General features: G+C 38.0%; 35 protein-coding genes. 13 read left to right on the forward strand and 22 right to left on the reverse strand.

Going from position 1 to position 47,459, the window contains the following annotated elements; all coding sequences use genetic code 11:
* Window positions 1-967: 967 nt before the first annotated feature.
* Complete coding sequence (gdhA, locus tag ACRD7B_RS17670; protein WP_430825944.1) at window positions 968-2,320, reverse strand: NADP-specific glutamate dehydrogenase; 1,353 nt, start codon at window positions 2,318-2,320, stop codon at window positions 968-970.
* Between the two features lie 243 nt (window positions 2,321-2,563).
* Here gdhA (ACRD7B_RS17670) and ACRD7B_RS17675 point away from each other — a divergent pair, with 243 nt between their 5' ends.
* The 3 genes from ACRD7B_RS17675 to gdhA (ACRD7B_RS17685) are packed head-to-tail and all read left to right on the forward strand — an operon-like array spanning window position 2,564 to window position 11,215.
* Entirely contained in the window at window positions 2,564-6,793 is a 4,230-nt protein-coding gene (locus ACRD7B_RS17675) for a PEP/pyruvate-binding domain-containing protein (protein ID WP_430825945.1), read from the forward strand.
* A gap of 57 nt (window positions 6,794-6,850) precedes the next feature.
* Complete coding sequence (locus ACRD7B_RS17680; RefSeq protein WP_430825946.1) at window positions 6,851-9,841, forward strand: PEP/pyruvate-binding domain-containing protein; 2,991 nt, start codon at window positions 6,851-6,853, stop codon at window positions 9,839-9,841.
* Between the two features lie 36 nt (window positions 9,842-9,877).
* Window positions 9,878-11,215, forward strand: a complete 1,338-nt coding sequence (gene gdhA / locus ACRD7B_RS17685; RefSeq protein WP_430825947.1) for an NADP-specific glutamate dehydrogenase — start codon at window positions 9,878-9,880, stop codon at window positions 11,213-11,215.
* A 215-nt stretch (window positions 11,216-11,430) separates the two neighbouring features.
* Here gdhA (ACRD7B_RS17685) and ACRD7B_RS17690 read toward each other — a convergent pair whose 3' ends face one another.
* From ACRD7B_RS17690 to ACRD7B_RS17715, 6 genes are all read right to left on the reverse strand, one after another.
* Window positions 11,431-11,964, reverse strand: a complete 534-nt coding sequence (locus tag ACRD7B_RS17690) for a methylated-DNA--[protein]-cysteine S-methyltransferase (protein WP_430825948.1) — start codon at window positions 11,962-11,964, stop codon at window positions 11,431-11,433.
* Window positions 11,961-12,347, reverse strand: a complete 387-nt coding sequence (locus ACRD7B_RS17695) for a TFIIB-type zinc ribbon-containing protein (protein ID WP_430825949.1) — start codon at window positions 12,345-12,347, stop codon at window positions 11,961-11,963. Before ACRD7B_RS17695 ends, ACRD7B_RS17690 begins: the two co-directional genes overlap by 4 nt.
* A gap of 47 nt (window positions 12,348-12,394) precedes the next feature.
* On the reverse strand, window positions 12,395-12,955 hold the full coding sequence (locus ACRD7B_RS17700; protein WP_430825950.1) for a hypothetical protein: 561 nt from the start codon (window positions 12,953-12,955) through the stop codon (window positions 12,395-12,397).
* A gap of 24 nt (window positions 12,956-12,979) precedes the next feature.
* Window positions 12,980-14,002, reverse strand: a complete 1,023-nt coding sequence (locus ACRD7B_RS17705; RefSeq protein WP_430825951.1) for a GNAT family N-acetyltransferase — start codon at window positions 14,000-14,002, stop codon at window positions 12,980-12,982.
* Window positions 14,003-14,012: 10 nt separating this feature from the next.
* Window positions 14,013-14,936, reverse strand: coding sequence for a sialate O-acetylesterase (locus ACRD7B_RS17710; RefSeq protein ID WP_430825952.1), 924 nt, complete (start codon window positions 14,934-14,936; stop codon window positions 14,013-14,015).
* Between the two features lie 95 nt (window positions 14,937-15,031).
* Window positions 15,032-17,209 carry a S9 family peptidase gene (locus ACRD7B_RS17715; protein WP_430825953.1) on the reverse strand — a complete coding sequence of 726 codons (2,178 nt, stop codon included), beginning with the start codon at window positions 17,207-17,209 and terminating at the stop codon, window positions 15,032-15,034.
* A gap of 156 nt (window positions 17,210-17,365) precedes the next feature.
* On the opposite strand from ACRD7B_RS17715, the gene ACRD7B_RS17720 reads away from it, so the two are divergent.
* The 4 genes from ACRD7B_RS17720 (at window position 17,366) to ACRD7B_RS17735 (ending at window position 20,923) form a co-directional block, all read left to right on the forward strand.
* Window positions 17,366-18,496 (forward strand): M14 family metallopeptidase, encoded by a 1,131-nt coding sequence (locus ACRD7B_RS17720; protein WP_430825954.1) that lies wholly within the window; start codon window positions 17,366-17,368, stop codon window positions 18,494-18,496.
* Between the two features lie 260 nt (window positions 18,497-18,756).
* The gene (locus ACRD7B_RS17725) at window positions 18,757-19,200 is read left to right on the forward strand and encodes a cold-shock protein (protein WP_430825955.1); all 444 of its coding nucleotides are present in this window, start codon (window positions 18,757-18,759) and stop codon (window positions 19,198-19,200) included.
* Between the two features lie 278 nt (window positions 19,201-19,478).
* Window positions 19,479-20,153, forward strand: coding sequence for a GOLPH3/VPS74 family protein (locus tag ACRD7B_RS17730; RefSeq protein ID WP_430825956.1), 675 nt, complete (start codon window positions 19,479-19,481; stop codon window positions 20,151-20,153).
* Window positions 20,154-20,260: 107 nt separating this feature from the next.
* Window positions 20,261-20,923: a DUF4395 domain-containing protein gene (locus ACRD7B_RS17735; RefSeq protein WP_430825957.1), complete on the forward strand. Its 663-nt coding sequence runs from the start codon at window positions 20,261-20,263 to the stop codon at window positions 20,921-20,923.
* Between the two features lie 71 nt (window positions 20,924-20,994).
* On the opposite strand, the gene ACRD7B_RS17740 is transcribed toward ACRD7B_RS17735, so the two are convergent.
* The 6 genes from ACRD7B_RS17740 to ACRD7B_RS17765 form a co-directional block, all read right to left on the reverse strand.
* A complete protein-coding gene (locus ACRD7B_RS17740) occupies window positions 20,995-23,643 on the reverse strand; it encodes a hypothetical protein (protein ID WP_430825958.1) in 2,649 nt (882 codons plus the stop codon).
* 24 nt (window positions 23,644-23,667) lie between these two features.
* Complete coding sequence (locus ACRD7B_RS17745; RefSeq protein ID WP_430825959.1) at window positions 23,668-24,702, reverse strand: NAD-dependent epimerase/dehydratase family protein; 1,035 nt, start codon at window positions 24,700-24,702, stop codon at window positions 23,668-23,670.
* A gap of 110 nt (window positions 24,703-24,812) precedes the next feature.
* Window positions 24,813-25,424 (reverse strand): porin family protein, encoded by a 612-nt coding sequence (locus tag ACRD7B_RS17750; RefSeq protein WP_430825960.1) that lies wholly within the window; start codon window positions 25,422-25,424, stop codon window positions 24,813-24,815.
* Between the two features lie 86 nt (window positions 25,425-25,510).
* A complete protein-coding gene (locus ACRD7B_RS17755) occupies window positions 25,511-25,963 on the reverse strand; it encodes a hypothetical protein (protein ID WP_430825961.1) in 453 nt (150 codons plus the stop codon).
* 68 nt (window positions 25,964-26,031) lie between these two features.
* Window positions 26,032-27,324 (reverse strand): carboxypeptidase-like regulatory domain-containing protein, encoded by a 1,293-nt coding sequence (locus ACRD7B_RS17760; protein WP_430825962.1) that lies wholly within the window; start codon window positions 27,322-27,324, stop codon window positions 26,032-26,034.
* Window positions 27,325-27,377: 53 nt separating this feature from the next.
* Window positions 27,378-27,950, reverse strand: coding sequence for an RNA polymerase sigma factor (locus ACRD7B_RS17765; RefSeq protein ID WP_430825963.1), 573 nt, complete (start codon window positions 27,948-27,950; stop codon window positions 27,378-27,380).
* A gap of 117 nt (window positions 27,951-28,067) precedes the next feature.
* On the opposite strand from ACRD7B_RS17765, the gene ACRD7B_RS17770 reads away from it, so the two are divergent.
* The 3 genes from ACRD7B_RS17770 (at window position 28,068) to ACRD7B_RS17780 (ending at window position 33,442) form a co-directional block, all read left to right on the forward strand.
* Window positions 28,068-29,942: a vWA domain-containing protein gene (locus ACRD7B_RS17770; protein ID WP_430825964.1), complete on the forward strand. Its 1,875-nt coding sequence runs from the start codon at window positions 28,068-28,070 to the stop codon at window positions 29,940-29,942.
* A gap of 251 nt (window positions 29,943-30,193) precedes the next feature.
* On the forward strand, window positions 30,194-32,548 hold the full coding sequence (locus tag ACRD7B_RS17775; RefSeq protein ID WP_430825965.1) for a TonB-dependent receptor: 2,355 nt from the start codon (window positions 30,194-30,196) through the stop codon (window positions 32,546-32,548).
* A 3-nt stretch (window positions 32,549-32,551) separates the two neighbouring features.
* Window positions 32,552-33,442 carry a DUF4249 domain-containing protein gene (locus ACRD7B_RS17780; RefSeq protein WP_430825966.1) on the forward strand — a complete coding sequence of 297 codons (891 nt, stop codon included), beginning with the start codon at window positions 32,552-32,554 and terminating at the stop codon, window positions 33,440-33,442.
* Between the two features lie 30 nt (window positions 33,443-33,472).
* Here ACRD7B_RS17780 and ACRD7B_RS17785 read toward each other — a convergent pair whose 3' ends face one another.
* The 7 genes from ACRD7B_RS17785 to ACRD7B_RS17815 form a co-directional block, all read right to left on the reverse strand.
* Window positions 33,473-33,775, reverse strand: a complete 303-nt coding sequence (locus ACRD7B_RS17785) for a type II toxin-antitoxin system RelE/ParE family toxin (protein WP_430825967.1) — start codon at window positions 33,773-33,775, stop codon at window positions 33,473-33,475.
* Entirely contained in the window at window positions 33,759-33,992 is a 234-nt protein-coding gene (locus ACRD7B_RS17790) for a hypothetical protein (RefSeq protein WP_430825968.1), read from the reverse strand. Before ACRD7B_RS17790 ends, ACRD7B_RS17785 begins: the two co-directional genes overlap by 17 nt.
* Window positions 33,993-34,068: 76 nt before the next feature.
* Window positions 34,069-34,686, reverse strand: a complete 618-nt coding sequence (folE, locus tag ACRD7B_RS17795; protein WP_430825969.1) for a GTP cyclohydrolase I FolE — start codon at window positions 34,684-34,686, stop codon at window positions 34,069-34,071.
* An 83-nt stretch (window positions 34,687-34,769) separates the two neighbouring features.
* Window positions 34,770-35,486: a peptidase associated/transthyretin-like domain-containing protein gene (locus tag ACRD7B_RS17800; protein WP_430825970.1), complete on the reverse strand. Its 717-nt coding sequence runs from the start codon at window positions 35,484-35,486 to the stop codon at window positions 34,770-34,772.
* A 177-nt stretch (window positions 35,487-35,663) separates the two neighbouring features.
* A complete protein-coding gene (locus ACRD7B_RS17805) occupies window positions 35,664-36,230 on the reverse strand; it encodes a nitroreductase family protein (RefSeq protein ID WP_430825971.1) in 567 nt (188 codons plus the stop codon).
* Window positions 36,231-36,334: 104 nt separating this feature from the next.
* Entirely contained in the window at window positions 36,335-36,910 is a 576-nt protein-coding gene (locus tag ACRD7B_RS17810) for a superoxide dismutase (RefSeq protein WP_430825972.1), read from the reverse strand.
* A gap of 135 nt (window positions 36,911-37,045) precedes the next feature.
* Complete coding sequence (locus tag ACRD7B_RS17815; RefSeq protein WP_430825973.1) at window positions 37,046-37,648, reverse strand: superoxide dismutase; 603 nt, start codon at window positions 37,646-37,648, stop codon at window positions 37,046-37,048.
* Between the two features lie 208 nt (window positions 37,649-37,856).
* On the opposite strand from ACRD7B_RS17815, the gene ACRD7B_RS17820 reads away from it, so the two are divergent.
* Entirely contained in the window at window positions 37,857-39,152 is a 1,296-nt protein-coding gene (locus tag ACRD7B_RS17820; protein WP_430825974.1) for an MATE family efflux transporter, read from the forward strand.
* A 229-nt stretch (window positions 39,153-39,381) separates the two neighbouring features.
* Here ACRD7B_RS17820 and ACRD7B_RS17825 read toward each other — a convergent pair whose 3' ends face one another.
* On the reverse strand, window positions 39,382-40,293 hold the full coding sequence (locus ACRD7B_RS17825) for a proline dehydrogenase family protein (RefSeq protein ID WP_430825975.1): 912 nt from the start codon (window positions 40,291-40,293) through the stop codon (window positions 39,382-39,384).
* Between the two features lie 308 nt (window positions 40,294-40,601).
* On the opposite strand from ACRD7B_RS17825, the gene ACRD7B_RS17830 reads away from it, so the two are divergent.
* Together ACRD7B_RS17830 and ACRD7B_RS17835 are read left to right on the forward strand one after the other, a co-directional pair.
* Complete coding sequence (locus ACRD7B_RS17830) at window positions 40,602-44,981, forward strand: PKD domain-containing protein (protein ID WP_430825976.1); 4,380 nt, start codon at window positions 40,602-40,604, stop codon at window positions 44,979-44,981.
* Window positions 44,982-46,043, forward strand: coding sequence for a PorP/SprF family type IX secretion system membrane protein (locus ACRD7B_RS17835; RefSeq protein WP_430825977.1), 1,062 nt, complete (start codon window positions 44,982-44,984; stop codon window positions 46,041-46,043).
* 426 nt (window positions 46,044-46,469) lie between these two features.
* Here the strand turns inward: ACRD7B_RS17835 and ACRD7B_RS17840 are convergent, their stop codons facing one another.
* Complete coding sequence (locus ACRD7B_RS17840; RefSeq protein ID WP_430825978.1) at window positions 46,470-46,913, reverse strand: Hsp20/alpha crystallin family protein; 444 nt, start codon at window positions 46,911-46,913, stop codon at window positions 46,470-46,472.
* Window positions 46,914-47,459 lie beyond the last annotated feature (546 nt).

The following is a 47,459-nucleotide window of genomic DNA, read 5'->3' on the forward strand; positions in this document are numbered from 1 at the left end:
GGGGTCTAATTTGAAATAAAAAACCAAACGCCCAATAAATGGGCGCTGTAGAAGAGAATTTTATGAATCCCGACTTTAGTCGGTTAATAGTGATTTTCATAATAAACCACAGCCTTAATCTGGTTCTATTACGTTTTATTATAATCCGTTAATTCTTGATTTACTTAGACAAGATATTATAAATCTCTTGTCTAAGTAAATCATTTCCGACAATTCTTTCAAAGTCCGAATCTGCTTCAAATATGGAAAGTAGTTTATCAATTACTTCTAAGTTCTTGTTTTCTATTTCTTCTTGCAAAGCTTTTAATCTAAAGTAAAAGTGCTCGGCTGAGTTAAAGTTTAAAGTTGGTCTACTATGAATATTATTAGAAATACATACTGCTTCTTTTAGTCTTTTGTTTAATAGATTTAAAAGATTTAATCCAATAAATAATTCCCCAATTAATTAAACCAAGAGCCCAATATACTGGATATTTAAGCCCTAAATAAAAAGTATTGAATCCGTCAACCACACCGTTGTTCTGATTTATACTATTCACCTCTAGTATTGATGAGAAATATGGAAATAAAAATAGGTAAGAAGGAAATGCTAAATTTTTAACAATTGAACTAAATCTTGATTCTTTTATCCTAGTTAAGGATAAGATGTTTGCTAATAAAGTTATAGCAATTATTAAAATGTCATATTTACCCAACAGCATTCCTTATTTTTTATACAATTGTTCTTGTTTAGAGGGTTGTAATTAGTAGACCAATCACAGATGCTTAAAAAATCCTTTTAGAGATCCTATTTCTCAAGCCAGTACTAAAATAGTGTTTTTAGTTAGACAGATGGATTTATGGTGAGGAATTTTTACAATGGAAATTTTTGTACAAAAAACGCTTCTCCCGATTTCTCAAGAGAAGCGTTACTCGTTAATTTACCTGTTTTCTAGTTTTCTAAAAGTCTATTATCTAATCTAATAAATCATACCGCTCCTTGCGATAACATGGCGTCAGCAACTTTAACAAAGCCGCCAATGTTAGCACCATCAACGTAATTAATGAATTCATTGTCCTTGGTGCCGTATTGTACGCAGGTTTCGTGAATGCTACGCATAATATTTTGTAAGCGATTGTCCACTTCTTCGCGCGACCACCCTATACGCATACTGTTCTGGGTCATTTCTAAACCCGATACGGCTACACCACCAGCGTTGGCTGCTTTTCCCGGGCCAAAGAGTATGCGCTTATCCAGGAACACCTGAATAGCTTCAGGCGTAGATGGCATGTTGGCACCTTCCGATACGCACATGCATCCATTCGAAACTAAGGTAATGGCTTCTACTTCGTTAATCTCGTTTTGTGTGGCACTAGGCAGGGCAATGTCTGCTTTTTCACCCCAAGGTCTTTCGTTTTCTACATACTTTACCTTGTATTTATCTGCATATTCACTGATGCGACCACGTTTAATATTTTTCAGATACATCACGAATTTTAGCTTTTCATCGTCGATACCATCCTTATCGTAAATGTATCCGCTTGAATCGCTCAGGGTTACTACCTTGCCACCTAATTCGTTTACTTTCTGAACAGTGAATTGTGCTACATTACCAGCTCCCGAAACCAATACGGTTTTTCCTTCAAATGTCTCACCACGTGTTTTTAGCATTTCGCGGGCAAAGTAAACATTACCATAACCCGTGGCCTCTGGTCGTATTACACTACCGCCGTAATTGAGGCCTTTGCCAGTAAGTACGCCCGTAAATTCATTTCTTATGCGCTTGTACTGGCCAAAGAGGAAACCTATTTCGCGTCCTCCTACGCCAATATCACCAGCAGGCACATCGGTATTTGGCCCAATGTGGCGATACAATTCTGTCATAAAGCTTTGGCAGAAACGCATCACTTCATTGTCAGATTTGCCTTTGGGGTCAAAATCACTACCGCCTTTACCACCTCCCATAGGCAGGGTTGTTAAGCTATTTTTAAATACTTGTTCGAAAGCCAAAAACTTGAGAATACCTAGGTTGACTGTTGGGTGAAAACGTAAGCCACCTTTGTAAGGTCCAATGGCACTATTCATTTCAATGCGAAAACCACGGTTAACGCACATGTCGCCTTTGTCGTTAACCCAAGGCACCCGAAACATAATGATACGCTCAGGTTCAACAATACGTTCAAGCACACGGGCATGTTTGTATTTGGGGTTTTCATCAAGGAAGGTGTTTAAAGACTCAACAACTTCGTGTACTGCCTGATGGAATTCAGGTTCAGCAGGATTCTTAGCCATTAAATCGGCCATAAAGGCATTGATGCCTAATGAAGAAGTGTGTGACATACAACTAGCTTTTTAAAATTGATTTGTTAACTGAGTTTTATATTGAGTAATCTAAATTCTGATACTACAAACACATTATTTCTCAAGCGTAATTATCAACCAACTAGCACATAGGTTTCATCCCCCAATTACAAAGAAAAGTTAAGTAAATACTTATAAAGAATCCATCTTTATAAGACGAAAAAATACATCTTATTTTATTAAACGTTTTTTCGTATCTTTTTATCATTAAACTAAGCTTCTATGCAAAAGGATTGGCGCAATTTAAGTGGGATGAATTCCAATAATTCAGCTTTGGTATTGGATGTGCTAAACGACTTGCAAAATATTCTTCTGCAAGAGAATCCCATTGATGAAACACTGGAAGAAGTTTTAGAGATATTACCCAAGGGTTTAAGTCAACCTGAGTTGATATGTGCGCGTATTAAATATCGTAATTTTGTCTTTTGTACCGATAATTTTAAAGAAACCATTTGGGGTTTGACCGAACGATTTACTACAATTGATGACGAAAAAGGTGTCATTGATCTATTCTATATTAGTGAGCAGGACGAACGTGATGAAGGGCCTTTCTTGAGGAGCGAACGATTATTGATATATCAGGTCGTACGTATCTTAGCTGGATACATCAATCGCATAGTAGGCGAGCGAAACCATTCCGAATCATTGGAACGGTTGAAGGAGTTATCGACTATTAACAGAACGACCCGCATTATTAACCAAGGGAAAACAATAGATGATGTTTTGCAACAAATAGCTTTTGTATTGCCATCGGGTTGGCAATATCCTGAGTTTGCTGTTGCACGAATAGCGTATGGCGACAAAGCTTTTTGTAGCGAATATTTTAATGAGTCGGTTTGGGTGCAAACACAACGCTTTCAAACCAGCGATGGTACAATGGGTTCCATTGATGTGTATTATACGCGCGATTTTTCCTATTTTTCAGGCGATCCCTTCTTAAACGAAGAAAGGGATTTGTTAATGAACATTACTCGTTTGGTTACTGATTTCATAAATACTCAATTGGCACAAGATGAGAAGATGGAGCGGCAGGAGCGGGTGAAGGAGTTGAAAACCATCAATGAAACATCGCGTGTGATTGGCTTGCAGATGCCAATTGCCTACACCTTAAGTCATATTGCTGAGCTCATACCTAAAGGCATGCAACACCCTGAATATTCTGTGGCTCGTATTGCTTTTAACGAGGATGAATACATCAGTCCCAGTTTTGTTGAAACACCTTGGTTGCTGCGTCATAAGTTTGAGACCATCAATGGCAAGCAAGGTACCATCGAAATATTCTATCTAAAGGAACTTGCCAAAACACAGGAAGAGCTTTTTTTGAATGAGGAAAACGATTTGATAGCCAATATTGGAAACCTGGTGGTTGGTTATTTGAATAGCATGGAGGCTCGCCAGTTGATGGATAAGGTAAGGCGACCTTTAACGGAGTTACATCAGCCTAAAAAAAGTAGTGAGCAAGCAGCAAGTGCGAAACAAAGTAAACATTTGCTGCAGAATTTTATGCACAAGAATAATGCAGCACGCGATATTTATCACGATTTAATGCCCTTTAGAGTGAAAGAGATATTGCTGGTTGCCAACCTTTACGATGCCTATGCTATCGAGAATGAAGGCCGTTTTACCGAGCAGGTGATGGGTGGTTTTCATCAGTTACACTTATCATCATTGCCCCGTGTAACAGGAGTTACCACCTATGAGGAAGCCATCGAAAAATTAAATGAGAAGCATTTTGATTTGATTATTGTGATGGTCGGAGTTGAGAAGAAGTCCCCACTTAATTTAAGTAAGATGGTGAAGAAGGAGTTTCCTTACATTCCTATTTTCATGCTCTTAAACAATGATAAGGATATTCCATATTTTCAGGCCAGGCAGCGGGAACTTGGTGTTTTAGATGAGTTATTTGTTTGGAATGGCGATCCAAAAGTGTTTTCATCCATGGTGTTCCATTTGGAGGATAAGGTAAATGTAGAGAATGATACGGAGATTGGTTTGGCTCGGGTCATCCTATTGGTTGAAGACTCTGTCCGTTATTATTCAAAGTACATGCCGCTGCTTTATGCCAGTGTACTTGAACAAACGCATCGTCTGATTGACGATGTACAGGGCGATGAGTTGTATGCGGTATTGCGTTTGCGTGCGCGACCAAAGGTATTATTAGCCCGTAATTATGAGGAGGCACTTGATATATTTAAAAAGTACAAAGACTATTTGCTGTGTTTAATATCCGATGTGGAGTTTTCGCAGAATGGTATTATGAATGCTAATGCAGGCTTTGAGCTGGTTAACTATGCCAAGGAGCAAATAAAGGATTTACCAGTTATTTTGCAGAGTTCTAAAATTGAGTATTCGCAGGATGCCTACGAGCTGAAAACCGTCTTCATCAACAAGTACAGCGATAGTTTAATTCAGGATATAAAAACTTTTATAAGTCATTATCTAGGTTTTGGTAATTTTGTTTATAAAGATGCCAATGGTCGTAATATTGCCATTGCACGAAACCTTAAGGAGTTTGAGCAGAACCTACGTAAGGTGCCTATCCAGTCCATTGTTTATCATGCTAAGAAAAACCATTTCTCACTGTGGTTAATGGCACGTGGAGAAATAAAGATTGCGAAAATGATTGCGCCTTATCGCATTACTGATTTCGAAAATGCAGAGGAAATCAGAAGCTATCTTCTAAATATTGTTAGAAGTCACCGCGAGGAGAAGAGTCAGGGCAAGGTGATTGATTTTGATGAGGTGGATACTGTTGACGACAGTAATATCATAAGTTTATCTGGTGGTTCGCTGGGTGGTAAAGGGCGTGGATTATCTTTTATCAACACACTCTTATATAATTTCGATTTTGCCAATCACGTGCCGGGTATCAACATACATACACCCCGCACAACGGTTATTGGCACCGATGAATTTGAGTTATTCATGGAGCGTAATAACTTTCACGAATTGGTTTTTCGTGAGTTGAGCTACCATCAAATTAAGAAGATGTTTCTTGCGGGTGAATTATCGCAATCGTTGGTTTATCGCTTGAAACGTCTGTTGACCATTTTTACTTCGCCCATAGCGGTGCGTTCATCTGGTTTATTGGAGGATAGTCAGAAACAGCCTTTTGCAGGTGTATTCGAAACGTATATTCTTCCCAATAACCATAAGAATGCCGAAAAACGATTGAAGCAATTGTGTGAGGCTGTCAAGTTGGTATTTGCATCCGTTTTTAGTGAAACGGCCAGAGCTTTTACCGAGGCTGTTGACTTTAAGATTGAAGAAGAGAAGATGGCGGTGGTGATACAAGAAGCGGTTGGTCAGAAGCACGACAATGTGTTTTATCCGCACATTAGTGGAGTGGCTCAATCTTACAATTACTACTCTTTTGGTCACATGAATCCCGAAGATGGTTTTGCCGTGTTAGCATTGGGTTTTGGTAAGTATGTGGTAGACGGTGAAAAAGTGCTACGTTTTTGTCCTATTTATCCTGACTTGGAGAATAACTCGGCCAAGGATCAGTTGAAGAATTCGCAAACCGAGTTTATAGCGGTTGATTTAAATAAGCAGGATCTAAACCTATTGGAAGGAGATACGGCTGGTTTGGTTCGCCTCGATTGCATGGATGCAGAGATGCACGGAACACTTAGGCATCTGGCTTCGGTCTATAATCCCGATAACCAAACTATTCAGCCCGGTTTGGAGCAGGCGGGTCCACGAATCCTTAATTTTGCCGATATTCTTAAGTATAACTACGTACCTTTAGCCAAGACTATAGAAGTGGTGTTGGATGTGGTGAAGGAAGCAATGGGCTCGCCAGTTGAGATAGAATTTGCAGTTGACTTAAAAAATGATAGTAAAGGAAGAGCTACCTTTTATTTGCTGCAAATAAAGCCCTTGTTGGGTGGTTCTCAGAACTATTCAATCAATAGTAGTAGCATCGATGAGGACAAAGTGATTCTAAAATCATTGCAAAGTATGGGCAATGGCAAGAACAAAACCATCAGTGACATTATTTATATAGATGTAGATCGTTTTGATAAAGCACAAACGCGTGCGATGGCAGCTGAAATTGAACAGCTCAATACAAAGATGAAGGCGCAGAATCGACGTTATATACTAATAGGACCAGGTAGATGGGGCACACGTGATCCGTGGATTGGAATTCCGGTAGCCTGGCCAAGTATATCGCATGCGCAAATGATTGTAGAAACCGATTTACAAGGGTTCCCACTGGAAGCATCCGGAGGTTCCCATTTCTTTCATAATGTTACATCTATGCAGGTGGGTTATTGTTCGGTTCAACAGGGTGTGAAGGAAGCAAAGGTGGATTGGGAAGTATTGGATCAACAAGAAGTGGTTGAACAAACAAGTTTCTTTAAACATATTCGTTTTAAGAAACCTTTGGTGATAAGAATGGATGGCCGCAGACGTAAGGCCATTGTTACATACAACGAAGAGCAATAGTGTGAGAATTGGAATGAAATTAAAGTGAAGCTTGCTCTTGAGATTTGAAGATAGAATATGGATAAAGAAATTATAGACTTTAGGCAGACGAATTTTTTTGCAGAAACACAGTTTAATCGTTTGATGCAACGACGCATTCATAAGGTGCTACTTATTTGTAGTGGTTACGATGCCTTTATGTTGGATGAGGATGGTCGCATCGACGAGCAGATATTTAATGAGTATGTGTCTTTGAACTTGCGTTATCCGCCTCAATTTATCCAGGTGAAGTCGGCCGAAGAAGCTTTTCAGGTGCTTGAAGAAGAAAATATTGATCTTATTATTACCATGCTTAGTGTGGGCGGAATGGATCCCTTTTTGATGGCCAAGGAAGTAAAGCAAAGTAATAGTAGCATACCAATTGTGGTACTTACGCCTTTTTCGCGCGAAGTATCCATGCGTATGCGAAAAGAGGATACCAGTGCCATTGATTATATTTTTTGTTGGTTGGGTAATGCCGACATCATGCTTGCCATTATTAAATTGATCGAGGATGAAATGAATGTGGCGCATGATGTGGCTGAGGTTGGTGTGCAAAGTATCCTTTTGATTGAGGATTCGGTGCGTTTCTACTCGAGTTACCTGCCCTTGATTTATCGTATCATATTAAAGCAAGCTAAGATGTTCATGGACGAAGGTCTGAATGAGCACCAGAAGATGATGCGCATGCGTGGGCGACCAAAAATATTATTGGCCCGTACTTATGAGGAGGCTATTGATTTGTACGAAAAGTACGAGGATAATTTACTTGGTATTATTTCAGATGTGTCGTACGACAAAGAAGGAAAAAAAGATACGGAAGCAGGTATTAAGCTGGCTCGAATGGTGAAGAAGCGTAACCCGTACATGCCCTTTTTATTACAGTCATCAAACCGTAGTTTAGAGACTGTTGCAAAAGAGTTGAAGGTGGGTTTTGTATACAAGCATTCGTCCTCTTTATTACGTCGTCTAAAGGAGTTTATCAATACCTATATGGCCTTTGGCGATTTTATCTTCATCGATCCCACTACAGGACATGAGGTAGGGCGGGTAAGTAACCTTAAGGAATTACAAGAGCGTTTGTTTCAAATACCTGACGAGTCCTTGTTTTACCATTTTAAGCGCGATCATATTTCCAAGTGGCTTAATGCACGTGCCCTATTTGCTGTGGCCATGGTTGTGAAATACCTCAAGGTTGAAGATTTTGGTGATTTAGATTCTACCAAGCACTTTCTGTTTGATACCATAGCTAACTTTCGTTACAGTAAAGGAAAGGGAATCATTGCCAAGTTTTACCGCGATAAATTCGATGAGTATTTAACTTTTACCCGCATTGGCGATGGTACCATTGGCGGTAAAGCTCGTGGTTTGGCTTTTTTAAATCTATTGATTAAGAAACATCCTGAACTTAATTCGTTTAAAGATGTGGTGGTGACCATTCCCCGCACAGTTGTGCTTAGTACGGATATATTTGATGAGTTCATGGAATTTAACAAGCTATATCCCATTGCACTTTCCGAAGCATCGGATGAGGAAATAATGGAAGCCTTTGTGGCTGCTCATTTGCCCGAGCGAATCCACGGTGATATGTTTAAGTTCATGTCCATTGTAAAAGGGCCTATCGCCATTCGTTCGTCCAGCGTTTTGGAAGATAGCCACTATCAGCCCTTTGCTGGAATTTACTCCACCTACATGATACCCAAGGGGCCAGACGAAAGTGTGGTGCTTACCCAATTGTGTGATGCTATCAAATGTGTTTATGCATCTGCTTTTTTCAATTCGAGTAAGCGATACATGGAGGCTACCATGAATGTAATTGATGAGGAGCGCATGGGTATTGTGCTTCAAGAAGTAGTTGGGCAGCAGCATGGCGATTTGTTTTATCCAACATTTTCGGGAGTAGGACGATCAGTCAATTTCTATCCGATTGAACCTGAAAAAGCAGAGGATGGGACTGTTAATGTGGCAATGGGCTTGGGTAAGCACATTGTTGAGGGTGGCGTATCGTTGCGCTTCTCACCTAAGTATCCTCAAAAAATATTACAATTATCGAGTACCGATATGGCTGTGCGCGAGACACAGAAAGAATTCTTTGCGCTCGATTTAAATGCAGATAGCTTTCATGCTGATATTAATGACTCGGTAAATATTAAAAAACTGAGTCTGAAAGTAGCAGAGGAGCATGGCACTTTGAGGTGGCTTGGTTCGGTTTACGATTACAATAATCACATGATTCGCGATGGCTTAATGGCTAAAGGGTTACGCTTGGTTACTTTTGCGAATGTATTAAAGTACGATGCTTTTCCACTGGCTGATATAATGAAGCAAGTACTTGAGTTGGGTGAGCGTGAAATGAATCAGCCGGTTGAGGTGGAGTTTGCTGTTGATTTACAACCTAAACCAGGACACTTGCCTGTTTTTTACCTCTTGCAGATCAGACCTATTGTAGATAGTAAAGAAACCATATCGGAGAAGTTGGAAGAGGTAGTACCAGAAGAAACATTGATTTATTCCAAATCGGCCTTGGGCAACGGAATTATCAATGATGTAAAAGATGTCATTTACATTAAGGAGGAAAATTTCAATCCGGCTAATAATCCCAAGTTGTTGCCGATTATTGAAAAATTGAATGAGCCCTTCCATAAAAATAATCAATCGTATGTTTTGATTGGACCGGGTCGTTGGGGTTCGCAGGATCCATGGTTAGGTGTGCCCGTTAAGTGGACGCAGATTTCGGCTGCAAGGGTAATTGTTGAAATGGGGCTTGAGAATTATCGCGTTGATCCGAGCCAGGGAACACATTTCTTTCAGAATTTGACGAGTTTGAGAGTGGCTTATTTAACGGTTACGCCGTCCATTGGTGATGGTTATGTTGATATGCCTTATTTAAATTCGCTATCAGCTGTTTACGAAGATGAGTTTATTCGACATGTGCAATTACCTAACGAAGGTGTGATAAAGGTGGATGGACAAAAGGGTATAGGTGTGGTGTTGCCACCTGTTATCGATGATGCTGAGTTAAACGAATAGAGAAACATTAGGATTTCGATCCACAAGATAGAGCTTATGAACTTAGAACGTTTTTTACTACAGTTAGAACAGAATAATCCTGAAGAACCGGAATTTATTCAAGGGGTTCGTGAGTTTTTAAGTTCGGTTAATGAACGTATTAAAGATGATTTTCGCCTAGCTCATGCAGGTATTCTGGAGCGCATTACAGAACCCGATCGTGTGTTTGTATTTAAAGTGCCATGGTTAAACGATCAAGGTAAGGTGATGGTGAACCGAGGCTATCGGGTGCAGTACAATAATGCACTTGGTCCATATAAGGGAGGTTTGCGCTTTCATCCGGCACTCACGCTTGGTACGGTAAAGATGTTGGCCTTTGAGCAAGTATTTAAAAATAGCCTCACCTCTCTTTCTTTGGGTGGTGCTATGGGAGGTGCTAATTTCGACCCGAAGGGAAAATCCGAAGCGGAGATAATGCGTTTTTGCCAAAGCTTTGTATTGCAATTATGGGATTTATTGGGTTCCGATATGGACATACCTGGTGGAGATGTTGGCGTTGGTGGACGTGAAGTGGGTTATCTATTTGGGATGTACAAAAGGCTAACTCGTAAGCATAGTGCCGCATTTACGGGAAAAGGACCTGAATGGGGTGGTACAAGTTTGCGTGCTGAATCAACAGGTTATGGGGTTATCTATTTTCTGAATGCCATGCTTGCTGAGCACAATGATAGTATCGAAGGAAAAATAATTTCAGTTTCAGGATTTGGAAATGTGGCTTATGGTGTCATTCGAAAAGCCAATGAGCTGGGGGCAAAAGTTGTGACACTTTCCGGACCAGATGGATATATTCACGATCCAGAAGGTATTACGGGAGATAAGTTAGATTATTTGGTGGAGCTAAGAGCTACCTCACAGGATCTGGTTCGGCCTTATTCCATTGAATATCCGGGTACAGCTTACTTCGAAGGAGAGAAGCCTTGGAATGTGCCATGTGATATAGCCATACCATGTGCTATTCAAAACGAAATTGGTGATAAGGAAGCTCGCCAGTTGATGGCTAATGATTGTAAGTATGTGGTTGAAGCCGCTGATAGGCCTTGCACATCGGATGCAATGGATTTATTTGATAACAACGGAATAGTATTGGCGCCGGGAAAGGCAGCTAATGCCGGAGGTGTTGCCGTATCGGCTTTGGAGTTGGCACAGAATACCATGAAGATGAATTGGAGTGATAAGGAAGTTGACCAACGCCTTAAAGATATTATGGAACGAATCTATCAGCAATGCCGTATTCATGGTGCTAAATCAGATGGAACAGTTAATTACCGCGATGGTGCTAATTTGGCATCATTCCATCGGGTAGCTGAAGCAATGATTGATCAGGGGGCTGTTTAATTAATTTGAAGATTTGCCAATTCGTTAATTATTCAATGTGATAATGAGGTAATTTGAAGATTTACCAATGAGTTTATTTGGAGGTGGATTAATGCCTGCTCGGTGAGCTTGTCGAACCGTAGATGATATTATCGATGAATTAATTTACCATTGCACCATGCAAAAAGCCATCAGCCATAGCTGGAAGCTAGTAGCTAACCACTAGCAGCTAATAGCTAAAAAAGTTCCAGTTGATTTGAAAAGCCATGCGCCCCTTCCAATTGAAGTAATTTCTTTTTGGCAGGTAAGCCACCGGCATAACCGGTAAGTTCACCTTTACTGCCAATTATGCGATGACAAGGAACAATGATAGAAATAGCATTAGCACCATTGGCTGATGCTACGGCTCGAATGGCCTTTTCGTTTTTCAGTAGTTTTGAAAGACCAAGGTAGGATTGTGTTTGTCCAAAGGGAATTTGCATTAGTGCTTTCCAAACGCTTTGTTGAAAATCGCTTCCCACCAATTTTAATGGCAAATCAAAGGTGCTTCGCTCTTTTTTGAAATAGGCAGTGAGTTGCTCAACACACGCTTTGGTCAATTCTGTTTCGCCCTCCAAATATTCAGCTGATAAGCCTATGAGAATTCGTTTGTCGATGGCAGGACGCATTTTACGATGGCGCCAGTCGCAAATGCATAATTCTCCTTCGTAATCACCTATGATTAATTCCCCAACCGGGCTTTTGTAATATTGTATGAAGATGGTGTTCATTTAATCAATAGGCTAAAAACTTTCCCAATCGTCTTCACAACATTGTCTTTTTGTATGGCGTCCAACTCACCTTTATCTAACCATATGCCTTCGCAGATTGGGCAATGATCAATAATCACCTTTTTATCTCTGGCATGTTCCACCTTACTCATTTTAGGATGCAGATTGCACGAGGGGCAGTGGAGTTTATCAAATTGGTCTTTCTTATTGGGAATCTTGCGAATTTCCACAATGGCCAGTTCTACAATGTTTTCAATTTGTTCCAATTCATCTTTATCGAACCAGGTACCTCCGCAACTGGGGCAGTTATCAACTTGAATGGAACAGGTTAAATCTTTAAGAGCTTCTTCTTTGAGGGGTGTTACACATCTTGGGCAATCCATATGTTTTGAATTTATTTAAGCGTAATGAATAGTAAAGATAATAGAATCTATTGTTCCTTAAATAATCGCATTGCTTCCAAATAGTTCTCAGCACCTTCAGCTGTCATATTGTAAATAAAGCCATTTAACTCAGGATGGTTTTGGTTGATCCAGTTCACCAAGGTATCGCGATTTTGAGTCCATCTTGCTGTATCAAAATAAACATTCTCCGTGGTGTGTATTTTGCTAATTTTATTTTTATCGAAGTAAAATGTTGTTTTGTAGATGCTTGCACTGTCCTGCAAAAAAGTAATTCGCTTGCAGTTTTTAGAAATAGTGGTGTTAATACCATTCTTTGTTTCCTGAATATGCAATAGGTGGTAGTAGGGAGAAAATACCGAGTCCCATTGAAAAAATGTATGAAACTGCTCTTTGCCCTTGAGTATGGTATATTCTTGTTCTGACATTAGAATGGAGTCAGACATGAGTTGATCGAGATTATGGTAATTAGCTTCATTTAGCGAATGAATGTACAAGCGAACACTTCGCTCATTGGCATTCTCTTTTGTGAAACTTTGGCAACCGAGTATTAGTGTTAAGGCAATAAAAATAAACGCTTTGTAGTTCATAATTTCGGGTTTAGTTTAGTGTTTTTAATGTAAATCGTTTTCAACAATGGCGTAGTGATAGTTGTCTTTCCATTCACCTCTAATGGGTAAAATTTTTCTTCGCAAGCCTTCTCTTGTCATACCTGCTTTTTCCAGCACCTTTATTGAAGCCATATTTTCTGTTGCCACACCAGCTTCAATTTTATGCAAGTTTAGATATTTAAATCCATAATTAATTAGGGCCTTGGCAAGCTCAGTGGCATATCCTTTGTTCCAGAATTCAGGTAAAAGGTTGTAATATATTTCGCCTAGCTTAAATCGGTCGGCCGAGAGATTTATGCCAGCTTCTCCAATGAAACGGTTGTCTGATTTTAAGCGAATGCACCAATGTATATGCTTGCGAGGAACTTGTTTTTGAGCCTCAAGGCTAGTGTTAATTAGCTTTTCACTTATTCGAATGTTTTCAGGAATACCCAGTGTATTGTATCTATCTACTTCTGGTAAACTATGAAGAGTATGGATATGATCTACATCATTTAAACTAATCTCATTTAAGTCTAATCGTTTTGATTCTATTGAATGCAAAATGTACTTGTTTGCTTCTTCCCAGTTACTCGATTGTTTTCCCGAAAGTTGGGTGATATTTAATTTGAGGATAGTAAGCGCATCAATATGTTTAGGATTAAATATTGAAATGGATTCGGCGCCATGCTGTTGCATGATGATATTAAGCGCATCTTCCTTCTGTTTGGCAACTGTTAGTAGTTCAATATTGCCATAACCAAGTATTGATTGGTAAGTAGTGGCCCATTTGCAGGCAATTTGGTTTTTCACTAAGCTTACGCTTTGATCAATTTCGAAGCAGACATGAGGATTCTTTCGGAGTACATCCAACTTTTTACCTTTGTTGGCTGAATGAATGTATATGGTGTTTTCGCTGTAGCCATAATTGAAAGGCAATAGGTACGGTTTCTCTCCATCTAACATGGCAATTCTGCAGATGGTTGAGCTTTGCAATATGTTTTCGATTACTGCCTTATCTTTAATTTCTTGATTGGCTTTTTGCATAGTTTTTAAACTATTTGGAATTTGAATTTAAAAGCAGATTCATTTCCTCCGCCATTCTTAATCCAAGATGGATGTAGCCTTCACTATTATAATGCCATGGATCGGAGTATTTGTAGTAGCGCGTATCTCTTATTATGGCTGCGTTAATATCGTTGTTTACGAATTTTTCCTGAGCATATTGCACGAGTTCTCCGTAGGGCCAAACCTTACCGTTTTCATCGTTCCACGAATCTGATATTTTGCCAATTACTATTGGAAGGTCATTACTGTGTAAGCTCGCTCTAATTAAATCCATCAGGCGTTTAAGATTAGCGTGATAGCGTAATGCAATGTCTTCCGTCACATCGGCATCGCTCTCGCCTTGCATCCATAATATTCCACTAGGAATAAGTTTATCAACTTTACCATCATTATTGATGTCGCTATTCGTAAAAGCATTTTTAAGGGTGGTCAGAAAATGATTGTATTGATTAATGCCGATTTTACCTTTAAAATCAGGTTCCCAACATCCAAATTGTCGCGTAGCTACACTGTCAATGGAACTGCCTCCTTTTGAATATTTTATGATGGCTATTTTATCGTTTGGATAGAGTTGTTTGAGCTTATAGGCAAACGATAATTCAAGCCCAAAACGTTCTGAATAAGTATTCTTCTTACCATCGGATGAAAAGCCTACTCCATGTCCTGTTTGCAGAGGCGCCCAAATTCCCAGACCTCCATCGGGCATGTCATCACCCATGCTATTGCCATGGAAAATATATACATCATCTAATTGCTGCAATAAAGAATCAGGTAAGTCTTTGTTGTAACCGTAACCATCCATGTTGGATTGCCCTCCCAAGTAAAATACTTTGTAGGTATCGCCCTTTCCCTTGGCACTTGTAGCTGAACTAATAATGAATAAAGCAGCAATAATTGTTAAGACAGATTTCATTTCGACTTGAGTTATAATATGTTCATATAAAAAGAGATTACTCCTCCTGAAAGGTAATAATCTCTTTTGTGATTCAATTCAAATAATAGGAATTATTAGTCTTCCTGACTCTCTAACATGATCATGAAAGCATATTCCATGGCTGTTTCCTTGTAACGTTTAAAACGCCCTGAAGCACCGCCATGACCAGCTTCCATATTGGTGTGCATCATCAGAATATTATTATCTGTTTTATTGGCACGTAATTTAGCTATCCACTTGGCAGGTTCCCAATATTGTACTTGCGAATCAAACAAGCCAGTTGTAATCAATAAATGTGGATAAGCCTTTGCTTCAACATTATCGTATGGCGAATATGACAACATATAATCGTAAGCATCCTTGTTTTTAGGATTACCCCATTCGTCAAACTCGTTGGTTGTTAGTGGAATGGTTTCGTCAAGCATAGTAGATACCACATCAACAAAAGGTACGGCTGCAATGGCGCCATTGAATAATTCTGGAGCCATATTTACAACAGCACCCATCAATAATCCACCGGCGCTTCCACCCATGGCATACATGTGTTTCGATGTAGTGTAGTTTTCCTTCACCAAATACTGACCAACATCAATGTAATCGTTGAAGGTGTTCATCTTGTTCATCATCTTGCCATCGTCGTACCAGTGACGTCCCAAAGCTTGGCTACCTCTAATGTGGGCAATAGCATAAACAAATCCTCGGTCTAATAAGCTAAGGCGAGTAGAGCTGAACCAAGGATCCATTGTTGCGCCGTACGATCCATACGCATATAATAAAAGTGGCGCTTTGCCATTCTTTTTAAGACCTTTTTTATACACCAATGAGATTGGTACTTTCTTACCATCGCGAGCCGGAGCGAATAAGCGTTCAGTAATGTATTCATCTGGATTATGACCGCCAATTACTTCCTGAACCTTTTTTACTTCTTTGGTTTTGTTCGCCATGTCGTAATCGATGGTTGAAGATGGTGTGGTCATTGAGCTATAACCAAATCGTAAAGTCTCGGTATTGAATTCCGTATTGGTGCTGATGTAGGCCACATAAGCCGTTTCGTCAAATTCCAAATAATGCTCATCCTTATTGGTTTGATTGATAATACGAATGTGCGTGAGTGCATTTGAACGTTCACTTAAAACTAAATAGTTCTTAAATAACTCGATCCCATCCAACAAAACATCTTCACGATGTGGAATCACTTCTTTCCAGTTTTCTATGTTGGTTTCGTTGACTGGTGTTTCCATCAATCGGAAATTTACCGCATCTTTATTGGTAAGAATGTAGAATTTATCTTCGAAATGCTCAATGCTATATTCGTGCACATCTTCACGGGGGGTAAACTGACGGAATTCTCCCTTAGGGTTGTTGGCTGCCAATATCTGGTAATCGGAAGCTAAGGTGCTGCTTTCTCCAATTATGATATATTGATCTGATTTTGATTTGTCAACACCAATGTAGTACGAAGGGTCTTTTTCGTGGTAAACCATCACATCTTCGTCAAGAGAAGTAGCCAATTCATGTCGCCAAATTTTCTCTGACAATAAGGAAACCTTATTTTTAGTTGTATAAAAGAAGGTGCGATTATCGTTTGCCCAGGCTCCACCCGCTTGACAGTTCGGAATTTCATCAGCTAAGAATTCACCTGTTTCTAAGTTTAGAAAACGCATGGTATACACACGGCGACTGACCGTATCTTCGCCAAAAGCTAATATTTTATTATCGGGACTAATACGTATACCTGAAGCTGCATAATAGGTGTATCCTTCTGCTAAAGTGTTCACGTCTAAATAAACCTCCTCTGGATTATCCAATGTTTTAGCTTTTCGACAATACAGAGGATACTCCTTGCCATCAGCGTACTTACTGTAGTACCAGTAGCCGTTTTTGAAGTAGGGTGCCGATTCATCATCCTTTTTAATGCGGCCAACAATTTCGTCGAACAACTCTGTTTGCAAAGTCTCGGTTTTCGACATTACCGTTTTTAAGTAGGCATTTTCCTCTTCCAGATAGTTCCATACTTTTTGCGTTTGTTCATCTTTTTCTTCCGCATTCTTTTGTTCATCAGTTAGGCGCATCCAAAAATATGGATCTACACGCGTATGCTCGTGTATGGTTAATACAGAATCTTTTATTTCGGCCACTGGTGCTGTTGGCAGATTATCAGGCATTAAATTCATTTTCGGTTTTGTGTTTTGACAGGCTCCGAGCAGTAGGGTAAGTGCCAAAAGCGCTGAAAGTGAGGTGTAGATCTTCATTATTGATGTTTTATGTGTTTAGAAAAACTAAAGATAGTGATTGGTGGGAGAATTAAAAAATGAGGAATTTTGTTTCCGTTGTTAAAATTATCTGAAGAAATATGTTTTAAAATTCTATTTAGTTTATGTTTGTTGAAACATTAAAACTATCAACAAATGAGCTTAAGTATCTCCTCCACTTTTGACGCTGGAAACATTGAGGTTATCAATGCTGAGAACCCTGAAAACATACAATTAAATATCCGTAAGGATTCCAACTCTGATTTCTTACAATGGTTTTATTTTAGAGTACAAGGTGCTAAAGATCAGGCTTGCCACTTGGATTTATTAAATGCTGGAGAAGCTGCTTATCCTGAGGGATGGGAGAATTATCAGGCCAGAGCCTCTTACGATCGTGAAACATGGTTTCAGATACCTACCACATACAAGGATGGAGTGCTTGGCATGGATTTAACGCCAGAATTTGATTCGGTATATATTGCCTATTTTGCGCCTTTCTCATACGAGCAACATTTGGATTTGGTAAACAATGCACAGCAATCTCCATTGTGCGAATTGGAAACAATTGGGCAAACAATTGAAGGTAGACCTATTGATTTTCTTCGGATGGGAGATGGGGATGCATCAAAGAAGAAGTTATGGGTGATTGCCCGTCAACATCCAGGTGAAACAATGGCAGAATGGTTCATGCTTGGTCTCATCAGCCGTTTGTTGGATGAGGAAGATCCTTCATCTGTGTCTTTGTTATCTAAAGCGAATCTCTATTTGATTCCTAATATGAACATTGATGGTAGTATTTTGGGTAACCTAAGAGTGAATGCCAAGGGCGTTAATCTTAATAGAGAATGGGCCACGCCAAGTATTGAGAATAGTCCACAGGTATACTATGCTAAAGAAAAGATGCGAGAAATTGGCATGGACTTTTGCTTGGATGTACATGGTGATGAAGGTTTACCATATGTATTTATATCGGGAATTGAAGGTATTCCATCTTGGGATAAGCAATTAAGTGACCTGACAAATAGTTTTATGGATAAGTGGAAGGCTGCCAGTCCAGATATGCAAGATAAATTTGGTTACCCAAAGAATGACCCGGGAAAAGCTAATTTGATGATCTGCTCTAAGAATCTGGGAGAAGAGTTTCACTGTTTATCGCAGACTTTAGAGATGCCATTTAAGCAAAATGACAATATACCTGATCCGTTTTTTGGTTGGTCAAGTGAGCGATCTGTAAAGTTGGGAGAATCATTGGTGAATACTTTATTGGGTATCGTAGATGACTTATAAATGAATAAATTAATCGATTTAAATGCGCTAAAGTGTCTTTATTATTGGGATAGAAAGACAAATCGACCCAATTTTGGTGTTATTTTATTTACGTGATTTTATCGTAAAACGTATTTTATTTAAAAAATGGCTTAACTTTGTGCGCGAATAGCAAAAAATTAAGCTTTAGTTCCTTAATGATTTTGAAAGAGTTATCTTGTAACAGTCTTTAAATCTCAGGAGTAGGGATTGTTGGCAAGAATTAAAACAAAAAGTATAGAATGGGTAAATCGCAAGAGACGTATAACAAGAAAGAAAAAGAAAAAAAACGACTAAAGAAACGTCAAGATAAGAAACAAAAGAAAGAAGAGCGAAAATCAAATGAGACTTCGAGCTTCGATGATATGATTGCCTACGTTGATGAAAATGGCAACATTGTGGATACTCCACCTGATGTAACTAAGAAAAAGGTTATTAATGCTGAGAGTATTGAAATAGGTGTGCCTAAACGTGTTGAAGAGGAAGTAGATCCTATTCGTAAAGGTCGCATTGACTTTTTTAATGAAGCAAAAGGATTTGGTTTTATTAAGGAACATGAAACCAATGAAAAGTTTTTTGTTCACGTTAATGGCTTACTAGAAGAGGTTGTTGAAAATGACGTTGTTCAATTTGAATTGGAGCAAGGAATGAAGGGACTGAATGCAGTACGTGTTAAGAAAGCGTAACAAAGCATTTTAAAATATTTGAACAAGAAATTGTTTAACAAGCCAAATCGTATATTGTACGGTTTGGCTTTTTTTATCAAAAATTGCAAGGATGTATGTAGGATCGCATCTTTATTAAAGTTATTTACATAAAGATGCGATTCTTAATAGATTAAGCTATTCTTTAATAGTGGAGTGCTCATATGTGAAAAAAAACTTTGCATAAATAGGGAGTATGTGATCCTGATGTTTAACTTTATACCTATCAGATAGTGTTTTAAATAAATAAAAATCAAACCATGGACCTAACATTAACAGATGAATTAATGCTTTTAGCATTAGATGATGAGAAAGGAAATTTTGTTGCAGAGTCATTGGCTTTTACATATGCCTTAAGTGGGAGTATAATAATGGAACTAAGCCATAGAGATAAAATAGACCTTCGAGGGAAAGATGTTATAATAAAGGGATCAGGAAGAACGGGTGATGCTTTGCTGGATTCGCAACTTGAATTGATTCGGCAATCAAAGAAAGTTCGTAAAATAGATTATTGGATTGATAAAATTGGCGGGAAAGAAAGTGATATTATCGAAAATTCGATTGCTAAATTGGTTAAGAGTGGAATTCTGAGAAAAGAAGAAAAGAAATACCTATGGGTGTTTACATCAAAGAAATACCCAACTAGTAACCCGAAGGTTGAAAATCTATTGCGCGGGCGCTTGCTGGATGTAATCGAAAAAAATGCTGAACCATCTTTAAATGAGATCATGCTTATTAGTTTGGTTGATGCTTGTAGTTTGAATGTGGAAGTATTTGGTAAGGAAAAAGCGAAGAAATATAAGAAGAGGATTAAGTCGGTTATTGAAGAGTCAGGTGGTAATGCAGCCATTAACGAAGCCGTTAAAGAAATTCATGATGCAGTAATGGCTTGTCTCGTAATAATGATGACAACAGTTGTAATAACAAGCTCGTAGTTTTAAAATGTTGTTTTAATTCTAGAACATAAAGTGCTTCAAGATGTTGTCTTTAACGGAGTCGCTTTTTGATCTGCTTAATTAATCAAACCATAAATAGATAAACCATGAGTAAAATTATCAAATTTGGAGAAGATGTTGAAGGGTATTCTATCCCAGTTCTAAATGAAAGAGAAATTAGAGCAGGGGCAGGTATTTTATTTGTATTGATGTTTGTTGCCATATTATTGGCCATTTTGAAAGGTGATTTCTTATTGCTGAAATATGCCGTAACTTTTTTCTTAGTCGACATCCTAATTCGTGTTATGATTAACCCAAGATTTGCACCAACCTTAATTATGGGGCGACTGATTGTACGTAAGCAAACACCTGAATATGTGGGAGCTCAGCAGAAAAAGTTTGCCTGGGTTATTGGCATTATATTGGCGCTAACCATGTTTGTATTAACAACGGTGATGAATACCTATAGTCCTATTACTGGTCTGATATGTATGATCTGTTTAATATTTCTCTTTTTTGAAACTTCTTTTGGTATTTGTATTGGCTGTAAGGTGTATGGTCTGTTCTATAGAGGTAAGGCACAATATTGCCCGGGCGAAATCTGTGACATGAAAACACGTCAGAATATTCAAAAGACTTCGTGGGTACAAGTATTGATTGTATTGGCTTTTATTGCTTTTATTGTGGCCACAGTTATGCTATTTAATGATACTTTAAATGTAGCACCGCATAACTTGTTCAACCCTTCTGAGGGTTTGCCAACAGAGTAATTTAAGATGTATAAAATAACAGAGCTCCATTTCGGTTAAATGGAGCTCTGTGTGTATTTAGTGCGATAGGTTTAATCAATGATGTCGCTTATTGCAACCGTTTTTTGAGTGTGATCACTGTCGTAATCAAATACCATTTTGCCAGTCTTGCCATTTAAAGATATACTGTTCAGATCGTACCACATAAATGCTTTACCTACCTGAACACCATTTAGAAATTTAACTTGATAGCTTTCGTTGTTTTCTTTTGTAATTTGAATATTACTGTTGTTGTTAATATTCATTGAAGCCAAGGCAATTTTATCTCCTTTGTAAGTTTCAATTTTAATGATGCCCGAATTATTTACTACAAATTGCATACGTAGTAGTCCTTCGTATAACTTTGGGTTTCTCTTATAAAACTCAGGGTTATTCTTGTTTAGCAAATTCCTAACCGTTAATCCCGACATGCGTCCGCCATTTTGTGAAAGTAGCTTAAGTGTACTGAATAAGGCTACCATATGATTATCGAAAGCTTGGGATTGATAATCCTTCATGTACGACTCAATCTGATCTTCAGCACTAAACGATGCACTTGATAAAGTTATGGGAACATCTTTAGTAAGGCCTTCAATCTCACCAACAATACCTCTTACTACTACCTCGTTATTGGAGTCGATAGTGATTTTAGAATCGAATTTGATTTTATCAGTAGGAAATGAGAGTAAATCAATCTTTGTACCATCCGCTTTGTATTTACCATAGAAAGCCAGTTTTTTACCTTCAGGCGCTTTAAAATCGATGTTCTCGTTTAAAAAGGCATGTGCATTATTTGAAATGCCTAATACAAGATGAGCCGATTCTTCACTTCTGGCTATGCTTTGGCGATTGATATTTACAGAGCCCGAGTAATTAATTAGTGCATACACATTACCCTTTTTACCTACATTAAAGGCTTGTGTATAGCCAAGGTCTGAGCAGCGCACAGGTAGAAACCATTCTAAATTGCCACCACCATCAAATGTAGCAAACCAAAGGTCACGTGTGCCTCCGTAGGCATCGTAAGTTTGCGAATCAATTGTTATTTGATCGGTATACCAACCCGAAACCATGTATTTGCCATTTTCTGCCATCTGGCGTTCAGTAATAAAAAGCTTGCCTTCATTATCTTTCTCAATGGAGCGAGCTATCATTTGCCAGATATTATTCAGACGGCTATCATTGTTTATCTTGATAGCTATTGGAGTGTATTTTTCATATTCGGGCATTACAGAGCCAATGGGTGCGTTAATATAGGTTGGATCAGTAATGGTGTATTTACGGCCATCAACCATTACCGAATAACCTTCTACAGGCGTGCTAAACGAAACGGCGGCAGCCATATGGCTAAAGTAGGTCAGAGCAACCACATCTAAACCGAGTAAATCGTTAACTAATTTGGTAAATAGTACGGTTCGGTCTTCACAATCGGAGTAGGGATAATAAAATAATTCGTCAGGGAAAAACATCTTTTCCTTGTTAAACTGGTCACGATCCGTTTTGTACTCAAAGGAGTTGTGTAAATAATTTAAAAGGTAGCTAACCGCTTCTGTATCTGATTTGCCGTTTAGATGAGGTTTAAGCCTCTGGTAAAGATCCTCTTTAACAAGGCCTGACATGGCAGCATTTAAATAAACTGAATTGTCAGTCTGGGGATAACTTGCCAGGAAGGCCATGATTGTTTTATCCATTTTTAGCTCAATGGCCTCTGTTTCTTCTGGTAAAGTAGTTGTGCGAGTTACCGTATTGTCCGAATCACTAAAATTTAGACTAAATGGTAGATGTAAATCAATTTGTTTGGTAGCACCGCCGAAATTCTCAGTGTAGGTGTAAATGTTTTTTTGACCTACACTTTTGTTTAAGATATAGTAATTAATGCCTTCTATGCTGTAGTAGGGTTTCTCGTAAACTTCTTGCATAAATGGTAATAATATGCAAAGTGTATTACCTGTATAACCAATTTTTACTTGATAGCCAGCCTGATTTAATATAGCCCAACTCCATATCTCTTGGTTGTTGGCTGATTTGAAAAGTTTCTTAGCACTAGTATTGACCAATTGATATACGCCCCAGTCGTTTAGGTTTTTATCTTCGGCATAAGCCACAAGTGATTCAATGTATAGTTGGTAATAAGTTTGAGTAAAGTCGTCCCAGTAATTCGCAAATTCGTTAGGTTTAACCGATTTTAGAGAAAGGTTCTTCATGCGTTTATCAATGGACAAAGTTGCAGGAGAACCAAAAAAATCAATGTTTAAAGTTTCCTTATGTGCCAGAGCTTCTTCTGGTGTTCGTAGGATAGGTGCGATGGACAAGGCAGTGGTTTCTTGTAGAACAACATCCGGTTTTACAGCAGGCGGTGCAGTTGCGATCGTATTATCTTCAGGAACAGAATTGTCAACTACTGGTTCAAACTTAGGTTGATCCACAGGCTTCGGAATTTCAACTGGTTTGATTTCTACTTCCTCTTGTTCTACTTCTTCAAATCCTTTTTTCAGATAGCGCTCAAATGCCGCATTCATTTTCTTCATGCGGGCATCGTAGGCTTCCATCATTTTTTTCTGTTTCTTGGCATAATCCGCATGCATTTTGTTGAGTTTGGCTTCATAAGCCTCATTCATTTTTTTGAATGGATCCTCTTCCTGCGCAATAATGGATGTGCTGAAAATGGAGAATGCCAAAAGTAACAATATATAAGCTTTCATGTTGATTTGTTTGAGGGGGTTTGATTAAATAATCTTTTTTTCTAACATCTGTTCAACCATATCTACTACGGTTGTTTCAAGTGGTGTATAGCTTAAGCCAAGTTCTTCTTTACTTTTGCTTGCATTTAATTTAAGCGTATAACCGACGTTTCGTTTTATAAAATTAAACTTTAAGCCAAAAAGCCAGCCTAAGGCGTAGAGTATTATTTTAGGGGAATGACTTGTTGGAAGTTTAAATTTTCCTTCATAATTCTTACGAATAAGATCAATGTATTCTAATACATTAATGGTGCTTTCAGCTAGTAGATGTCGACCCTCCGCTTTTTCATTTTCTAAAGCTAATAAATGGGCTGTGGCAACGTCACGTACATCAACAAAGCCAAACATGATATCAGGAGCTCCCATCGCGAACTTACCTGATAGAATATCTTTCATGAAACTAAGGCTTTCTGAATTTGATGTCTCCGATAGCGAAGGTCCCATGACAAAAGAGGGGTTAATAACCACTAGTTTCCAATCGCTTTGTGCATCATGTATTTTCCAGGCTTCTTTCTCAGCCGAAACCTTTGAAAAGGAGTAGGGCTGATGTTTAAGCGAACTGGAAGTATTAAATTGCTCTTCATTGAATTCGCTTAATCCTTGTTCCTGCATATCAATGGTATCGCCATGTATGGCAGCAACACTTGATGTAAGCACTACCTTTTTAACTGTTTTTGATTTGCTTGCAGCGTTTAGTACATTACGAGTGCCTTCGATGGCAGGATCTATTAGATCCTTTTGAGCATCTTTAAAACGCAGGGTGAATGGAGAAGCAACATGCATAATAGCGGAGCAACCTTCGGCGGCATGATCAAATGAACCAGCTTCGAGCAAGTTGGCCTCGCATAATTCGAGCTTGCCTTTGCTTGTTAATGCAACTTGGCGTAGAGGTTCAATCTTACTGCTTGCATTTTTATTGCGTACACTCAATCGAACGGTATAGCCTTTATCCAGCAATTGCTTTACGATCCAAGCACCAACATATCCAGTGCCACCGGTAACTAAAACTGTCTTTTCCATCATCTACTTTTTATAAGGTATAGAAAGATACGTGTTTTTGCGCTATCAGAAAAGAAAAAACCGGCTCCATAAGGAAACCGGCTTTCATATAGATTTTGGGTAATGTTGTTTTAAATGCCGAATAATTTAAATCCTACTGAAAAAGTAAAGACGTCTGTTTTTTGTCCAATATCGTAGTTTGCAATATCAGAGATATCAGTTAAGCCCCATTCGTAACGAAAATCTGCTGTTAATCGCCAAAATTCAACGCCAGCTCCAGCTTGTAATGTCCAGTTAGTACTTTTGAAATCACTTTTTTCAAGACCTATAACATCGTCGAAGGATGTCTTAGACATCAGAGATGCAACGGGGCCAGCAACACCATATATTCTTGCAACTTTAAGGTCTATGATTTGAAGATTAGCAAGTAAAGGAATATCCCAAGTGTGAAATGTTCCATTACCAGTAACAGTTGTTCCATTATTAATACTATACTGTGAATTTTTTTTCGCATAATAGATTTCTGGTTGAAAGGATAGTCCACCTAGTAACCTAAGACGTCCATAGGCTCCAAATAAGAATCCACTCTTGGCTTCATTCTTTACTTCATCTCCAGTTGGAATATTTGATAGGTTAATTGAAGTAGAGTTAAAACCTGCCTTTAATCCAACTGCAATGCGATCTTGAGCTGAGGTGTTAGCAATGAATGCTACCAGTGCTATTAGGATAAATACTTTTTTCATAATGATCGATTATTTATTTTCTAATTTGAGTATTTCAGTATTAGGACAATTTGCTTGCTTGAAACACGTATGGTATATGAAAAGTTTTAGTTCTCGCTTGTTAACGGAGCGAGAATTTCGGAGGCTTCAAGAATAATATAATTGGATTCGTCAATGTATAAAAAGAACTTCGAATCATCTTTTTGTATGTATGAGCTTGCCTTTTTTATGAGGGTAATAATGTAATAATCCCATTCAGAATCACAGCAGCTCACTGAGCAATTGTTACGTGTGAAGCGAACACTCCCTTTGGCATCTGCCTCATAACTACCATTGCATGTTTGCTCTTTTAGCTGTAATTCATATTGCCCTTGTTTATTAAATGAGAGCAGAATTGGGTTTGTTTCATTTGTTTCATCAAATGGGTAGGAGGGGGCAATGACTTCACTTATACTCCAATCATTTGAGAAATAGTGGGAGTTATCCAGTGGATCTTGTGTTTCGCAGGAAACTAGCGTCAGGGTAATGCTTACTAGGAATATGAGTTTTTTTAGAAACACAGTATTAAGAGTTGGTTAAGTTGCTATCAAATATAAGGGCATTTCCTGTAAAAATAAATAGCTCGTACTTATTTTTCAGGAGGAATGAATCTTAAGCGCACCTTAACAGCATCTTGAATGGGAAGACCAAGGTTAGTTGCCGGCTTCCAACCGGAGCTTTCCTGAATTACACGAATAGCTTCCATCGAATAAATTTCACCAGGGCTTCGTTTTATGATTATATCTTTTATATAACCAAGTGGTGAAATGATAACACTAACAACAACGGTTTCCTTTTTTCCACTTCCATTTTTAGGATAGATTAAATTATCACTTAGTTCTTCAATGTATTTATCCATCCCAACTATTGGTTCGGCAGGAATATACTCTTCGGCTTTTTTAATGGCCTCTTCATCAGTTTTTATGGTAATAACCTCACTTAAACTTATGTACTCTTCTTCCAGATTAAAAATTACAGAATCAGAACTACTTGAGTTTTTCTCAGATGTTATGTAGCCAACAAAACTAGCTGTAACAGGTTTGGAAGAATCGCGAGATGGATATGATAGTTTGTATGCGCCATCGGTATTTGATATGGTGCTGTAATTAGTGCCTTTTACATTGATGCTTGCCCCAGCAACAGGTTCTTGGAAATCATTTCTAACTTTCCCTTCAATGGTTCTAAGACTTTCGTTTGCTCCGGCATAACCACCATAAGCAGTTGCACCTCTCATGGTTCCAACTATTTCTTTATCTCCGTTGCTTGTTTCAGCTTTTTTTCGGCGCGACGTAAGGGTTGTAACACTATTTACGGGTGGCGATGATAACTTAGCTTGTTTGCTTTTTACTTGTGGAACAGCTATTAAAATTTCTTCTTCAGCATCCAATATTTCAAGCTCAATTTCCTCTTCCGAAACATTCTCAATACTTGCATTATTTATTGCAGGCGTTTTAGCTTTTGGGGCAGTGAAGTTCTTTTTTTCTACAGATTCAAGCTCAAGTGATTCTGGAGCTATTTCTTCTTTAGCAGCAGGTATTGCATTGTCAGAAACGTAAGTTGTTTTATCAGGCGTGAAAAGCACCAACACAGATACGATGCCCGCCACCAATAAAAGAGTGGCAGCAAATGCTATGGTATTTCTATTTATTAAATTGTATTTTCTCTTTGTATGACTATTTAATTTTTGCTTTAATAAACTAAGATCTTGATTGATTTTTTTTTCGTCATATTGTTCAAAACCTTCCATGGCATCCGACTCAAAGGCATCATTTAATAAATTACGTTCAAAGGCATTTGAGTCCTTCGAAGACATCTTTCCTTTTATATATCGGAAGAATGTTTCAAGGTTATTTGCCTTTATATGTGAACGTTTTTTATTCATGTGTCTATGTTGTTGCTTTCATTTGCCTCCCGATAGCTATCGGGATGTAACTCTCATGTTTTTGCTTCAATGCAATTTTTTAAATTACGTTTGCCATTTTGAATGTAGCTCTTAACTTTTTTGATGTCAAGGTTTAAGTTCTCACTAATTTCCTTGTAGCATAGTTCCTTGAAATAAAACAATTCTATGCAGCTACGTTGCTGTTCTCGCAACTTCTCCAAACATTCTTTTAAGCGTTCATCAAGACTGTTTGGTTCCCATTCATTACTATTAAGATGCAGTTCATCTTCACTTTCCATAAAATGAAGTGAATTATTTTCATATTCTTTGATTAATTTATTCTTGCTTTGTTCTGACCGAAGTTGCATCAGGCATAAGTTTTTCGCCACTACATATAACCATGGCTTGAATGAGTCAACTTCTTTGGTAAGTAATTCTTTGCTGATTTTTTCAAAAATGCTCATAACAGCATCCTGCGCCTCATCCTTATTCTTGAGGTATTTCAGGCAAACGCCATAAACCAAATGCATGTATCGCTCATACAATTGCCCGAGAAAATCAAGGTTTTCAGTTCTCTTGAATTTCTGCAGCAAAAGCTCGTCACTTGGCGGTTTTATTTTGAACAAGGCTGTATTATTAATTCGAATGAATAGTTAAAAGTAGAAAAAAAATTAAAATGTTTTATGGAATACTGAAGTAAGCTGCATCCTATTGTCAAAAGGTCAAATTTAAAACTAAATATTATGAGACGATTAGCTTTATTATTAGGGATGTTTATGGTTGTGGCGGTATCAGCTTTTTCACAGCGATATATTACAGGACAGGTGAGTGATGAAAGTGGAAGTGTGCTTCCTGGTGTGAATGTTGTAATTAAAAACACGACAATTGGTGTTGTAACTGATCCAAACGGTGAATATCAAATAAAAGTAAACTCTGAAAATGATGTGTTGGTGTTCATGTTTATTGGCATGATTTCGCAAGAGATTAAAGTTGAGCAACGAAATGTCATTAATGTAATGATGAAAAGTGATGCTGTTGAGATAGAAGAATGTGTGGTTGTGTCCGGTTTAGGTGGAAAAGTTCGAGGGCTTAACGTCTTTAAGAGTAAAAGAGAAAGAAAAGGTCCACCAATGTTGGTACGCGGTCATAGTTTCGTAGCCTATGAGCAAGATTTCAATACGGAGAGTTATGCGGGAATAAGTGAGAATGGTTACAAGCAAGTCACTTCGGAGCCTCTTTCTACATTTTCGGTGGATGTAGATAGGGCGAGTTATACTAATGTTCGTCGCTTTTTGAATCAGGGACAATTACCACCCGAAGGATCTGTTCGAATTGAGGAAATGATCAACTACTTCAATTATGATTATGAAGAGCCTGAAAAGGAACATCCTTTTGCAGTAAATTCTGAAATGGCAACTTGTCCTTGGAACGATGAACATTATTTGCTGAAAGTTGGATTAAAGGGTAAAGAAATTGAGAAGGATAATTTACCAGCTTCTAATCTTGTATTCTTAATTGATGTGTCAGGGTCGATGAACGCGAGCAATAAATTGCCCTTATTAAAATCGTCATTCCGTTTATTGGTTAATGAATTGCGCGACGAGGATTATGTATCGATAGTGGTGTATGCTGGTGCTGCAGGACTTGTATTAGAACCAACTTCGGGACAAAATAAGAAGACTATTTTGGATGCGCTCGATAAACTTCAGGCGGGTGGCTCAACAGCAGGAGGAGCTGGTTTGAAATTAGCTTATGCAACAGCTAAGGAGCATTTTGTGGAAGATGGTAATAATCGCATTATATTGGCTACCGATGGTGATTTTAATGTTGGTGAAAGCTCAAATGCATCAATGGAGCAGTTGGTTGCCGACGAACGTGACAATGGCATTTACATGACTGTGCTTGGTTTTGGTATGGGTAATTATAAGGATGATCGAATGGAGATTATTGCTGATAAGGGAAATGGCAACTATGCCTACATCGATAATTTGCAAGAAGCACAAAAAACATTGGTCAGTGAATTTGGAGGGACTTTATTTACCATTGCAAAGGATGTGAAATTCCAGATTGAATTTAATCCTGAGCAAGTGTTGGCTTATCGCTTAATTGGTTACGAAAATCGTTTATTGAATGATGAAGATTTTAATGATGATACAAGGGATGCCGGAGAGATTGGAGCAGGACATACAGTAACGGCGTTATACGAAATTATTCCTCAAGGTGCCGATGATGCCAAAAAATGGATTAAGTCGGTAGACGAATTGAAATATCAAAAGAAACAAAAAAGAAGGAATGTTGCAATGAGTGACGATTGGTTGACTTTAAAGTTGCGTTACAAACGTCCGGATGAGAAGGCTAGTAATTTAATGGAGTATGTTATAAAAGGTGATGTAGATGCTTTTGATGAAGCGAGTAAGGATTTTCGCTTTGCAGCTTCTGTTGCAGCTTTCGGAATGATTTTGTCTGATTCGAAATACAAAGGTGATATTGATTACGAAGATTTAAAAGAAATGGCTAAGGAATCAAGAGGTAATGATGAAGATGGATTTAAGGCTGAGATGATACGTTTGATAAAAACGGCAGAATCACTAAGTAGTCAAGTGGCTCTTGGTAAATAGGACACAACTATTCCCGATGAAGGAGGCGAGAGCCTCCTTTTTTTATGGCGTAAATCTTAATAGATGTTAAAGGTGATTTTTATTGCACTTCTTAAATATATTCTATATCAGGGTGTTGTGTTTGTTTTATGGGGTGAGGTTGTTTGATTGTTTTATGATTGATGCAACTTTCTATTTTTTAGTTTGACATTGATTATTGTGAAGCTTGAAGAATAAACTTCAAGAAACTTAACCGAAATAATTAACCAATCATGGAAAAGCGAATCGTATGTTTTCTGTGTTTTTTAATGGCCGTTTGCTCATGGCAATTAAAAGCTGAAGAAGATCCAAGTGCAAAAGACTTATTAACATTAAGTGGGCATATTAAGGATGCAAATACTGGGGAAATGCTAATTGGAGCAACTTTATTTGTGGAAGAAACTAAAAGTGGTAATATATCTAACTTGTATGGTTTCTATTCAATGTCACTTCCGGCAGGAACTTATCATTTAACCTTTGCTTATTTAGGATATCAGGCACAAAAAGTAGAAGTGAACTTAAATGAGAGCAAGGTGCTTAATATTAACCTTGCACCTCAAACCGAATCAATTGACGAAATTGTAGTGACCTCGAAAAGAAAGGATGCGAATATTCGTGATCCTCAAATGGGCGTTGAGAAATTACAAGGTAAAGCTATTAAGAATGTTCCTGTTTTAATGGGAGAGACGGATTTGGTAAAAGTAATTCAGCTATTGCCTGGAGTATCACCAACCAGTGAAGGTTCAAGTGGTTTTAGTGTGCGTGGCGGTAATCCTGACCAGAATTTGATTTTGTTAGACGAAGCAAACGTATACAGTGCAGGTCACTTAATGGGATTTTTCTCGGTCTTTAATAACGATGCTATTAAGGATGTGAAATTGTATAAGGGCGATATTCCGGCAAGTAATGGAGGACGCCTGGCGTCTGTTTTGGATGTGCGTATGAAAGATGGTAATTCTAAAAAGTTCTCGGGAACGGGAGGTATTGGTACCATTTCCTCAAGACTTACCTTGGAAGGGCCAATAGGTTCAGATAAAACATCTTTTATTGTGAGTGGTCGACGTACTTATGTCGATATGTTTTTACCCTTGGCAAGCGATCCTCAGGTGCGTGATAATAAATTGTTCTTTTACGATTTTAATGCCAAGGTTAATCATACGATAAATGAGAATAATCGAATTTATTTGAGTGGTTATTTTGGACGCGATGTATTTAAGAATAACTTTTCAAAAATGGATTTTGGTAACCGAACATTTACCTTTCGATGGAATCACATCTATAACCCAAAATTGTTTTCCAATTTTACCGTTATTGGTTCGAAATATGATTATGCTTTGGCATCAACCGGAGGTGGAGCTAATGGGTTTGAGTGGGAGTCGAATCTATACGATTTAAGCGCTAAGCTCGATTTTGACTTTTACTTGAACCCACAGCATACTATTGAGTTTGGTGCTCAAAGTATATTCAGAGAAATACTACCGGGTTTAGCAAGGGGTAAAGATGAAAACTCATTGTACAACGAAATAAAAGTGCCACAAAGCAGATCCTTGGAACATGCCATTTACGCATCCAATATTCATAAAGTGTCTGATTGGTTGGTCTTGAAATACGGTTTACGTGTATCGGTATTTCAAAATGTTGGGGCAGGAACTCAATATTCTTACGATGAAAAATATGAAGTGAGTGATACTGCCACTTATGGAACCGGTGATGTTTATAATACCTATGTAGGTTTCGAGCCACGGGTAGGTGCTTCTTTCATTCTTAATCCTTCTACATCAATTAAGGCAAGTTATAATCGAACATTCCAATATTTGCATTTGGCTTCTAATTCTACATCAGGTACGCCATTGGATATTTGGTTTCCGTCTTCGCCAAATGTTAAACCGCAACGTGCAGATCAATTCGCGCTAGGTGTGTTTAAGAATTTTAAAGACAATAGTATAGAAACATCTTTAGAGGGTTTCTATAAAAAAATGAACAATACCATCGACTTTAAAGATCATCCTGAATTGCTACTGAACGAGTATCTGGAAGGTGAGTTGCGCTTTGGAGATTCTCAGGCTTATGGATTAGAAGCCATGGTGCGGTTTAATGGAGCCAAATGGAATGGTTGGGTGAGTTACACTTTATCGAAGGTTGAACGTACCATTGCTGAAATCAACAATGGTGAAACATATCTTTCTCCATACGATCATACGCATGACTGTAGTATTGTGCTTAACCGTAAAGTTGGTAAACGAGGTCAAATATCAGCCAATTGGGTTTTTTATACTGGTGCACCTGTTACATTTCCTGTAGCACGTTACGAAGTAGGGGGCGATATAGTACCTTATTATTCCAAACGAAATGCTGAACGTATGCCTAATTACCACAGACTTGATTTGGCCTATACGCTCTCAGGTAAGAAGAAAGAAGGTCGCAAGTGGCATGGCGAATGGGTATTCTCGGTGTATAATGCCTACGGACGGAAAAATGCCTGGGCTATCAATTTTGTACGCGATGATGACAATCCTACAATAACCAAAGCGCAAAAGACCTATCTGTTTTCATTTATCCCTTCGGTAACCTACAACTTTAAATTTTAAATCATGAATAAGATATTTATACCATATATTAAATGGCTCTTGTGCACCTTATTAGTTGCATTAATAGTTACATCGTGTACTGAAGATATGGAGTTAGAACTTGAAGATACAGCTCCTCGTTTGGTCGTTGATGGTCGTATTAGTACTGACAAACAAGCTCACTTTGTCCGCTTAACGAGCTCTGGTGATTACTTTAAAAACGAAGAGGCTAAAGCCATAAGTAATGCGCAAGTAAGAATTGATAATGATGAATCGACCATAACACTTATTGAGCATGATGATTTCCCGGGATATTATTTTACACCAGACGATTATCAAGGGCAAGTTGGCGTTACCTATAAGTTGTATATTTCAGATGTTGATATTGATAAGGATGGAAAGAAGGAAGAGTATGAGGCTTCATCATTATTAAACCCTGTTGCACCCCTCGATTCAGTCCGCTTGGAGTATGATGAATTGTATGAATTTTGGAAAGTATTGTTGTATGCTCAAGATCCGATTGATACAAAAGATTTCTATTCTTTTTCGGTAGCCGTTAATGATAGCACTATCTCTGATCGTTATTCAAAACTTGGTTTTGTAGATGATAAGTTTTTTGACGGAAATTATGCCAATGGCGTTTGGGTGTATACCTTGGAGGAAGAAGATGATGATATTAAATTAAAAGATGGAGATTGGGTAAGATTAACCATGGGTGGAATAAATGAGGATTTCTATAAGTTTCTTGAAGCTATTGAAATTGAAACAGGTTTTAAAGCTCCCCTTTTTAGTGGGCCACCAGCTAATGTGCCAAGCAATATAAGCAATGGCGCTCTGGGATTTTTTACAGCATACAGCACTTCGGTTGACTCGGTTCAGTTCGAATCAATCAAAAGTATGTCGGTCAATAAGTAAAGTCGTATAGCTAATGTTAGGTGGTGAAGTTCATTGTTTTAGTATATCTGGATTTTGACGATTGTCAAAAACTGAGATAATTTGAACTTCATTACCTTCAATTCTATAATAAACTGAGGTCAGCCTCGCAATAACAGTACGTCTAATGTTCTTTGACTTATTTGTAAAAGCAAATGTTTTCGGTGAAGTTTTTAATAATTCTAATCGCTCATCAAGTTTCCTCGCAAATTCTTGTGTGTCTTTTTTTGCGAATCTACGCTCAAAATAATTGAAAATTTCTTTCAATCCATTTAAAGCTTCATCGGTCCAGATTAATTTATAAATATCTTTCATAAATTTTTCTGGCGGTATCATGAGCACCTACCTTACCTTCTTCGATATCTTTAAGACCTCTTTCTATTGACTCTTTTTCGAATTCTGAGATTTCAGTCCACCCACTTGAAGTTTGTAAATCTTCCTCATGAATTTTTTTAAGCTTTTCAATTACTGAAGAATCATTTAATTTTGCGATCCATTCAATCAATCCTAGTTTTTCAGCTTGTATATTCATATCTACTTCCTTTATACAAAGATAATCAAAAGTAACTCTTGAATGTGTTTAGGTGAATAAAATTGTAAATAGACAGTTAACGAGCTTTTATTATGCTAAAAAATTCTTCGCGAGTTGAATGGTTGGTGCTGAATGCTCCAGTAAAATCAGAAGTGGTTGTGAACGAATGTTGTTTTTGAACCCCACGCATTTGCATGCACATGTGTTGTGCCTCAATTACAACAGCAACCCCAAGTGGGTTAAGTGTTTCCTGAATACATTCCTTAATCTGCGTGGTTAAGCGCTCCTGCACTTGTAAGCGGCGGGCAAATGCCTCAACAACCCTGGCCAATTTGCTTAAACCAGTGATGTGGTGACGCGGAATGTAGGCTACGTGCGCCTTACCAAAAAATGGCAACATATGATGCTCACACATTGAGTATAATTCAATGTCTTTAACAACAACCATTTGCTGATAATCCTCCTTGAACATGGCTGATTTGATTATTTCCTCCGGATTCATGTTGTAGCCCTGAGTCAAAAATTGCATGGCCTTTGCAACGCGTAAAGGTGTTTTTTCAAGTCCTTCGCGGCTTGAATCTTCACCTAATAATTCCAATACATTTTTATAGTTGGATGAAAGTTCATTAGTGGTTTCGTCGTCGTAACTTTCCACTTTGGCATAGCCTTTCTTTCCATTTAAAGTAAATTCCATGTTCCTTGTTTTGTTCTTTCAGCAATTTTGAATTGCAAAAATGCAATTTTATCTTTTAAAAGAAACTGATAAATATGATGTTTTTATTCTTCAACCATTGCTTTAACCTTGTTTTCATAAATCCTTAGAATAAGATCTAATTCATTTCGGTTTAAGGGTTGAGCAATACTTGCTTTAATTTTTTCTTTATTCGGTGTTACAAATATACTCATCGATCCCAGATTCTCCGAACTGATGCCAACGGTTCGATCTGGTGGTATTTGTGTTTTATAAACGGTTCCCCAGGTCTGTTCGCGAAGCATCATTTTTTGATTCATTTCAGCATCCATTCTTAAAGGAGCCTGTGTTAAGGCTTGTGAGGTGGAGGCTTTAACATTATTGGTGGCATAAGCTTCGGCTGGTGTAATTAGTAAGGGCATGTTACGAGCTTTGGCAGCCAAATTCTCGTAGCGGGGCACCACAATTATTTCACTAATTTCAAAAGTGTCTCTTGTTAGAAATACACCAAACAAATAATTAGAAAGGTTAAGTGAATCTTTAATTTCGATAAAAGTATCCTTAAAACCAAGATGCGAAAAGGTAATTGTTTCGCCTTTCTTTGCCCAAAACGAAAATTGACCTTCCGAGTCAGATGAATATTTTCTCGATTTTATATTGAACTGTGAAAATGGCAAGGTATTCAAGCTATCGCTATCTAAAACAATACCTGAAATTCTTAATGAGTCGCCTTGCTGAACTTGGGCTGATGAAAAAACACTAGCAAATATTAACAAACAGCCACTTAAGATAAGAGTACGCATACACATTTCTTATTTTTGGTTTCCTATTAAGATAACAATAAAAAAGCAATTAAGTTGGATGGTGAGTAATGTTAATTCTAAACTGAAGTATTAACAATTTATGTTAGCATGTCAAAGGAGCAGCTCTTGATGAGTAATTGTGAAAAAAGAGCCGCTCCTTAAAATTCAAGGCAATCGTTATTTTACGATTATATCGTTTAAAGCACGTTTAGGTACATGGTGTGTTTCCTGCACATCGCGCCAGTATCTGTGGTCGTTTTCCTTCATCTCCTCCAACTTTACTTCTTCTTTGGGATGACCTAAAGCAATGACGTGTACAATTTTTAGGTGCGACGGTAGTTGAAGTTCACGAAGTAATTGTAAGCGATTTAATGAGCCAATGATGCAACCGCCCAATTCTTTTTCAACAGCTCCCAATAAGATACTTTGGGTTGCAATACCATCATCACAGAAGTAGTTCGATGAAATTTCAGTGTCGTTTAAAACTACAATGTAGGCTGATGGTTGCTCACCTTTTACAGGTCCGGCCCATTCTTTTAGATATCCAGCCCAGGAGAGGTGGGGAAATATTTTATCGTTGGATGCTTGGTCTGTCGATATAAAATATTTTAATGGTTGAGCATTACGGGCAGAAGGTGACAGTCGCGCCAATTCAACCAATTCTAAAAGAGTTTCTTCAGTAATTGGTTTATCCTGGTGAAAGCGACGGTAACTACGATTTTTCTGAACTAAGTCTTTAAGCATAAAATTGTATTTAGTATGTGTTGATATAAGGGTAATAAAAAAGAGACTTAATATACAAAAAATGTCATCAAGTCTCTTTCTTTAAAAGATCTTTCTTATTCAGCTTAGAATCTTTCGCCAACTACATTCCAGTCAATTAATTTCCAGAAATCTTCGATGTATTTTGGACGAGCATTTTGCTTGTCTAAATAATACGCATGCTCCCAAACATCACATGTTAATATTGGAGTAAGTCCATCTCTCAACGGATTTCCAGCATTGCTTTCTTTTACAATGCTTAATGAGTTGTCAGCATTCTTAACTAACCATGCCCATCCCGATCCGAATAAAGTAGCTGCGGCTGCTGAGAATTCTTCTTTAAATTTCTCGAAAGAGCCAAAAGAAGCATTGATAGCATCAGCTAAAGCTCCTGTTGGTTCACCACCACCCTTTGGCGAGAATGAAGTAAAATAAAAGGTGTGGTTCCAAACTTGTGCACCGTTATTAAAAATACCGCCTTCTGATTTTTTAACAATCGTTTCCAAGTCAGCGCTTTCAAACTCTGTTCCTTTTACAAGGTTATTCAAGTTATTGACATAAGCTTGATGGTGCTTTCCATAATGGAATTCAAGTGTTTTCTTTGAAATAATTGGCTCCAATGCATCTAATGCATATGGTAATTGTGGTAATTCGAAATTCATGATAGTTCGTTTTATTATTTTATCTGCATCTTAAACAAAGATACGTGCTTTGTGTTTTGTAAAAGCTAAAAAAAATGCAAATAAAAAGGGAACACCTCGTTTGGAGTTCCCTTTTTCCCAGACAAAATGAACAAACTAAACTTTAAAACGTGTTGCTACTTCATCCCAATTGACAACATTCCAAAATGCGCCAATATAATCGGGACGTTTATTTTGATAGTTTAAATAATATGCGTGTTCCCAAACATCCAAAGCTAAAATTGGAGTGCCTTTTACATCAGCAATATCCATCAAAGGATTATCCTGATTAGGTGTTGATGAGACTGCTAAAGAGCCATCAGCTTGCTTAACTAACCAAGCCCATCCTGAGCCGAAACGAGTTGCTGCAGCTTTCGAAAACGTATCTTTAAAAGCGTCAAACGATCCAAATGCTTTTTCAATGGCAGCTAATAAATCTCCACTTGGCTGTCCGCCACCATTAGGCGACATTACTTTCCAGAAAAGATTATGGTTAAAAAAACCACCACCGTTATTTCGGATAGCAACTGAATGTTTTGAAATATTCGCAAGAATCTCTTCAATTGATTGATTGGCTAAAGCCGTTCCTTCAATTGCACCATTTAAGTTATTTGTATATGCTGCATGATGCTTGCTGTGATGGATTTCCATCGTGCGTGCATCAATATGCGGTTCTAATGCGTCGTATGCGTAGTCTAATTTTGGTAATTCAAATGCCATTTTTTACTTTTTAATAGTTATCTAATAAAAGACTTACGAATCCAAAAATATTATTTATTCAGATTGAGTCCAAATAAAAAAGATAAAAACATCTTAATTTGTTCAAATAAATTTTCACAATATTCTTAATTGTCTGAAATACAGAAGCTTTATTTTATGTTTTTTATTCGCATGTCTATGTCTATCTTCGTAGCCTCAAAAAACAATAATGAATCGCGAAATTTTAAGATTAGCTATACCTAATATATTGACCAATTTAACTGTGCCTCTGCTTGGTATGGTTGATATGCATTTGATGGGTTACCAAGATAGTGCAGTGTTTATGGGGGCGGTGGCACTTGGTGGTGTCATCTTTAATTTTGTGTATTGGGGTTTTGCTTTCTTGCGAATGAGTTTGAGTGGGATGGCTGCTCAGGCCTACGGACGTGAAAATACCCATGAAATGGCCATGCTCTTATTTCGAGGTTTGTTTCTGGCTTTGAGTGCTGGTTTCTTATTACTTATGGCTCAAACAGGGATCGAGAAATTAAGTTTGCTTGTGTTAGAGGGAAGTGCTGAAGTAAAAGCTTTGGCTGCTGACTATTTTTATGTGAGAATATGGGCAGCGCCTGCCGCAATTGCTTTAATGGTGATTTATGGTTGGTTTTTAGGAATGCAGAATGCATTATACCCAATGATTATATCAATAAGTATCAATGTCGTAAATATTGTTTCCTCATTTATTCTGGTTAAGTATTTTGACATGAAGGTTGAAGGTGTAGCGCTTGGCTCGGTTATTTCGCAATATCTTGGATTAATTTTAACCATCGTTTTATTTCTGAGAAAGTATAAATACATTTTAAAGGAATTTAATTTTGGAGATATACTTAAACGTAGTGGTTTGTTAAGTTTCTTAAATGTGAGCGGTGACATATTCTTGCGAACCTTATGCATTATTATAGTGTTCACATTTTTTACTTCAAAATCAGCTGGAACAGGAGATTTAATTCTTGCAGCCAATAGTGCCTTACTCCAGTTCTTATTTTTATTCTCATATTTCTTAGATGGCTTTGCTTATGCTGCCGAAGCATTAATTGGCAAGTTTACAGGGAGTAAAAATATGGCACAGTTTAAGCGAACAGTTAAATTGCTATTTGGGTGGGGAGTGGTTTTTGCACTTCTTTTTACCGCTCTATATGGTTTTGGTGGAACAACGCTATTGCGTGTGTTTACAAATCAGGATGATGTGATCGATGTAGCAAAGGAGTTTTTGCCTTGGTTGATTGTTTTACCACTAACTGGTTTCGCTTCTTATATTTGGGATGGTGTGTATATTGGTGCAACTGCTTCTCGCTTAATGAGAAATACAATGCTACTCGCAACATTAGTTTTCTTTGTGTTATTTTACACCATGAAAGGCCAATATGGCAACCATGCCTTATGGATTGCTATGAATTGTTTCATGCTTGGTAGGGGAGTCTTTCAGACCTTGTTTTATAAAAACTTACCTGTTTTTCGTAATTAGTAAATTGCAAGGAAACACCTTAAATAAAGAATATTCCAAAGCAAAGCCTTAGCCCCTAAAGGGGAAATTTATAGCAATGTGTAGTTTGGAGGTTCTCCCTTTAGGGAGGTAGAGGGTGTGTTAAAAGAAAAAGTAGTGCTTTCTTGTTGAGACTAATTTAGTACATTACAAAAGGTAGTTGACCCATTGAAATGTGTCTCAATGGGTCAATGCATCCTACATTAATTCTTTACCCTTTTACAAATAGTGATTTAATGATGTGGTTCGCCATTTTTGGATTCTCCTTCAAACGACGCGTACTATATCCAAACCATTCTTTACCATATGGCACATAAACACGCATTTTGAAGCCTGCATCCTGGATTTCTTTTCTTAATTCTGGAGTTACACCGTATAACATTTGAAACTCAAACTGATCGTTTGGTATATTGTGTTTTTTAATGATCTCCATAGCTCCCTTTACAACCGGACGGTCATGCGTAGCTATGCCAACATAGGCTTTATTAAGCAGTAAGTATTCCAGGTTTTCCAGAAATTTAGCGTTTATTTCTTCGTATTCTTTGTAGGCTATTTCCTTTGGCTCAACATAAATACCTTTACATAAACGGTAGTTAACAGGAGCTTCATCTGTATGAAGATCCATCATATCAACCAAGTCCTGAGCTGTTCTTTTTAAATAGGCTTGTACCACAAGACCAACGTTCTTTGGGAATTCAGCCTTAAGTTTTCGCAACAGTTCAATTTCTAAATCCACACATGGCGAATCTTCCATATCGATACGAACAAAATTATCATGCTCAGCAGCTTTTGCAACTATCTCTCTTATGTAATTATAACAAGTGTCTTTGTCTAATAACAAACCAAAGCTGGTAGGCTTTAATGAATAATTACCTCTTATCTTTTTAAGTTCAAATTGTTTAATAATCTCAAGGTATTGATCTTTATTAGCTTTTGCTTCATCAAGGTTAGTGATGAACTCCCCAAGTAAGTCAACAGTAATAGAGATGTCTTTCTCATTTAATTGTTGAGATGCAAGTATTGCCTCATCAATGGTTTCACCTGCGATGTACTTTTTAGAAAAAAGCCATACGAATTTCTTAGGGAAATAAGGAAGGGTTTGTGCAATTAGTTTATTAAACATGTAACGACTTGTTTTAAGGTTGTGTGTAAAAAAATAGCAATGCATCGGAACTCTGAAGCAAAATGTGCGTATCAATGCCAAAGTTCTGATTAAAATAGTTTCCCGGGAGGTTTCTGAAATCAGTGTCGTAAAAGTTGAGTTTTTTTGAAGTAAAAAAAATGATGAAACTCACATTTTCCTTAAATTTAGTTAAATGTGATAAAAATCATATCTTTAAATAAATGAAGTTTGGCTAATATGACAATACTCTGGATGTTGTGGCGTTAGAACTTTGAAAGTATTAGTTTTACTAGTATTAAAAGGGCTTTATGGACGGTAAAAAAAGAGCTATTTTAATATTATTGACCTTTCTGTATCCATTGATAAATGGGTTCAGTCAGGATTGTAATATTCTATCGAAAGGTAATAATATATTGCCCGATAAGTTGTGTGCGCCTGTATTTGTAACATGGGATGTTAATTATACCGGTGTTAACCATGGCGGTACGCTTGTTGAGTTTGAGTTTGATTGGGACGATGGATCTGCTGTTGAGCGTATAGCTGCGAGCAGTCCAAGTGCTGGTGTATGGGAAGCTAACAATACACATGTTTACCCAATAGGTGGTGACCAATGTGTGTATCGACCCAAAGTTCTTTTGGTTGTGAATGGTGTTACTTGCACTAGTTCAGTGCAAGAGCAAGTGGTTACTGTTTGGGATACTGATCAGCTCAATGGAGGAGAATTAGCAATCGATCCCCCAGTTTTTCCTATTTGTGTTGGTAGTGATGGGTCTGTAATTTTCAAAGATGTTAGTGAATGGAACTGTACGCCACCTGAGGAAAATGATAACCCTAATGATTACAAACGCTGGATACAATGGGTGTATGGTACCAATGATGGCGCTGGAAATTTCATTGATGATGCTGAGGTAGGCGGTGCTATTCGAACATACCCTTATGCTGGTTCTGTTGATGTTACTTTTGAACCCATATTGGCACCAACTTCGCCTTGGGATACTGCTTTAGAGATATATGTGCCCGATACGAGGAGTGTTGGAGATGAATTTGAAGTGACCTTGCGAAACTGGAATTATTGCAATCCCTACGATCAAGGCTATGCTCCAGAAGAAATTACAGCTATAATTTTAATAGTAGATGTGCCTGATGGGACAATCAATCCAGCCGGACCTTATTGTGAAAATGAAGAACCTGTTTTTTTAAGCGCTGTCACTCCGGGAGGTCGATGGACTGGATCTGGAATTATAGGCGAATTCACAGGTGAATTTTCTCCAACTATTGCAGGGGCAGGTACGCATACAGTCTATTACGAAGTATCTGACGGTAATAATTGTAGTGCCATTGGTCAGTTAGATATTGTGGTGCGTGATGCGCCTGTGGCGGATATAACCATAGGATCTCCAGCTTTGCTTTGTCCGGGTGTTACTTTGTCGCTCGATGGTAACCCATCCTTTGGTGTTACTCCGTATACGCATTTATGGACTGGTGATGTGGCATTCCTCGATGATGTTAATAGTCAAACACCAGACTTTACATCAACCATTGAAGATTCCTATGAACTGGTTTATCGTGTAACAGATAATAATTTCTGCTTTGATGAGGATACTATAGTGGTCATTGTTGATTCGGTAGAAATTAATTTTGCAAATAAACACATAGAACTTTGTACTGATGTGTCTGAACAGCTGAAGCCTGATCCATATGGTGGTTCCGGCGTGTTTGTGCAGCATTTATGGACAGGTGATCGTGTGGATTTATTATCGGATGTAAATGTTGAGCAGCCAATTTTTAATTCATCTGTACCAGGTATCTATAAGTTTCAATACTACGTAAAAGATTCGCAGGATTGTGATGATTCGGATAGTATTACGGTTGAGGTTTTTGAACAGCCAGTGAGTGATGCCGGACCTGATAATAAGGCTTGTGGGCTTCAATACGACATGCAAGCTGTTGCATCGGCTGGTGTTGGAACATGGCAATTAAAAGTGGGAGTTGGAGCTGTGTCGTTCGTTGATATAAATGATCCGAATACACAGATTGTAGTTGATGCATATGGGGATTATACCTTCATTTGGGATGAGGATAATAACACTTGTGTAAGTAGCGATGAAGTAACAATTCGTTTTGTTCAAGTGCCTGCACCTAATGTTGTTCCTGTTGCTGATACATGCGGTCTGAGTCATAAAATAGAAGCTATTCCTGATATTGGTGTTGGCTTATGGAAGCAGGTTGAAGGTTCTGGTAGCTCTGTTTTTGATGATGCATTGGCTTCAACTACTAATGTTAGTGTTGATGTTCCTGGTTTATACCGTTTTGCTTGGGTAGAAGAAAATGATGGATGTTTTGCAGGTGATTCATTATATATCAATTTTTATCCAGAGGTAATAGCCGATGTTGCGCCATTCGACAACGAGGGCTGTGGTCCATTCGAAGTTGAATTTGAAAACCTGAGTGTTAATGCCGATAGTTATATATGGGATTTTGGTGATGGTTATGTATCTAATCAAGTTGAACCTGTTCATATCTTTAATAATCCCTTAGCTATACCTGTTGATTATAAGGTGAAGTTATTGGCAATGAGCAATGATGGATGTCGCGATTCAGTGTTTTATGATGTCCGTGTCAATCCATCTACTTTAGCTGATTTCACAAATGATCCAACACCAGGATGTAGTCCATTGGAAGTTGATTTTTTGAATGAATCCAGTGGTGCAACATTGTACGAGTGGGATTTTGGAGATGGTTCTCCTGTGGATAATAATGAAGATGTTTCGCATGTTTTTGTCAATGCCGAGGATTTTGTTCAATCATATAAAGTACAGCTGGCTGTTGATAATGCTTATGGATGTAAGGATACTGCAACGACTTTTGTCACTGTTTATCCATTGTTGAGTTATGATTTTACTGTGGAGCCGCAAGAAGGATGTCATCCGCTTAAAGTTGATTTTGTGGCTAAGCCAGGTGCCTATTCTTACGAGTGGAATTTTGGTGAAGGAACTGTCATATCTGGTACGAATGCCATTACGCATGTGTTTGAAAATACAAGTGCAGGAGTCATTGATTTTGAGGTGACATTGAGCACCAATTCAGCTTTTGGATGTAAGGATGTGTCGAAGGGTAATGTAAGAGTTAAACCGAGCCCTCAAAGTAGTTTTACCTACTCCCCAACCGAAGGCTGTACGCCCTTGCCAGTAGATTTTAACAATGAATCGCTTGGAGCAGTAACAAGTTTGTGGATATTTGGTGATGGGGAGTCTGAGTCGGTAGTTGGTGCAGGATCAGTTTCGCACGAATATGTAAATGATGAGTTTGCCATTCAGAGTAATAAAGTAAAACTGATTGTTGAAAATGAATTTGGATGCAAGGACTCGACAGAATCCTTGGTTCGCGTTTATCCTAGGGTAGAGGCTGTGATTAGTGATGGTGGTGCTGGTTGTAGTCCATACCTCGAAAATTTCACCAATGAATCAGAAGGTGCCACTAAGTTTTATTGGGATTTTGGTGATGGTAATACGTCCACAGCTTTTAATGGGCAAAATGAATATGTTAACACGGATATAGTTAATAAGGTGTTTGATGTTGAGTTGCTTGCAGAATCATCCTATGGTTGTATTGATAAGGCTTATACTACCGTAGAGGTTTATAGGGTGCCAAATGTAGTGTTTGATGTAAATCCTAAGGTACTACAAATGCCTGAATCAACTATCGAATTTGAGAATTCAACGTTGGGAGACGACTGGAGTTATAAATGGGACTTTGGAGATGGTAATGGTTCAGCAGAACGACTACCTGAGCCATATACTTATACTAACTCGGGGCAGTTTGAAGTGACATTAGAGGTGTTTGATGCTAATTGTGCTGATTCGGATAAGCAATTCATTGAGGTGATTGCCATGTTGCCAGATATTGATTATGGGCCGGATGGTGAAGGATGTCCGCCATTGCTCGTTCAATTTTATAATAATACAATTGATGCCACAACTTACTTCTGGGATTTTGGAGATGGCAATGTGTCGGCAGATAAAGAGCCTGAACATACCTACTATACACCAGGAGAGTATGCTGTTAAGTTGATTGCAGAAGGGCCGGGAGGTGTTAGTGAATCAAGTGATGTTAAGGTTAAAGTATTTAATAAGCCAGTTGCAAATTTTGAAGTTAGACCTAACCGGGTAAAATTACCTCAAACAGTATCTTTTATCAATAAATCGGAGGGAGCAACATCCTATTTGTGGGACTTTGGTGATGGCAATACATCTACTGAACATTCATTGCAATATGGCTATGAGCAAGCAGGTGTTTACGATGTGGTTCTTGAAGTTACGAACGACGAGGGCTGTGTTGATGAGTTAATGATACGAGGAGCTGTTACTGCTGAGGAGGCAGGAACTATTAGTTTTCCAAATGCCTTTACACCCAACCCTAATGGTTCGAATGGTGGTGAGTACACGCCAGGTGAGCGAGAGAATTATGTGTTTTATCCATTTGTTCAGGAAGGAATTGTGGAGTATGACTTAAAAATATTTTCTCGCTGGGGCGAATTATTATATGAGAGTAAGGATGTGAATATTGGATGGGACGGCTATCATCGAGGAAAGCTTTGTACGCAAGGTGTATATATTTGGAAAGTGGTTTGCAAATACTCGAATGGAACAATTGAGACTAAAACGGGTGATGTAACGTTATTTAGGTAAATGAGAAAGCTATATCAAATAATGGTGTTGTGTTGTCTGCTTTGTGGATTGAATTTGAATGCCCAAGATATGCACTTTTCACAATTTTATGCCAATCCATTGTATTTGAGTCCATCTTTAGCTGGGGCTACGGATGGAGGGCGCCTAATACTGAATTATCGTAATCAATGGCCTGCTATTTCCAATGCTTTTTCAACGTCATCCGTATCTTTCGATAATTTCTTTTCACGGTTTAATAGTGGTGTTGGCGTTTATTTAATTCAAGATAAAGCTGGGAGTGCGGGTTTAACAACAACACAGGCTGCTTTTCAGTATTCCTATAATTTATTATTAAGTGACAATTGGCAGGTGGTACCTGCGATTCAATTTGCCTATGGTAATCGATCAGTCGATTTTAGTAAAATAGTTTTTCCTGATCAGCCACCAGGCTCTGGAGGTAGTTCTGGAGGATTTGATCGCTTAAGTAATGAGCAGGTTAATTATATTGATTTGGCGGCATCCGTTTTTGCGTATAGCTCAAAGTATTGGTTCGGATTAACGGTTGATCACTTGGGTAAGCCTAATTACTCGTTTTTGAATGAAGAAGCAGAGGTAGATCGTAAATATGTGTTTTTTGGAGGTGTAAATATCTGGAATGAGAAACGACGAAACCGAGGTATGAATAGAGCTTTCTCTACATCGTTTCGCTATCAGCAGCAAGGTAGTTTGCGACAGGCCGATGTTGGTTTGTATTGGTATAATGCACCGCTTGAAATAGGCATGTGGTATAGAGGATTACCTATTTTTAACGATTCAGGTAGTCGTTCGGTTAATCAGGATGCTCTAGTTGCTTTATTGGCCTATGATTTTGGTTCCTTACGAATCGGTTATAGTTATGATATTACACTTTCTAATCTGGGCTGGTCCACGGCAGGAGCTCATGAAATCTCCTTAATTTTAGAGTTTAATCAGCGTGGTAACTTACGCTTGGGTGGTCGACGACCAGCTGTGCCTTGTAGTGAATCGGCTAATCCTTTGAGGGGAGGAAGTAAATACAAAAAAAAGCGTCGCCGAATATTTTAACCCAAGCTATTATGCTTGGGTAATGTAATATATTTTGATTGCGTCCTGAAAGGACAATTCATTATTGTGTTTCCCAAAAAAAAGCTAAATGATTTTTTAAAAAATATACTAAGCGAGCCTCAAGTTGTGTTGGTGCTTGGGCTATATTGAAATGTTGAGCTGTCCTTTCAGGACGACAGATTCACCTCTCTTCCCTGCCTAAGGATTAACCTTAGGCTGAAGTAACTTAAGACTTTCAGTCTTGCAAAAAAGTTTTGTGCTGTTATTCGGATATTGTAGGAACTATTTGAAACAGAGTGTCTCACAAGTATGTAATTTGATCCATTGTTAATGCAAGGGAAAGTCAATAGCTGGGTTTGCAATATATAAGAAAAGGCTAACCCACGTTTGGATTAGCCTCGTTCACTATCTATGAAAAAACTCTATTTACGCTATGTTTAATAGGCGTTTTGGTTTCGGTTTAGCTTCCTCCGTTTTTGGAATCACAATGTTTAGAATCCCATTATTGTATTTGGCAGCAATTTCTGCTTCATTAGCTTTGCCTTTAGGTAAACTAAATGCACGTTTGAACGATCCATTATCAAATTCAAAATGCGTATAGTTTTCGTTTGTATTATCGTTGTTAGTTTCTCTCGACACTTCAATGCTTAATACATGGTTGTCTAATTCGAGTTTAAACTCCTCTTTTTCATAACCCGGAGCTGCAACTTCTATTGCATATTCCGATTCATTCTCTTTAATGTTCACCTTGATTTGCATGTTTTGACCAAAGAAATGTTGTGGTTCCATAAAAAAGTCTTTACCTAATACTTGATTAAAGAAATCATTTCTTTCTGGTAAATAGCTGTTACATCTTTTTGCTAATCTCATTTTAAGTCCTCCTATTTTAAGTTTTTAATTATTTTTTGACTTGTTGGTGTATTTATTTCAACTATGGTGCCAATGCTAAAAATAGGTCAGATAGTCAGGTAGTTATGGCTTTAGTGAGTCAGATTGGCATCGATTGATTATTTTTGGTGACAATTTGGCCGAAATCAAGCATCTTATTTGGTAATCTTAATTTAAACTAGAAATAACAAAGCGGTAACGGGCTGTGATCGTAAAAAGAAGACCTTTGGAATTGTTACGAGAGAATTTTTTTCCTCCCAACAATTCCTGTGTGTATAGAGGTTGCTTTCGGTATGATGGCAGCCTCTTTTTAAGGAACAAAAAAAGGATTAGCTAACGAGCTAATCCTTTTTTAAATTTAATCAGAAAGTGGCTGTCTCAAAAGTCAAAAAAGAATCTTTGAAACGTATAATTTGTAACTAGCTTAAATATATGTTACCCCTAAATCCCCTGAAGGGGACTTAAGCCTCCACTTTAGGGGAGGTTTGGAGGGGTAGAAATAAAGGTTAAGTTTTAATCTATAAGTTG

Source organism: Carboxylicivirga fragile, assembly GCF_050589805.1.
Classification (GTDB): domain Bacteria; phylum Bacteroidota; class Bacteroidia; order Bacteroidales; family Marinilabiliaceae; genus Carboxylicivirga; species Carboxylicivirga fragile.

Bases quoted from the DNA above. Each gene is read 5' to 3' on its own strand.
- gdhA (WP_430825944.1), bottom strand. From the start codon at position 2,320: ATGTCACACACTTCTTCATTAGGCATCAATGCCTTTATGGCCGATTTA.
- ACRD7B_RS17675 (WP_430825945.1), top strand. From the start codon at position 2,564: ATGCAAAAGGATTGGCGCAATTTAAGTGGGATGAATTCCAATAATTCA.
- ACRD7B_RS17680 (WP_430825946.1), top strand. From the start codon at position 6,851: ATGGATAAAGAAATTATAGACTTTAGGCAGACGAATTTTTTTGCAGAA.
- gdhA (WP_430825947.1), top strand. From the start codon at position 9,878: ATGAACTTAGAACGTTTTTTACTACAGTTAGAACAGAATAATCCTGAA.
- ACRD7B_RS17690 (WP_430825948.1), bottom strand. From the start codon at position 11,964: ATGAACACCATCTTCATACAATATTACAAAAGCCCGGTTGGGGAATTA.
- ACRD7B_RS17695 (WP_430825949.1), bottom strand. From the start codon at position 12,347: ATGGATTGCCCAAGATGTGTAACACCCCTCAAAGAAGAAGCTCTTAAA.
- ACRD7B_RS17700 (WP_430825950.1), bottom strand. From the start codon at position 12,955: ATGAACTACAAAGCGTTTATTTTTATTGCCTTAACACTAATACTCGGT.
- ACRD7B_RS17705 (WP_430825951.1), bottom strand. From the start codon at position 14,002: ATGCAAAAAGCCAATCAAGAAATTAAAGATAAGGCAGTAATCGAAAAC.
- ACRD7B_RS17710 (WP_430825952.1), bottom strand. From the start codon at position 14,936: ATGAAATCTGTCTTAACAATTATTGCTGCTTTATTCATTATTAGTTCA.
- ACRD7B_RS17715 (WP_430825953.1), bottom strand. From the start codon at position 17,209: ATGAAGATCTACACCTCACTTTCAGCGCTTTTGGCACTTACCCTACTG.
- ACRD7B_RS17720 (WP_430825954.1), top strand. From the start codon at position 17,366: ATGAGCTTAAGTATCTCCTCCACTTTTGACGCTGGAAACATTGAGGTT.
- ACRD7B_RS17725 (WP_430825955.1), top strand. From the start codon at position 18,757: ATGGGTAAATCGCAAGAGACGTATAACAAGAAAGAAAAAGAAAAAAAA.
- ACRD7B_RS17730 (WP_430825956.1), top strand. From the start codon at position 19,479: ATGGACCTAACATTAACAGATGAATTAATGCTTTTAGCATTAGATGAT.
- ACRD7B_RS17735 (WP_430825957.1), top strand. From the start codon at position 20,261: ATGAGTAAAATTATCAAATTTGGAGAAGATGTTGAAGGGTATTCTATC.
- ACRD7B_RS17740 (WP_430825958.1), bottom strand. From the start codon at position 23,643: ATGAAAGCTTATATATTGTTACTTTTGGCATTCTCCATTTTCAGCACA.
- ACRD7B_RS17745 (WP_430825959.1), bottom strand. From the start codon at position 24,702: ATGGAAAAGACAGTTTTAGTTACCGGTGGCACTGGATATGTTGGTGCT.
- ACRD7B_RS17750 (WP_430825960.1), bottom strand. From the start codon at position 25,424: ATGAAAAAAGTATTTATCCTAATAGCACTGGTAGCATTCATTGCTAAC.
- ACRD7B_RS17760 (WP_430825962.1), bottom strand. From the start codon at position 27,324: ATGAATAAAAAACGTTCACATATAAAGGCAAATAACCTTGAAACATTC.
- ACRD7B_RS17770 (WP_430825964.1), top strand. From the start codon at position 28,068: ATGAGACGATTAGCTTTATTATTAGGGATGTTTATGGTTGTGGCGGTA.
- ACRD7B_RS17775 (WP_430825965.1), top strand. From the start codon at position 30,194: ATGGAAAAGCGAATCGTATGTTTTCTGTGTTTTTTAATGGCCGTTTGC.
- ACRD7B_RS17780 (WP_430825966.1), top strand. From the start codon at position 32,552: ATGAATAAGATATTTATACCATATATTAAATGGCTCTTGTGCACCTTA.
- ACRD7B_RS17785 (WP_430825967.1), bottom strand. From the start codon at position 33,775: ATGAAAGATATTTATAAATTAATCTGGACCGATGAAGCTTTAAATGGA.
- ACRD7B_RS17790 (WP_430825968.1), bottom strand. From the start codon at position 33,992: ATGAATATACAAGCTGAAAAACTAGGATTGATTGAATGGATCGCAAAA.
- folE (WP_430825969.1), bottom strand. From the start codon at position 34,686: ATGGAATTTACTTTAAATGGAAAGAAAGGCTATGCCAAAGTGGAAAGT.
- ACRD7B_RS17800 (WP_430825970.1), bottom strand. From the start codon at position 35,486: ATGCGTACTCTTATCTTAAGTGGCTGTTTGTTAATATTTGCTAGTGTT.
- ACRD7B_RS17805 (WP_430825971.1), bottom strand. From the start codon at position 36,230: ATGCTTAAAGACTTAGTTCAGAAAAATCGTAGTTACCGTCGCTTTCAC.
- ACRD7B_RS17810 (WP_430825972.1), bottom strand. From the start codon at position 36,910: ATGAATTTCGAATTACCACAATTACCATATGCATTAGATGCATTGGAG.
- ACRD7B_RS17815 (WP_430825973.1), bottom strand. From the start codon at position 37,648: ATGGCATTTGAATTACCAAAATTAGACTACGCATACGACGCATTAGAA.
- ACRD7B_RS17820 (WP_430825974.1), top strand. From the start codon at position 37,857: ATGAATCGCGAAATTTTAAGATTAGCTATACCTAATATATTGACCAAT.
- ACRD7B_RS17825 (WP_430825975.1), bottom strand. From the start codon at position 40,293: ATGTTTAATAAACTAATTGCACAAACCCTTCCTTATTTCCCTAAGAAA.
- ACRD7B_RS17830 (WP_430825976.1), top strand. From the start codon at position 40,602: ATGGACGGTAAAAAAAGAGCTATTTTAATATTATTGACCTTTCTGTAT.
- ACRD7B_RS17835 (WP_430825977.1), top strand. From the start codon at position 44,982: ATGAGAAAGCTATATCAAATAATGGTGTTGTGTTGTCTGCTTTGTGGA.
- ACRD7B_RS17840 (WP_430825978.1), bottom strand. From the start codon at position 46,913: ATGAGATTAGCAAAAAGATGTAACAGCTATTTACCAGAAAGAAATGAT.